General features: G+C 73.0%; 56 protein-coding genes and 1 tRNA gene (1 of these 57 cut by a window edge). 22 read left to right on the plus strand and 35 right to left on the minus strand.

The genetic code is table 11. The features are described from left to right. The 9 genes from lnt to IFT45_RS08085 all read right to left on the minus strand — a co-directional run. Positions 1–972, minus strand: the 5' portion of a protein-coding gene (gene lnt, locus IFT45_RS08045; RefSeq protein ID WP_192127601.1) for an apolipoprotein N-acyltransferase. 690 nt of this gene lie to the left of the window's left edge; 972 of the gene's 1662 nt are visible here — the first part of the coding sequence; the start codon lies at positions 970–972; the stop codon falls past the left edge of the window. Between the two features lie 63 nt (positions 973–1035). Beyond that, the gene (locus tag IFT45_RS08050) at positions 1036–3552 is read right to left on the minus strand and encodes an RNA helicase (RefSeq protein ID WP_056054959.1); all 2517 of its coding nucleotides are present in this window, start codon (positions 3550–3552) and stop codon (positions 1036–1038) included. Between the two features lie 4 nt (positions 3553–3556). Continuing rightward, positions 3557–4312 carry a twin-arginine translocase subunit TatC gene (gene tatC / locus IFT45_RS08055; RefSeq protein ID WP_056055936.1) on the minus strand — a complete coding sequence of 252 codons (756 nt, stop codon included), beginning with the start codon at positions 4310–4312 and terminating at the stop codon, positions 3557–3559. A gap of 75 nt (positions 4313–4387) precedes the next feature. Further along, the gene (locus IFT45_RS08060; protein ID WP_056054956.1) at positions 4388–4642 is read right to left on the minus strand and encodes a twin-arginine translocase TatA/TatE family subunit; all 255 of its coding nucleotides are present in this window, start codon (positions 4640–4642) and stop codon (positions 4388–4390) included. Positions 4643–4704: 62 nt separating this feature from the next. Continuing rightward, the gene (locus IFT45_RS08065) at positions 4705–5697 is read right to left on the minus strand and encodes a YafY family protein (RefSeq protein WP_167259230.1); all 993 of its coding nucleotides are present in this window, start codon (positions 5695–5697) and stop codon (positions 4705–4707) included. Further along, on the minus strand, positions 5694–6737 hold the full coding sequence (locus IFT45_RS08070) for a WYL domain-containing protein (RefSeq protein WP_192127603.1): 1044 nt from the start codon (positions 6735–6737) through the stop codon (positions 5694–5696). Before IFT45_RS08070 ends, IFT45_RS08065 begins: the two co-directional genes overlap by 4 nt. Positions 6738–6812: 75 nt before the next feature. After that, on the minus strand, positions 6813–7739 hold the full coding sequence (locus IFT45_RS08075; protein ID WP_192127605.1) for a hypothetical protein: 927 nt from the start codon (positions 7737–7739) through the stop codon (positions 6813–6815). 94 nt (positions 7740–7833) lie between these two features. After that, positions 7834–8901, minus strand: coding sequence for a tRNA (adenine-N1)-methyltransferase (locus IFT45_RS08080; RefSeq protein ID WP_185232719.1), 1068 nt, complete (start codon positions 8899–8901; stop codon positions 7834–7836). Between the two features lie 73 nt (positions 8902–8974). Then, positions 8975–9667: an HAD family hydrolase gene (locus IFT45_RS08085; RefSeq protein ID WP_371810917.1), complete on the minus strand. Its 693-nt coding sequence runs from the start codon at positions 9665–9667 to the stop codon at positions 8975–8977. Positions 9668–9781: 114 nt separating this feature from the next. Between IFT45_RS08085 and IFT45_RS08090 the strand changes: the two genes are divergently transcribed. Beyond that, on the plus strand, positions 9782–10702 hold the full coding sequence (locus IFT45_RS08090) for a PAC2 family protein (protein ID WP_192127607.1): 921 nt from the start codon (positions 9782–9784) through the stop codon (positions 10700–10702). Between the two features lie 25 nt (positions 10703–10727). On the opposite strand, the gene IFT45_RS08095 is transcribed toward IFT45_RS08090, so the two are convergent. The 5 genes from IFT45_RS08095 to IFT45_RS08115 all read right to left on the minus strand — a co-directional run bounded on the left by IFT45_RS08095 (position 10728) and on the right by IFT45_RS08115 (position 16288). Further along, entirely contained in the window at positions 10728–11414 is a 687-nt protein-coding gene (locus IFT45_RS08095; RefSeq protein WP_056055931.1) for a response regulator transcription factor, read from the minus strand. Next, positions 11411–12757, minus strand: coding sequence for a sensor histidine kinase (locus IFT45_RS08100; protein ID WP_192127609.1), 1347 nt, complete (start codon positions 12755–12757; stop codon positions 11411–11413). Before IFT45_RS08100 ends, IFT45_RS08095 begins: the two co-directional genes overlap by 4 nt. Positions 12758–12825: 68 nt before the next feature. Continuing rightward, on the minus strand, positions 12826–14085 hold the full coding sequence (gene mshC / locus IFT45_RS08105) for a cysteine--1-D-myo-inosityl 2-amino-2-deoxy-alpha-D-glucopyranoside ligase (RefSeq protein WP_192045723.1): 1260 nt from the start codon (positions 14083–14085) through the stop codon (positions 12826–12828). Continuing rightward, positions 14082–14924, minus strand: a complete 843-nt coding sequence (locus IFT45_RS16830; protein WP_056054933.1) for an undecaprenyl-diphosphate phosphatase — start codon at positions 14922–14924, stop codon at positions 14082–14084. The genes mshC and IFT45_RS16830 overlap by 4 nt, the downstream gene beginning before the upstream one ends. A gap of 26 nt (positions 14925–14950) precedes the next feature. Further along, positions 14951–16288 carry a M20/M25/M40 family metallo-hydrolase gene (locus IFT45_RS08115; protein WP_056055929.1) on the minus strand — a complete coding sequence of 446 codons (1338 nt, stop codon included), beginning with the start codon at positions 16286–16288 and terminating at the stop codon, positions 14951–14953. A gap of 98 nt (positions 16289–16386) precedes the next feature. Between IFT45_RS08115 and IFT45_RS08120 the strand changes: the two genes are divergently transcribed. The 4 genes from IFT45_RS08120 (at position 16387) to IFT45_RS08135 (ending at position 19456) form a co-directional block, all read left to right on the plus strand. Continuing rightward, positions 16387–16471 (plus strand) — tRNA-Leu (locus IFT45_RS08120). Between the two features lie 230 nt (positions 16472–16701). After that, positions 16702–17679, plus strand: a complete 978-nt coding sequence (locus IFT45_RS08125; RefSeq protein WP_192127611.1) for an aldo/keto reductase — start codon at positions 16702–16704, stop codon at positions 17677–17679. Between the two features lie 81 nt (positions 17680–17760). Further along, positions 17761–17976, plus strand: coding sequence for a hypothetical protein (locus tag IFT45_RS08130; protein WP_056054926.1), 216 nt, complete (start codon positions 17761–17763; stop codon positions 17974–17976). Between the two features lie 91 nt (positions 17977–18067). Next, positions 18068–19456, plus strand: coding sequence for an NAD(P)/FAD-dependent oxidoreductase (locus IFT45_RS08135; RefSeq protein WP_056054922.1), 1389 nt, complete (start codon positions 18068–18070; stop codon positions 19454–19456). 79 nt (positions 19457–19535) lie between these two features. On the opposite strand, the gene IFT45_RS08140 is transcribed toward IFT45_RS08135, so the two are convergent. Beyond that, positions 19536–20798, minus strand: coding sequence for an MFS transporter (locus IFT45_RS08140; RefSeq protein ID WP_371810918.1), 1263 nt, complete (start codon positions 20796–20798; stop codon positions 19536–19538). Positions 20799–20877: 79 nt separating this feature from the next. On the opposite strand from IFT45_RS08140, the gene IFT45_RS08145 reads away from it, so the two are divergent. From IFT45_RS08145 to IFT45_RS08170, 6 genes are all read left to right on the plus strand, one after another. Beyond that, on the plus strand, positions 20878–22266 hold the full coding sequence (locus IFT45_RS08145; RefSeq protein WP_056054920.1) for an LLM class flavin-dependent oxidoreductase: 1389 nt from the start codon (positions 20878–20880) through the stop codon (positions 22264–22266). 281 nt (positions 22267–22547) lie between these two features. Next, positions 22548–23198 (plus strand): ABC transporter permease, encoded by a 651-nt coding sequence (locus IFT45_RS08150; protein WP_192127616.1) that lies wholly within the window; start codon positions 22548–22550, stop codon positions 23196–23198. Continuing rightward, positions 23185–24495, plus strand: coding sequence for an ABC transporter ATP-binding protein (locus IFT45_RS08155; protein WP_082514363.1), 1311 nt, complete (start codon positions 23185–23187; stop codon positions 24493–24495). Before IFT45_RS08150 ends, IFT45_RS08155 begins: the two co-directional genes overlap by 14 nt. 20 nt (positions 24496–24515) lie before the next feature. Then, positions 24516–25277, plus strand: coding sequence for an ABC transporter permease (locus tag IFT45_RS08160; RefSeq protein WP_056055925.1), 762 nt, complete (start codon positions 24516–24518; stop codon positions 25275–25277). Next, a complete protein-coding gene (locus IFT45_RS08165; protein ID WP_056054915.1) occupies positions 25277–26293 on the plus strand; it encodes a glycine betaine ABC transporter substrate-binding protein in 1017 nt (338 codons plus the stop codon). Before IFT45_RS08160 ends, IFT45_RS08165 begins: the two co-directional genes overlap by 1 nt. A 121-nt stretch (positions 26294–26414) precedes the next feature. Continuing rightward, positions 26415–26954, plus strand: coding sequence for a hypothetical protein (locus IFT45_RS08170; RefSeq protein ID WP_056054913.1), 540 nt, complete (start codon positions 26415–26417; stop codon positions 26952–26954). On the opposite strand, the gene IFT45_RS08175 is transcribed toward IFT45_RS08170, so the two are convergent. From IFT45_RS08175 to IFT45_RS08195, 5 genes are all read right to left on the minus strand, one after another. Then, the gene (locus tag IFT45_RS08175) at positions 26903–27157 is read right to left on the minus strand and encodes a hypothetical protein (protein ID WP_185232709.1); all 255 of its coding nucleotides are present in this window, start codon (positions 27155–27157) and stop codon (positions 26903–26905) included. The genes IFT45_RS08170 and IFT45_RS08175 overlap by 52 nt on opposite strands. A 25-nt stretch (positions 27158–27182) precedes the next feature. Further along, positions 27183–28019, minus strand: a complete 837-nt coding sequence (locus IFT45_RS08180) for an MSMEG_6728 family protein (protein WP_371741173.1) — start codon at positions 28017–28019, stop codon at positions 27183–27185. 55 nt (positions 28020–28074) lie between these two features. After that, positions 28075–29865 carry a DEAD/DEAH box helicase gene (locus tag IFT45_RS08185; RefSeq protein WP_056055923.1) on the minus strand — a complete coding sequence of 597 codons (1791 nt, stop codon included), beginning with the start codon at positions 29863–29865 and terminating at the stop codon, positions 28075–28077. A gap of 77 nt (positions 29866–29942) precedes the next feature. Next, the gene (gene dinB / locus IFT45_RS08190; RefSeq protein WP_192127624.1) at positions 29943–31313 is read right to left on the minus strand and encodes a DNA polymerase IV; all 1371 of its coding nucleotides are present in this window, start codon (positions 31311–31313) and stop codon (positions 29943–29945) included. Positions 31314–31413: 100 nt separating this feature from the next. Then, a complete protein-coding gene (locus IFT45_RS08195; protein ID WP_192127825.1) occupies positions 31414–32553 on the minus strand; it encodes an acyl-CoA dehydrogenase family protein in 1140 nt (379 codons plus the stop codon). A 170-nt stretch (positions 32554–32723) separates the two neighbouring features. Between IFT45_RS08195 and IFT45_RS08200 the strand changes: the two genes are divergently transcribed. Further along, positions 32724–33512: an SGNH/GDSL hydrolase family protein gene (locus IFT45_RS08200; RefSeq protein WP_056054904.1), complete on the plus strand. Its 789-nt coding sequence runs from the start codon at positions 32724–32726 to the stop codon at positions 33510–33512. Here the strand turns inward: IFT45_RS08200 and IFT45_RS08205 are convergent. Both IFT45_RS08205 and IFT45_RS08210 read right to left on the minus strand, forming a co-directional pair. Further along, positions 33509–34750, minus strand: a complete 1242-nt coding sequence (locus tag IFT45_RS08205; protein WP_192127627.1) for a D-alanyl-D-alanine carboxypeptidase — start codon at positions 34748–34750, stop codon at positions 33509–33511. The genes IFT45_RS08200 and IFT45_RS08205 overlap by 4 nt on opposite strands. Then, positions 34747–35583, minus strand: coding sequence for an RNA methyltransferase (locus IFT45_RS08210; RefSeq protein WP_056054898.1), 837 nt, complete (start codon positions 35581–35583; stop codon positions 34747–34749). Before IFT45_RS08210 ends, IFT45_RS08205 begins: the two co-directional genes overlap by 4 nt. Positions 35584–35682: 99 nt before the next feature. Here IFT45_RS08210 and IFT45_RS08215 point away from each other — a divergent pair, with 99 nt between their 5' ends. Both IFT45_RS08215 and IFT45_RS08220 read left to right on the plus strand, forming a co-directional pair. Then, entirely contained in the window at positions 35683–36522 is an 840-nt protein-coding gene (locus IFT45_RS08215; protein WP_056054896.1) for a Sir2 family NAD-dependent protein deacetylase, read from the plus strand. 25 nt (positions 36523–36547) lie between these two features. Then, a complete protein-coding gene (locus IFT45_RS08220) occupies positions 36548–37189 on the plus strand; it encodes a histidine phosphatase family protein (protein WP_192127629.1) in 642 nt (213 codons plus the stop codon). Between the two features lie 66 nt (positions 37190–37255). On the opposite strand, the gene IFT45_RS08225 is transcribed toward IFT45_RS08220, so the two are convergent. From IFT45_RS08225 to IFT45_RS08235, 3 genes are read right to left on the minus strand one after another with little or no spacing between them, the layout of a single operon-like run. Next, the gene (locus IFT45_RS08225; protein ID WP_056054890.1) at positions 37256–37636 is read right to left on the minus strand and encodes a hypothetical protein; all 381 of its coding nucleotides are present in this window, start codon (positions 37634–37636) and stop codon (positions 37256–37258) included. A gap of 53 nt (positions 37637–37689) precedes the next feature. Further along, entirely contained in the window at positions 37690–38757 is a 1068-nt protein-coding gene (locus tag IFT45_RS08230; protein ID WP_192127631.1) for a glycosyltransferase, read from the minus strand. Continuing rightward, positions 38754–39659 carry an alpha/beta fold hydrolase gene (locus tag IFT45_RS08235; RefSeq protein ID WP_371810919.1) on the minus strand — a complete coding sequence of 302 codons (906 nt, stop codon included), beginning with the start codon at positions 39657–39659 and terminating at the stop codon, positions 38754–38756. The genes IFT45_RS08230 and IFT45_RS08235 overlap by 4 nt, the downstream gene beginning before the upstream one ends. Before the next feature lie 81 nt (positions 39660–39740). Here IFT45_RS08235 and treS point away from each other — a divergent pair, with 81 nt between their 5' ends. After that, complete coding sequence (gene treS, locus IFT45_RS08240) at positions 39741–41480, plus strand: maltose alpha-D-glucosyltransferase (RefSeq protein WP_056054884.1); 1740 nt, start codon at positions 39741–39743, stop codon at positions 41478–41480. Positions 41481–41489: 9 nt separating this feature from the next. Continuing rightward, complete coding sequence (locus IFT45_RS08245) at positions 41490–42296, plus strand: exonuclease domain-containing protein (protein ID WP_192127633.1); 807 nt, start codon at positions 41490–41492, stop codon at positions 42294–42296. A 147-nt stretch (positions 42297–42443) separates the two neighbouring features. Here the strand turns inward: IFT45_RS08245 and IFT45_RS08250 are convergent, their stop codons facing one another. From IFT45_RS08250 to glgA, 3 genes are all read right to left on the minus strand, one after another. Further along, positions 42444–42692 carry a type B 50S ribosomal protein L31 gene (locus tag IFT45_RS08250; RefSeq protein WP_043594989.1) on the minus strand — a complete coding sequence of 83 codons (249 nt, stop codon included), beginning with the start codon at positions 42690–42692 and terminating at the stop codon, positions 42444–42446. Between the two features lie 119 nt (positions 42693–42811). Further along, complete coding sequence (locus IFT45_RS08255) at positions 42812–43597, minus strand: ABC transporter ATP-binding protein (RefSeq protein ID WP_192127634.1); 786 nt, start codon at positions 43595–43597, stop codon at positions 42812–42814. Positions 43598–43607: 10 nt separating this feature from the next. After that, positions 43608–44792 (minus strand): glycogen synthase, encoded by a 1185-nt coding sequence (glgA, locus tag IFT45_RS08260; RefSeq protein WP_192045709.1) that lies wholly within the window; start codon positions 44790–44792, stop codon positions 43608–43610. Positions 44793–44839: 47 nt separating this feature from the next. Between glgA and IFT45_RS08265 the strand changes: the two genes are divergently transcribed. Next, the gene (locus tag IFT45_RS08265) at positions 44840–46081 is read left to right on the plus strand and encodes a glucose-1-phosphate adenylyltransferase (protein ID WP_056054881.1); all 1242 of its coding nucleotides are present in this window, start codon (positions 44840–44842) and stop codon (positions 46079–46081) included. An 88-nt stretch (positions 46082–46169) separates the two neighbouring features. Further along, positions 46170–46808 (plus strand): phosphoserine phosphatase SerB, encoded by a 639-nt coding sequence (serB, locus tag IFT45_RS08270; protein WP_192127636.1) that lies wholly within the window; start codon positions 46170–46172, stop codon positions 46806–46808. Positions 46809–46847: 39 nt separating this feature from the next. On the opposite strand, the gene fabG is transcribed toward serB, so the two are convergent. Continuing rightward, positions 46848–47558 (minus strand): 3-oxoacyl-ACP reductase FabG, encoded by a 711-nt coding sequence (fabG, locus tag IFT45_RS08275; protein ID WP_056054876.1) that lies wholly within the window; start codon positions 47556–47558, stop codon positions 46848–46850. Positions 47559–47704: 146 nt separating this feature from the next. Here fabG and IFT45_RS08280 point away from each other — a divergent pair, with 146 nt between their 5' ends. From IFT45_RS08280 to IFT45_RS08290, 3 genes are read left to right on the plus strand one after another with little or no spacing between them, the layout of a single operon-like run. After that, positions 47705–48088: a DUF3099 domain-containing protein gene (locus IFT45_RS08280; protein WP_082514359.1), complete on the plus strand. Its 384-nt coding sequence runs from the start codon at positions 47705–47707 to the stop codon at positions 48086–48088. Continuing rightward, positions 48088–48333 (plus strand): hypothetical protein, encoded by a 246-nt coding sequence (locus tag IFT45_RS08285; protein ID WP_056054870.1) that lies wholly within the window; start codon positions 48088–48090, stop codon positions 48331–48333. The genes IFT45_RS08280 and IFT45_RS08285 overlap by 1 nt, the downstream gene beginning before the upstream one ends. Continuing rightward, positions 48330–49196, plus strand: a complete 867-nt coding sequence (locus tag IFT45_RS08290) for an SURF1 family protein (protein WP_192127639.1) — start codon at positions 48330–48332, stop codon at positions 49194–49196. Before IFT45_RS08285 ends, IFT45_RS08290 begins: the two co-directional genes overlap by 4 nt. Positions 49197–49226: 30 nt before the next feature. Here the strand turns inward: IFT45_RS08290 and abc-f are convergent, their stop codons facing one another. Then, positions 49227–50825: a ribosomal protection-like ABC-F family protein gene (gene abc-f, locus IFT45_RS08295; protein WP_056054864.1), complete on the minus strand. Its 1599-nt coding sequence runs from the start codon at positions 50823–50825 to the stop codon at positions 49227–49229. 147 nt (positions 50826–50972) lie between these two features. Between abc-f and IFT45_RS08300 the strand changes: the two genes are divergently transcribed. Then, positions 50973–51578 (plus strand): biotin transporter BioY, encoded by a 606-nt coding sequence (locus IFT45_RS08300; RefSeq protein WP_192127641.1) that lies wholly within the window; start codon positions 50973–50975, stop codon positions 51576–51578. A gap of 82 nt (positions 51579–51660) precedes the next feature. Here IFT45_RS08300 and IFT45_RS08305 read toward each other — a convergent pair whose 3' ends face one another. From IFT45_RS08305 to sufB, 5 genes are read right to left on the minus strand one after another with little or no spacing between them, the layout of a single operon-like run. Next, complete coding sequence (locus tag IFT45_RS08305; protein ID WP_056054862.1) at positions 51661–51993, minus strand: metal-sulfur cluster assembly factor; 333 nt, start codon at positions 51991–51993, stop codon at positions 51661–51663. Positions 51994–51995: 2 nt separating this feature from the next. Further along, positions 51996–52787 carry a Fe-S cluster assembly ATPase SufC gene (sufC, locus tag IFT45_RS08310; RefSeq protein WP_167259201.1) on the minus strand — a complete coding sequence of 264 codons (792 nt, stop codon included), beginning with the start codon at positions 52785–52787 and terminating at the stop codon, positions 51996–51998. A gap of 11 nt (positions 52788–52798) precedes the next feature. Continuing rightward, on the minus strand, positions 52799–53131 hold the full coding sequence (locus IFT45_RS08315; protein WP_056054855.1) for a non-heme iron oxygenase ferredoxin subunit: 333 nt from the start codon (positions 53129–53131) through the stop codon (positions 52799–52801). Next, positions 53128–54345, minus strand: a complete 1218-nt coding sequence (gene sufD / locus IFT45_RS08320) for a Fe-S cluster assembly protein SufD (RefSeq protein ID WP_192127643.1) — start codon at positions 54343–54345, stop codon at positions 53128–53130. The genes IFT45_RS08315 and sufD overlap by 4 nt, the downstream gene beginning before the upstream one ends. Then, positions 54346–55764 (minus strand): Fe-S cluster assembly protein SufB, encoded by a 1419-nt coding sequence (gene sufB, locus IFT45_RS08325; protein ID WP_056054850.1) that lies wholly within the window; start codon positions 55762–55764, stop codon positions 54346–54348. Positions 55765–55891: the final 127 nt, after the last annotated feature.

Consider the following 55891-nt stretch of genomic DNA (forward strand, 5'->3'; position numbering starts at 1 on the left):
GACCGCGCCGTCCTCCCAGAGGATCGACGAGTTCCAGGCCTCCTCGCCGTCGTCGGACTGGGTGATGACGCCGGAGAGGAGCGGGGCGTCGTACCCGTCGCTGACGGCGTCGAAGACGTAGCGGCCGTAGGCGTCGCGGGTGGGGTCGCGGTCGCTGCCGCCCTCGGGCCACACGATGAGGTCGAGGTCGGAGCCAGCGGGCAGCCCCGACATGGCGAGCACCTGCGAGTTGAGCAGGTCGCCGGGCTCGCGCTCGTCGAAGTAGCCCGCGGGCCCGTTGCCCTGGACGCCGGCGATCGTGGCCGTGCCCGACGACGTCGTCGGCCACGCGGGGACGGCGAGGACGGCCGTGACGGCGACCGCGCCGGCGAGGACCCGCGTCGACGCCCGCACGTCGGCCCGGAGCGCCAGCTCGAGGACCGCCGCCACGAGCGCCACCATGAGGAACGAGAGGCCGGAGATGCCGACCCACGCGACGAGCGGGCCGAAGGGGCTCTGCGACTGGCTGAGGGCCACACGGCCCCAGGCGAACCCGCCGTAGGGCCAGTTGCCGGCGACGAACTCGCGCAGGGTCCAGAGGCCGGCGACGACCACCGGGAGGAGCACGGTCGTGCCGACGGCCCCGGGCCAGATGCGGGGCACCCAGCGGTACGCGAGCGTGACGAGCACCGCTCCCCCGGCGAAGAACAGGGCCTCGAGCGTCGACAGGGCCGCCCACGGCAGGGCTCCGAGGTACAGGCTCGTCCACGAGATGTGGACGAGGTAGAACGAGAGCCCGGCGACGAGCCCGACCAGGAAGGCCGACCCGGCCCGTCGGCCGCGGAGGCTGAGGAGCACCAGGCCGATGCCGACGAACGTGAGGGGCCACACGTCGCCGTCGGGGAACCCGGCGTCGAGCACGACGCCCGACCCGGCCGCGACCACGAGGGCGAGCCAGAGCGGCAGACGGAGGGCGGTCACTCGGGTGGGCACCGTGCGATTCTAGGTGGCCGTCGCTGGGAGGCGCGGGTCGGCCCGGGCGCCCGGCCCCCGGCCTCAGACGGCCGAGTACGAGACGATGCCGCGCCGTACGGCGTCGAGCGCCCGACGCGCCACGGGGCCCACCGGGAGGTCGGCCACGACGGAGAGCTGGTCGAGCAGGTCGATCGTCTGCTTCGTCCAGCGCACGAAGTCGCCGGCGGCGAGGTCGGCGTCCTCCAGCACGGAGTCGAGGCTCGCGCCCCGGGCCCAGCGGTGCATGGCCAGGGCCAGGCCGGGAGCCGGCGGCGTGCTGCCGGGCAGCCGGTGCTCCTGCTCGAGGTCGTCGAGCTCTGCCCAGAGCAGCTGTGTCGCGTCGAGGGCCTCGCGGTAGGCGCCCCGCGGCAGGAAGCGCTCCGACAGCTGCCCCTCGTCGCGTCGCGGCTCGTAGACGAGGGTCGCGGCCATGGCGGCCATCGACGGCACGTCGAGCTGGTCCCAGAGCCGGAGCCGGAGGCACTCGGCGACGAGCAGGTCGCGGTCTCCGTAGATGCGGCGGAGCGTGCGGCCGGCCGGGGCGACGGCCACCTCGGCGGTGCGCCCGTCGCGCCCCGCGCCTCCCCGGCTGGTGGGCGTGGCCGAGGTGGAGGCCGCGGGCACGAGGTAGCCGCGGTCGAGCAGCACGTCGGTGACGCGGTCGAAGACCTTCGCGACCGCGCCGGTGCGGCTGCGGATCTGGGCCGAGAGCTGGTCGGTCTGCTTCTTCAGCTTGAACCAGCGCTCCGACCAGCGGGCGTGCTGCTCGCGCTCGGGGCAGGCGTGGCAGGGGTGCTGGCGCAGCTGCTTGCGCAGCTCGGTGAGCTTCCGCTGGCGCTTGTCGTGCTCGCCTCGCGACTGGGCCTCGGCGCGGGCCGCGCCCTGCTTCTCGAGGTCGCCGAGCTCACGCCGGAGCAGCGTGTACTCGCCGAAGTCGCCGAGGTGGCAGGTCATGCTGCGGGCGTAGCCGTCGAGGCTCTCCTGCTGCGTGCGCACCTTCCGCGCGAGGTCGACCACGGCGCGGTCCGCCTGGAACTGCGCGAACGAGGTCTCGAGGATCTCGCGCGTGCGCGACCGGCCGAACTGCTCGATCAGGTTGACGGCCATGTTGTACGTCGGCCGGAAGCTGGAGTTCATCGGGTACGTGCGGCGGGAGGCGAGGCTCGCGACCGCCTGGGGGTCGAGCCCCGGCTGCCACTGGATCAACGAGTGGCCCTCGACGTCGATGCCGCGGCGGCCGGCCCGGCCGGTGAGCTGCGTGTACTCCCCCGGCGTGATGGGCACACGGGCCTCGCCGTTGAACTTCTCGAGCTTCTCGAGCACGACCGTGCGGGCGGGCATGTTGATGCCGAGCGCCAGGGTCTCCGTCGCGAAGACGACCTTGACGAGCTTCTTCTGGAAGAGCTCCTCGACGACCTCCTTGAACGCGGGCAGCAGGCCCGCGTGGTGGGCGGCGACCCCGCGCTCGAGCCCGTCGAGCCACTGCCAGTAGCCGAGCACGGCGAGGTCCTCGTCGCGGAGGGTGCGGCAGCGGGCCTCGACGATCTCGCGGATCTCGTCGCGCTGCTCGGCGGTCGTCAGGCGGATGCCGGAGCGCAGCACCTGCTTGACGGCCTGGTCGCAGCCGACCCGGCTGAACACGAAGAAGATGGCGGGCAGCAGGTTCTGGTCGTCGAGCATCTCGACGATCCGCCACCGGTCGAGGCGGCCGCCCTGGTGCGGGGTCGGCGGCACGACGTGGCCTCGGGGGCTGCGCCCCGACCAGCGGTCGCTCGTGCCGCGGCCCCGCCCGCCGGGCCCTCCGCCCCGCCGCGACATGGAGGTCGCCCGCAGGAGCTCCGGGTTGACCCGGTTGGTGGCGGCCTGCCCGCTCGAGTCGAAGAGGTCGAGGAACTTGCCCCCGACGAGCACGTGCTGGTCGAGCGGGACGGGGCGGTCCTCGCTGACGATGACGTCCGTGCCGCCGCGGACGGTCTGCAGCCAGTCGCCGAACTCCTCCGCGTTCGACACGGTCGCGCTCAGCGACACCAGGCGGACGTCGAGGGGCAGGTGGATGATGACCTCCTCCCACACGGCGCCGCGGAACCGGTCGGCGAGGTAGTGCACCTCGTCGAGGACGACGTAGCGGAGGTCGTCGAGCATCTCCGAGCCCGCGTAGAGCATGTTGCGGAGCACCTCGGTCGTCATGACCACGATGCGCGCCCGCGAGTTGACGTTCGTGTCGCCGGTCAGCAACCCCACCTCGCCGGCGCCGTACTCGGCGACGAGCTCCTGGAACTTCTGGTTGCTCAGGGCCTTCATCGGCGCCGTGTAGAAGACCTTGTCGCGGGGGTGCTGCATGGCGAGGTGGATCGCGAACTCCGCGACCAGGGTCTTGCCGGCCCCGGTCGGCGCGGCCACGAGCACGCTGTTGCCCGCCTCGACGGAGGCGCAGGCGGCCTCCTGGAAGGGATCGAGCGCGAAGCCGAGACGGGAGCGGAACGACTGCAGCTGCGGCGACCGCACCCGGGTCTTCGAGGCGGCGAACCGTTCGGCGGGGCTGAGGTCGCTGCTGGTCATCTGGCTATCCTCCCGCGAGTTCGGCGTCGAGGGCCGCCACCTTCTTCGCCACCTGCCTGTCGTGCAGCCAGGCGACCCCGGCCGCGGCGAAGTAGAGCACCACCATCGGGATCGCGAGCAGGAACATCGAGAACACGTCGGCCGCCGGGGTCGCGATCGCCGTGAAGAGCGCGATGAGCAGGATGGCGACGCGCCAGCCCTTGATGATGCCCACGGCGGAGATGACGCCGACGAAGTTGAGCAGCACGAGGAAGACCGGCAGGACGAACGCGATGCCCACCGCGAGGATCAGCTTGAGGACGAAGTCGAAGTACTGCTTCGCGTCGATGATCGCCGCGTCCTCCGCCGCGACGAAGCCGGTGAGCGCCTCGACGATGTGCGGCAGGACGTAGTAGCCGCTGGCGCAGCCCAGGAGGAAGAGCGGGATGGCCGAGCCGATGAAGCTGACCGCGTAGACCTTCTCACGTCGGACGAGCGCCGGGACGATGAACGCCCAGACCTGGTAGAGCCAGACGGGGCTCGACAGGATGACGCCGACGGTGACCGCGATCTGCAGGCGCAGGTCGAAGCTGCCCGCGATGGTCGGGTAGTTGAGCGTCGCCTCGGTGCCCCGCGCGACCGCCATCTGCGTGATGGGCCCCCGGAGGACGTCGAGCACCCAGGAGGAGAGCGCGAAGCCGGCGACGCTGGCGAGGATCAGCGCGAGGGCGGACCGGAACAGCCGCTTGCGGAGCTCGACGAGGTGCGCGCCGAGCGACATCCGGCCGTCACGGGACCGCTGACGGGGAGCACCGCCGCCCTCGCTCGTGCCGGTGCTGGTGGTCGCGGCCACGCGCTAGAGCTTCGGCGGCAGATCGTCGCCGTGCACGGGGCGGGTGGTCGTCGAGGACGTCGACCGCGGTGCGTCGTCGACCGTCGGACGGCGGACGTCGTCGTCGGCCGTCTTCTTGTCGTCGCCGATCTCGTTCTTGAAGATGCGCATCGACTGGGCGATGCTCTTCGCGAGCCCGGGGAGCTTGGGCGCACCGAAGAGCAGCAGGATGATCGCCAGGATGATGATCAGGTGGAAGCCGGTGAGGTTGCCGAGCATGAGGTCCTCCTCGCGGGACGGATGAGTGGCAAGTGTACCGTGCCGTCCCTGGGCGGCCTCGGTCAGCCCGCGGCGGTTCCCTCGGCGTCGTACTCGGCCGCGGCACGACGTGCCCACTCCGCGACGGCCCTCCGCGCCTCCGGCGGTGCCACGACGCAGGCCCGCCCCGGCAGCCCGGCGACCAGGCGGGCCACCGTCCCGTGGTGCGACACCCGGAGCGAGAGGCGCGTGCGGCCCTCGTCCGCTCGCTCGACGTCGGTCGGCGACCAGTCGTCGAGCAGGGCGGCGGCCGCGTCGTCGATCTCGATCGTGACGACGACGTCGTCGGGAGAGCCCTCGAAGAGCGTGTCCGGGAGGGAGAGGTCGGAGGCGCGGTGCGTGATGGGCGCGTCGGTGAGCGCCGGTCGTGACATCCGGTCGACGCGGAAGGTGCGCAGCCCCTCGCGCACGTGGTCCCAGGCGCGGAGGTACCAGTCGGCGTCCAGGGACTCGACCCGCAGCGGGTCGACCCGTCGACGCTCGGCACGGCCGCGGACCCCGGCGTAGTCGAACTCCAGCTGGACCCCCGCCTCCACCGCACGGCCGACGACGGCGAGGGCCTCGTCCGACTCGCTCTCGGCGACGGCCACCTGGCTCGGCTCGCTCGACGCGCCCCGCGAGAGCTTCGCGGTCAGCGAGGCGACGGCGGCCCGGTCGGCGTGGTCGGGCAGGGACGACAGGTACTGGAGCCCGGCGATGAGCGCCGCCGCCTCGCGGGACGAGAACCGCGGCGACTCGTCGATGGCGACGAGGTTCGTCAGCACGATGACGTCGTTCTGCTCGAAGTCGTCCCACGCGATGTCGAAGAGGTCGCCGTGCTGGTACTGCGATGTCTCGCCCGGGATGCCGGAGACGGCGATGAGCTCGACCGCGCGCCGGATCTCCGCCGTGCTTACGGCGAAGTGCTCGGCCGCCTCGGCGACGCTCACGCGCTCGTGGTCGATCAGCCACGGGACGAGGGCGAGCAGGAAGGCCAGCTTGTCGGTCGCCTGCAGCGCGGGTCGGCGGTCGCTCACGATCGGGCCCCGGTCTCGATCGAGGAGCCCACGGGCCGTGCTCCGTCGTCGTCGTGGTCGGCGACGAGGCGTCGCAGGCGCTGCACGACCAGCTCGCGGAGGTTCGCGGGCTCGAGGACGGTGACCTCCGGGCCGAACGAGGAGAGCTCCTCGGCGAGGATGGACGCGTCGGAGTAGTGGACGGCCAGCACGTCGGCGCCCCGGGACTCCGTCCCCCGGCGCTTCGAGAGCCGGGTCTCGGCGTCCGACGCCTCGACCACGCGCACGAGCGCGGTGTTCGACCGGCGCAGCTCCTCCAGCCCCGCGAGGGCGGAGTCGGCGGTCGCGTCCACCGGCCGCGGGAAGGAGCGGCCGGTTACCGTCACCGGGCCGACGATGCGCGAGAGGAGGAAGTTCTTCCGCGAGCCGGTGTCGGGCTCGATCGCCGGGACCATCCAGCGCCCCTGGTGCTGGACGAGCGCGAACGGCGCGACCTCGCGGCGGCGGGGCCGGGCCTCCCCCGGCTTCAGGTAGTCGAACCGCACGACGACCCCGCGGTCGAGAGCGGTGCGGAGCGGCTCGAAGGCGGCGTCGCGGGACCGGATGCGCGGCGCGTACTCGAGCTCGGGCACGGTGGCCGTCCCGCCCAGCGAGCGGAGCTTGAGGAGGGCCCGGCGGGACTCGCCCGAGAGCGTGCCCTCACGCCAGACCATGGCCGCCAGGGTCAGCAGGGCCGTCTCCTCCGGCGAGAACGAGATGTCGAGCGGCAGCTCGTAGCTGCCGCGCGGGATCCGGTAGCGGAGCAGCTGGTTGTTGCCGGAGGCCGCGGGGTCGTCGACGGTCTCGAGCGGGACCCCGAGCTCGCGGATGTCGTCCTTGTCGCGCTCGAACTGACGCTCGAGGGCGGCGTTGTCACCGGCCGAGGAGTACTTCTGCCGGTAGCCCTGGACGGTCGACAGGACCTCCGACTTGGTCAGCCCGGTGTCGGTGGCGAGCAGGGCCAGCACGAGGCTGAACAGGCGCTCTTCGACGGGGATCCGGGGGGCGCGGGCGGCGGGCACGCGATCGATCCTAGGCCACGGCCGAGGTCGGCGACCCGCCGTGCGGGGCACCGACCTCCGGGGCCGCGGACGGGCTCAGAGGGAGCCGAGCACGTCGAAGACGTACACGTAGCTGTCCGCGCCGCCGGCCTCGGCGGCCGGGATGACCGTCATGACCTGCGAGCCGACCTGCTGGCCGACGAGCGCGTCGCGGATCGAGGCCGGGAGGGCCGGGTCGCCGAGGTCGACGGTCGTGGCCGTGTCGCCGTTGTTCCAGGTGGAGGCCGAGACCGTCGAGGGGGTGGCCCAGGTGACGGCCGTGAACTGCACGACGGCGGTGTCGTCGGCGGTCAGCTCGTGGCCCGAGCCCTCGCGGACGAGGTGGGTCTCCTGCGCGGTCGGCGCGTCGGAGTCGGGGACGGAGATGCCGGGAGCGCCGCCCGGGGCGGTGACGACGGCCGGCAGGCCGCTCTCGCCGGGCACGGGGCGGCCGTCGGCCTTCGGCAGGAAGGCCTGCTTGACGTCGACGATCGCGACGTACGCGGCGTCGGGGTCGTCGGTCGGCTCGACGGCCGAGCCCTGGATCGAGGCGGAGAGCTCGGAGGCCTTGACGGCCACGACGACGCGGGAGCCGACGGTCGAGCACTCGAGCGCCGCCGCGAGCGGGGCGAGGGCCTGGCCGCCGACCGTGATCGGGTTGGCGGCGGTGCCGTCGTAGCCGCTGTCCTCCACCTCGCGCCCGGTGGCTCCGTCGTAGAGCGTGTAGTCGATGATGACGGGCGAGCCGTCGACGAGACGCTCGCCGTCGCCCTCGATGAGGGTCGACACCTGGGTCTCGGTGGTGACGATGGGGCTCGGCACGTCGGCGTCGGGCTTCTCCCCGAACGAGCCCGTGGCCGTGACCACCGAGGCGGCGTCGCCCGTGGGCGGGCAGCCCGACGAGCCCGGTCCGGAGTCGCCGGCGCACGCGGTCAGGGAGGCCAGCAGGCCGACGGCGACGACGAGGGCGGGGATGGTGCGCACGGGGCCTCTTTCCATGGTGCGGCCGGGCCGCGGGTGCTTCGGGGGCGGCGGGGCCGCGAGGAGCGGCCGGGAGCCGCGGGATGCGTCGGACAGCTTACTGGGCGTCACGCGAGGGGTCGGTCGCCTCGCTCGCCGGGGCTGCGGCCTCGGCGTCGGGCGCGCTGCCCGCGGCGACGGCCTCGGCGGCCCCGATCGCGGCGTCGGCGGCGGTGCGTGCCTGACGAGCCGTCTTGCGGAGCTTCTTGTCGCTGGCCGAGCGGTCGCCCAGGGCGCCGGGCGTCCAGGCCTCGACGTCGGCGTCGGAGTAGTCCGACTTCGACGGGCGGCGCTTGAGCTGCGGCAGCACCGCGCCGGGGGCGAGCCGACGAGCGGTGATGAGGAACCCGGTGTGGCCGATCATGCGGTGGTCGGGTCGGACGGCCAGGCCCTCGACGTGCCAGCCGCGCACGAGCGTCTCCGAGGCGTCGGGCTCGGTGAACGCCCCGGAGGCGCGGAGGGCCTCCGCGACCCGCGACAGCTGCGTGGCGGTGGCGACGTAGCAGATCACCAGGCCGCCGGGCTTCAGGGCCGCGGTGGTCGCCTCCACGCACTCCCACGGCGCGAGCATGTCGAGCACGACGCGGTCGACCGTCCCGTCGGGCATGACGTCGGGCAGGCTCTCGACGAGGTCGCCGACGGTCACCGACCAGTTCTCGGGCTCGGCGCCGAAGAAGCTCGTGACGTTCCCGAGCGCCACGTCGGCGAACTCCTGGCGGCGCTCGAAGGAGGCGAGCCGGCCCTCCGGGCCGATCGCCCGCAGCAGCCACAGCGACAGGGCGCCGGAGCCCACGCCCGCCTCGACGACGGTCGCCCCGGGGAAGACGTCGGCGAAGGCGACGATCTGGGCGGCGTCCTTCGGGTAGACGATGGCCGCGCCCCGGGGCATCGACATCACGAAGTCGCTCAGCAGGGGCCGGAGGGCGAGGTACTCGTCGCCGGTGGTGCTCGCGACGACCGAGCCGTCGGGCAGGCCGACCATGTCGTCGTGGGCGATCATGCCCCGGTGCGTGTGGAACACGGCGCCGGGCGTCAGCACGACCGTGTTCATCTTGCCCTTCGGCCCGGTGAGCTGGACCTTGTCGCCCTCGAGGAACGGCCCGGACTGGCGGCGGGTGGCGGTCATGCGGTGCTGCTTTCGGTCGGTGCGCGACCCGGCGGGCCGGGGCGTCGAGGAGGCGCGCGGTGCGCCCCGGGGGTCAGGAGTCGGTCGTGCGCTGCTCGCGCAGGCGGCGCCCCGCGGCGTGCAGCTCGCGGAGGTCGGCGAGGGTGGTGCCGACCAGCGTGGTGCGGCGGACGTAGCCCGCGTCGTCGGCGAGGGGCGCGTGGTGCTCGACGCCGAGCGCGACGGCGCCGGCCGCGACGGCGGAGGCGAGGCCCGGGACGCTGTCCTCGACGGCGACGCAGTCGGCGACGTCGACGCCGAGCAGCTCCGCCCCCCGGAGGTAGGCCTCCGGGTGGGGCTTGGCGTGCTCCACGTCGTCGCCCGCGACCACGGCGTCGAAGGCGTCGAACTCGATGGCGTCGACCATGAAGAGCGCCATGCGGCGGATCGACATCGTGACGAGCGCGGTCGGCACACCGGCGGCCCGCAGCTCGGCGAGGAGCTCCTTCGCGCCCGGGCGCCACGGGATGTGGACGGCGCAGCGCTCGAGGACCGCGGTCGTGAGGTGGTCGATGATGTCGTCCTCCGACATGTCGACGCCGTGCTGCTGCAGGACGCGCGACGAGTGCCAGAGGCCGGAGCCGATCAGCGTGTCGCCGTCGGCCTTCGTCCAGGTGCCGCCGAACGAGCCGACCAGGGCGACCTGGGACTCGAACCAGTAGGGCTCCGTGTCGACGAGGGTTCCGTCCATGTCCCAGAGGACGGCGGCAGGCAGGAGATCGGTCACGACGGAGGAGTCTACGGGAGGGGGGCTCCCCCGGCGGGCGACCCGCGCCTCCTCGTGCTCGGTCTATCGTGGTCCGAGACGTCGAGGGCCTCTACCCGACTCGGTGAGGACACGGTGACTGACACGTCTGACTTCGCGACGGGACGACTCCTGGTCGTCGCTTTCGAGGGCTGGAACGACGCCGGCGAGGCCGCCAGCGGCGTCGCCAGGAGCGTGATCGAGTCGCTGTCGCTCGAGGCGGTGGCCGAGCTCGACGGCGAGCGGTACATCGACTACCAGTTCAACCGGCCCCAGGTGGGGCTCGACGACGACGGCGGGCGCTCCCTCGTCTGGCCGCGCATCCAGCTGCACGCCACGCCGGACTCCTCGACGTCGCTCGCGGCGGCGCCGGTCGACGCCCCGGGCGCCGAGGTCTTCGTGCTGCTCGGCGCCGAGCCGTCGCGCAGCTGGCGCAGCTTCGCGGCCGAGATCGTCGACCTGGTCGACGTGCACGACGTCACGTCGGTGGTCTTCCTCGGCGCCATGCTCGCCGACGTCCCGCACACGCGGCCCATCTCCGTCTTCGTGAGCAGCGACAACGACGACGTGCGCACGCGGCTCGGGCTGGAGCGCAGCAGCTACGAGGGCCCGGTGGGCATCCTCTCCGTGCTCGGCGACGCCCTCGAGCAGGCGGGCGTGCCGACGCTCGCCATCTGGGCCTCCGTGCCGCACTACGTGCACGCGTCGCCGTCGCCGAAGGCGACCCTCGCCCTCATCGAGAAGCTCGAGGAGGTCGCCGACGTGCAGGTGCCCCGGGGCGAGCTCGAGGCCGAGTCCGCCGCGTGGGAGCAGGGCATCGACGCTCTGGCCGCCGACGACGACGACATGGCCGGCTACATCGAGCAGCTCGAGCAGGCCCGCGACACCGTCGACTCCCCCGAGGCGAGCGGCGAGGCGATCGCGCAGGAGTTCGAGCGGTACCTGCGCCGACGCGACGGCAAGGCCGGCGACGGGCGCGACGGCCGCGACGACCCGCGGTTCCCGCCCGCGGTCTGAGCGAGGCCCCGGCGAGGCGGGGCCGTCAGCGCTTCTCGCCGGGGACGGCCACGCCGTTCTCGTAGGCGAAGACGACCGCCGCCGTCCGGTCACGCAGCTCGAGCTTGCCGAGCACGTTCGAGACGTGCGTCTTGACGGTCGCCTCGCCGAGGTAGAGCGCCCGGGCGATCTCCGCGTTGGACTCGCCGACGGAGAGCCGGTCGAGCACCTCCCGCTCCCGCTCGGTGAGGAGGGCGAGGCGCGGGCTCGGGGCCGGCGGGCGGCGCTCCGGCCCCGCGAGGGCGCGCGCCACGACGTCGCGGGTCACCTCCGGGGCCAGCAGCGCGTCGCCGCGGTGCACGACGCCCACCGCGTCGATGAGCTCCTCGGGGCCCGAGGTCTTGAGCAGGAACCCGCTCGCCCCCGCCTGGAGCGCCCGGAAGAGGTAGTCGCCGTGCCCGAAGGTGGTGAGCACGAGCACGGCGGGTCCGTCGACGGGGCGCTCGGCGAGGATGCGCCGGGTGGCCTCGAGCCCGTCGAGGCGCGGCATCTCGATGTCCATCACGACGACGTCCGGCCGCGTCTCGCGGGCGACGTCGACCGCTTCGAGCCCGTCACGGGCCTCCCCGACGACCTCGAGTCCGTCGGCCGTGTCGAGGATGATGCGGAACCCGGCCCGGACGAGCTCCTGGTCGTCGACCAGGAGGACGCGGACGGGCTGCCGGGCCGTCACCGGGCGACCCCGGACGACCGGGGCGCGGGGCTCGCCGGCGTGGGCTCGCGGCCGGGCACCGCGCACGACGCGACCGGGAGGACCGCCCGGACGCGGTAGCCGCCGCGGGGCAGCGGCCCGACCTCGAGCTCGCCGCCGTGCAGGTCGACCCGTTCGCGCATCCCCCGGTGCCCCAGCCCGGTGCCCGTCACGCCCGTCGCGGCCGTCGTCCCGGGCGACCCGCGGTCGCCGGAGCCCCGACCGTCGTCGACGACCTCGATCTCGACGGTGCGGTCGTGACGCCGGAGCCGGACGACCGCGACGGAGGCGGAGGCGTGCTTCAGCGTGTTGGTCAGGGCCTCCTGGGCGACGCGGTACACCGTCACCCCCGTGCTCTCGGGCACGTCGGCGACGTCGCCCTCCACGCCCCAGCGGACGTCGAGCCCGAGCCGACGGGTGTCGTCCACGAGCTGCGGGAGGTCGGCGAGGCCCGCCGGGGCGGCGCAGCTGCCGTCGCGGGTGCGGAGCACGCGGAGCAGTCGCTCCAGCTCCTCGACGGTCGTGCGCGCCGTGGCCTCGACGGCGCTGAGGGCACCGCGGGCCACGTCGGGCCGGTCGAGGGTGCGACGCGCGGCGCCCGCCTGGATGCCGATCACGGCGACGTTGTGGGCCACGACGTCGTGCAGCTCGCGCGCGATGCGGGAGCGCTCCTCGTCGATGGCCTGGTCGGCGACGACCTCCTGCGCCGCCCGGAGGTCGACGCCCGCCCGCTCGAGGGCGTGGAGGCGCGCGGCCGAGACGCGGGAGGAGCGCCCGACCAGGACGGCCCCCGCGAAGAAGAGCGCCGTGAACACCACGGAGTAGACGACGGAGGCGGTCAGCGGGCCGACGGGCACGCCCTCGACCTCCCCCGCCCGCCGGGCGAGCCCGACGACCAGCAGGGCGAAGAGCGCGGCCGAGACGACGACGCTCGTCACGAGCGCCCGACGGCGGGAGGCGGCCCAGGCGTTGGCGGTGGAGATGACGAGGAAGAGGGCGAGGGCCGGGGCCAGGTCGTCCGGGTAGCCCCGGAGCGAGGCGCCCACCACGACGGCGGCCACCACGACCATGGCGACCAGGGGGCGTCGACGTCGCAGGGCCACCGGGGCGCACAGGGCGACCAGCCAGGCGAAGGTCTCGGCGGGGGCCGTGCTCGCGGTCGGCTCGCCGTCGACGACGACGAGGGCGAGCACCGCGGTGAGCGCCCCGAGGGCCAGGAGGCCGAGGGCGACGAGGGCGTCGACCCGGGCGTCGCGGCGCGTGAGGCGACGCCTCGGGCGATCGACGCTCCCGGGGTCCTGGGGAGGCGGCACGACGAAGGACATCCCCGTCAGTATGTCAGACGGTCATGTGTCGCGAGGTTCCGTCACCGCCCGCGCGGGCCGCGGCCGGGTCAGCGGCGCAGGTCGACGCCGAGGAGGGCCTGCACCGCGTCCAGGTCGACCGCGGTGGCGGTGCTGCCGGAGGCGACCCGGGCGTCGACCGCCGCGAGGGCGGAGGGCGTGTCGAGGTCGTCGGCCAGCGCGTGGCGGAGCGCGGCCAGGAGCGGCGTCGGCTCGTCGTCGGCTGCCGCGTCGTCGGCCGCCGAGGCCCAGCGGGCCCAGCGGTCGAGCCGGGCCTCGGCCGCCTCGAGGTCGGCGTCGAACCACTCCCAGTCGGACCGGTAGTGGTGGCCCGCGACGGCCAGCCGCACGGCGCGGGCGTCGTGGCCGGCCGCGACGAGCTCGCTCACCTTGACGAGGTTGCCGAGCGACTTGCTCATCTTCTCGCCCTGGTAGGCGACCATCCCGGTGTGCGCCCACAGGTCGGCGTACGGCTCGCCCGTCATCGCCGTCCCGTGCGCCGCGCTCATCTCGTGGTGCGGGAACACGAGGTCGCTGCCGCCGCCGTTGACGGAGATCGGAGCGGCCAGGTGGGCCTGCGCGATGACGGTGCACTCGATGTGCCAGCCCGGGCGGCCGGCGGAGAGCGCGGACGGCCAGGAGGGCTCGCCGTCCCGCGCCGCCCTCCAGAGGAGCGGGTCGAGCGGGTCCCGCTTGCCGGGGCGGTCGGGGTCGCCGCCGCGCTCCGCGGAGAAGCGGGTCATGGTCTCGAGGTCGTACCGGCTCTCGAGCCCGAGGTGCCAGCTCGTCGACCGCTCGGCGGCCCGGACGTCGAAGTAGACGTCGTCGCCCTCGGTCGAGCCGGGCGTGTCGACCCGGTAGGCGAGCCCGAGGTCGAGGAGGCGCGCCGCGGCCCGGGCCACGTCCGAGACGACGTCGGTGACGGCCACGTAGTGGTCGGGCGGGAGCACCTGCAGGTGCTGCATGTCGCTGCGGAAGAGGTCGGTCTGCGAGGCGGCCAGGTCGCGCCAGTCGACGCCGGTCGCGGCCGCCCGCTCGAGCAGCGGGTCGTCGACGTCGGTCGTGTTCTGTGCGTAGGTGACGGCGACCCCGGCGTCGAGCCAGATCCGCACGAGGGTGTCGAAGGCGAGGTACGTCGACGCGTGGCCGAGGTGGGTGGCGTCGTAGGGCGTGATGCCGCAGACGTAGAGGGAGGCCGCGCCGTCGACGACGCGGGTCGGGCGGCGCTCGGCCGTCGCGGTGTCGTGCAGGACGGGGAGGGGCGCCGAGCCGGGCAGCGCCGGGACCGTCGGCCGCGTCCAGGCCCTCACGCGGCCACCACGCCCGTGCCGAGCAGGACGAGCAGGACGACGCCGAGCACGATGCGGTACGCGACGAAGGGCAGGAAGCTGCGCTTCGAGATGTAGTTCATGAAGAACGCGATCACCACGAAGCCGACCACGAAGGCGACGACCGTCGCGGCGAGGGTCTCGCCGAGCGAGTACGGGCCGGGGTCGCTGAAGCTCTGGACGAGCTCGAAGAGGCCGCTGCCGAACACCGCGGGGACGGCGAGCAGGAACGAGAACCGGGCGGCCGCCGGTCGTGAGTAGCCGAGGGCGAGCGCGGTCGTCGTCGTGGCGCCCGACCGGGACACCCCGGGGAACAGCGCGAGCACCTGGGCGACCCCGACCGCGATGCCGTGGCCGTAGCTCATCTGCTCGAAGGAGCGCTCCTTGCGCCCGAGGCGGTCGGCGAGCCCGAGCAGCAGGCCGAAGACGATCAGCACCACGGCGACGATCCAGAGCGACCGGAAGACCGTGCGGATGTACTCCTGGGCGAGGTAGCCGACCAGCACGATCGGGACCGTGCCGATGATGACCAGCCAGCCCATGCGCACGTCGGGGTCGGCCTTCGGGATCTTGCCCGTGACTCCCTGGAACCACTTGGTGAGGATGCGCGTGATGTCACGCCAGAAGTAGATGACGACGGCCAGCTCGGTGCCCAGCTGCGTGATCGCGGTGAACGTCGCGCCGGGGTCGAAGTCGGCGGCCGAGCCGGGCTCGGAGAAGAACAGGCCGACGAGCCGCAGGTGGGCGCTCGACGAGACGGGGAGGAACTCCGTGAGGCCCTGGACGAGGCCGAGCAGGAGTGCCTGGAGGAGATGCTCCACGCGGGGGCCCTTCTGGTGCGGGGGTGCTAGTACGTCGCCAGCAGGTCCCGGAGGACGCGACTCCCGAAGGATAGTGCGTCGAGCGGCACCCTCTCGTCGACGCCGTGGAACATGGCGGGGAAGTCCATCCCCTCGTCGAGCCGCAGCGGCGCGAAGCCGTAGCCCGCGATGCCGAGCAGGCTGAGGGCCTTGTTGTCGGTGCCGCCGGAGAGCAGGTAGGGCAGCACGGGGGCCCCGGGGTCGTGCCGCTCGAGCGTGCCCGTGATCGCCTCGACGAGGGGGCCCGAGAAGGGGGTCTCGAGGCCGATGTCGGTGTGCATCGTCTCGATCTCGACGTCGTCGCCGATCAGCGCGCGGACCTCGGCCAGCACGGCCTCCTCCTGGCCGGGCATGCAGCGGATGTCGACCAGCGCCTCCGCCGTGTCGGGCACCACGTTGTGCTTGTAGCCCGCGGTGAGCATCGTGGGGTTCGTGGTCGTCCGCAGCGACCCGCGGATGAAGCCGGCCGCCGTCCCGGTGTGCAGCACGAGCTCGTCGGGCGACGTCTGCTCGAGGTCGACGTCGAGGATGCGCGCCACCTCGGAGAGGAGCGCCGTGGTCGTGTCGGTGAGGGCGATGGGCCACTGCTGCCGGCCGAGCACCGCGACGGCCTCGGCCAGCCGCGTCACGGCGTTCGCGACGATCATCTGCGACCCGTGGCCGGCCGTGCCCCGGGTGCGGAGCTTGATCCAGATCAGGGCCTTCTCGCCCGTCTGCAGCAGGTACGAGCGCCGGCCGTCGATGAAGGTGGAGTACCCGCCGACCTCGCTGATCGCCTCCGTGGCGCCCTCGAAGACCTCGGGGTGCTCGGTCACCAGGAAGTGCGAGCCGAGGACTCCCCCGGCCTCTTCGTCGGCCAGGAACCCGACGACGAGGTCGCGGGCGGGTCGCTCACCGGCCCGGATGATGTCGCCGAGCGACGACAGCATCATGGCGTCCATGTTCTTCATGTCGACGGCGCCGCGGCCCCAGAGCATGCCGTCGCGGACGACGCCCGCGAACGGGTCGACCGACCAGTTCGCCGGGTCGGCGGGCACGACGTCGAGGTGCCCGTGCACGACGAGCCCCGGCTTGGAGCGGTCGGCCCCCTCGACCCGGGCGAGGACGCTCACGCGGCCGGGCTCGGACTCGAACACGAGCGGCTCCAGGTCGAGCGCCCGGAGCGCGTCGGCCACGTACTCGGCGGCGTCCGCCTCGCCGTTCGACCGACCGCCCCCGTAGTTCGACGTGTCGAACCGGATCAGGTCGCGCGCGATGGTCGCCGTCTCGTCGAGCTCGACCTCGCGGTCGGTCGTGGCGGGCTCGGACTCAGGGGTCGTCGTCATGCCGACCACGCTACCCGGAGCCCCCCTCCTGCCCGTGGTCATCGAGGCCCTCGGAGCCGTGCTAATGTTTCGTGGTCGGCTTCGGCAGGCACCATCCAGTCCGGGTGGCGGAAATGGCAGACGCGCTAGCTTGAGGTGCTAGTGCCCGTATAGGGCGTGGGGGTTCAAGTCCCCCCTCGGACACCGATCCTCGGATCGACACACTGGTTGAGACAGTGCAGCACCACGGCAAGGGCCCCGCTCCGGCGGGGCCCTTCGTCGTTCCCGGCCGTGCCTTCGCCTGCCGTGTCGTTCCCGGCGGTGGCGTCGTGGGCGTCGTGGGCGTCGTGGGCGGCGTCGGTCGTCGTCGTCCGGTTCCCGACCCCCCCGCGCGGTCTACTGTCGCAGTCGACCGGACAGAGAGAGGGAACACGATGGAGTACACACGTCTCGGATCGAGCGGGCTGCAGGTCTCGGCCGTCGTCCTCGGCTGCATGAGCTACGGCGTCCCGGAGCGCGGCGCCCACCCGTGGAGCCTCCCCGAGGAGGAGTCCCGCCCGTTCGTCCAGCGGGCGCTCGAGCAGGGCGTGACCACCTTCGACACCGCCGACGTCTACTCCGACGGCACGAGCGAGGAGATCGTCGGGCGCGCCCTCGCCGACTTCGCCCGCCGCGACGAGGTCGTCATCGCCACGAAGGTCTTCAACCGCATGCGCCCCGGCCCGAACGGCGCGGGGCTCTCGCGGGCCCACGTGATGAGCGCGATCGACGACAGCCTCCGCCGCCTCGGGACGGACCACGTCGACCTCTACCAGATCCACCGCTGGGACCCGGAGACCCCGATCGAGGAGACGATGGAGGCGCTGCACGACGTCGTGAAGTCGGGAAAGGCCCGCTACATCGGCGCCTCGAGCATGTGGGCGTGGCAGTTCGCCAAGGCGCAGCACACGGCCGACCTCGGCGGCTGGACGCGCTTCGTCTCCATGCAGGACCAGTACAGCCTCGTCCAGCGCGAGGAGGAGCGCGAGATGCACCCCCTCTGCCTCGACCAGGGCGTCGGGGTGATCCCCTGGTCGCCGCTGGCGCGGGGCAAGCTCACCCGGGACTGGGACGACACCACGGCCCGCACCGAGACCGACCAGTTCGGCGGCACCCTCTACCGCCAGCGCGAGGACGCCGACCGGCAGGTCGCGGCGGCCGTCGCGACGGTGGCGGAGGCGCGGGGCGTCTCCCGCGCACAGGTGGCCCTCGCCTGGGTCCGCCAGCAGGAGGTCGTCACCGCGCCCATCGTCGGCGCCACGAAGATGCAGCACCTCGACGACGCCGTCGCCTCGGTCGACCTGTGGCTGACGGACGACGAGCTCGACGCCCTCGAGTCGCCGTACGTCACGAGGGAGAACGAGGGCTTCTGACCCGCGCCGGCCCCACGCGTCTAGTGTGAGCCGCACGCGGGCGACGACGCTCCGCGACCTGACAGAACGGAGGGCGCCAGCATGGGCACCGAGCACCACGGCAACGAGTCCGACCACCAGCACGAGGACCACGTCCACACCGAGCACGTCGAGACGACGAGCACCGACGTCACGAGCGAGCAGGACGGCTCGTACGTCGACAGCGACATCCCCGCCGACGGCGGCGAGACCACCGGACCGCACGACGGCGAGGCCGACGGTTCGTACACCGACTCGGACATCCCGGCCGACCGCTGACGGTCCCCGGGGCGACGACCCGCGACTCCCCCGGGAGGGCGGGTCGTCGCCGCGTGTCTCTAGTACGGTCGACCCAGGGAGGAACACAACCATGACACAGCGAATCATCATCCTCGGCGGCGGCGCCGCCGGGCTCACCACGGCACTCGAGCTCCAGAAGCGCCAGCCGCCGCAGAGCGCCAGCATCACGCTGGTCGACCAGTCTCCGTACTACACGTACCAGCCCTTCCTGCCTGAGGTGGCCGGGGGCCACATCGCGCCGCGCGACGTCACCGTGCCGCTCCGCAAGGCGCTGAAGAAGACCAAGGTCGTCGAGGCCGCCGTGACGGCGCTCGACGCGAACTCGAAGACCATCACGGTCACGACCGCCGACGGCGTGGCCTCCGAGCTGCCCTACGACCAGCTCGTCGTCGCCCTCGGCGCCGTCACGCGCACCTTCCCCACGCCCGGCCTCGCCGAGAACGGCGTCGGCTTCAAGAGCGTGGAGGAGGCCCAGTACGTCCGTGACCGTGTCCTCGGCAACATCGCCGAGGCGGCCTCCGTCCAGGACGCCGCGACCCGGCGCAAGCTGCTCACCGTCGTCTTCGTCGGCGGCGGCTACACCGGCGTCGAGGCCATGGCGGAGCTCGACGACGCGGCCAAGGCCGCCGTCGACGAGTACCCGACCCTGTCGCGCGACGAGCTCCGCTTCGTGCTCGTCGAGGCCCTCGACCGCGTCGCCCCCGAGGTCGGCCCCGAGCTCTCGAAGTGGACCCTCGGCCACCTGCGCGGCCGCGGGATCGACATCCGCCTCGGCACCACGATGCCCTCGTGCATCGACGGCGACGTCGTCCTCAGCGACGGCGAGACCATCCCCGCCGGCACGATCGTCTGGACGGCCGGCGTCAAGCCGAACCCCGTCGTCGCCGACCTCGGCCTGCCCCTCGGCCCGAAGGGCCACGTCGACGTCAAGGCGACCCTCCAGGTGCAGACCGACGACGGCCAGGTGCTCGACGGCATCTGGGCGCTCGGCGACGTCGCGCAGGTGCCCGACCTCCTCGCGGAGAAGCAGCCCGCGTTCTACCCGCCGAACGCGCAGAACGCCGTCCGCCAGGCCGTGACCGTGGCCGACAACGTGATCGCCGCCCTCTCGGGCGCCCCGCTCGCGGAGTACCGCCACGCGTCGGTCGGGACCGTCGCGAGCTACGGCATCGGCAAGGGCGCGGGCGTGCTCAAGGGCGTCAAGGTCAAGAACGTCGCGGCGTGGCTCGCCCACCGCGGCTACCACCTGTACGCGATGCCGACCGTCAACCGCAAGTGGCGCATCCTCACCGGCTGGGTGACCAACTTCGTCGGCGGGCGCGACCAGACGCCGCTGGTCGGCCTCGCCGACCCGCGCGCCGGGTTCCTCAAGGTGACCCCGGTCGTGGCGCCCAAGGGCGACGACGCGGGGGCGGGCTCGGCGAAGGCCAGCCCCGCGAAGGCCGCTCCGGCGAAGTAGCCGGGTCGCCCGCGGGCGACGAGGCAGACGACGGAGGCGCGTCCCGGGTGACCGGGGCGCGCCTCCGTCGTCGTGTCGGTCAGGCCAGGGCGGGCTGTGGCTCGCGCGGGATGCGGACGGCGGCCAGCGAGGCCGCCGCCAGCAGGAGCGCCGCGACGCCGAACGCGACGGGGAACGACGCCACGTCGACGAGCAGGCCCGCCACCAGGGGCCCGGCGATGGCCCCGACGTCGGAGCACATCGAGAAGATCGCCACCGGCCGGCCGCCGCGGGCGCCCGCGGCGTCGCCGACGAGGGCCGCCGGAGCCGTGCCCATGAAGGCCGTGGCCACGCCGTAGACGGCGAGGAGGGCGCCGAGCACGACGACGTGCGAGGCGAACGGAACCGCGGCGAGGCTGACGGCGGCGACCGCGAAGGAGCCGATCACGGCGGGGCGTCGCCCGACGGTGTCGACGAAGCGCGAGGCCGGCGCGAGCGCGACCGTCTGGGCGACGGCCGCGACGGCGAAGAGGACGCCCGTCCAGGCCGTCGGCCCGCGGAGCACCTCGACGACGAGCACGGGCACCAGGGCGCTCCGGACCCCGAGCGACGACCAGCCCTGCGCGAAGTTCGCGACGCAGGCGGCGCGGAACCGCACGTCGGCCAGCACGTCGCGCAGCGGGGTCGGCGGCTCCGCCTTCTCCGCGGCCGCGCCGCGCGGCACCGGCTTGAGCAGCACGACGCCGATCAGCCCGGCCACGGCGAGCGTCGCCGCGTAGAAGAAGAACGGGGCCGTGAGCGAGATCGTGGAGAGCACGCCGCCGATGGCCGGCCCGGCCATGCCCCCGACGAGGAAGCCGCCCTGGTAGAAGCCCACGGCGCGGGCCCGTCGGGTCGGCGGGGTCGACGCGAGCAGGAGGGTCATGGCGGAGATCGTGAACATCGCGGAGCCGATGCCGCCCAGGCCGCGCATCAGCAGGAGCTGGGGGTAGTCGGTGGCGAGGCCCGCGAGGGCGCTCGACAGGGCGACGATGCCGATGCCCACGCTGAGCACCACCCGCTCGCCGGCGAGGTCGAGCAGTCGGCCGACGAAGGGGCTCGCGACGAGGCGCATCAGGGCGAAGGCCGAGAGCACGGCGCCCACGAGCACGTGGTCGACGCCGAAGCTCTGCGCGTAGACGGGCAGCACCGGCACGACCACGCCGAAGCCGACCATGACGAAGAAGGCGATGACCCCGAGCACCACCACGTCGCGCCCGAGCCGCGGGCGGACCGTCGGCGTCGACTCGGCGGAGGCGTCGGCGGCGGTGCCCCGGGCCTCCGCCGGGTCGGAGGCGGCGGCGGGGTCGGTGGGGCGGGGCACGACTCCAGGGTACGGCCGGAGTGTGACGCCGTGTGTCGCGAGGGAGGCGGCCGCGGCCGTCGTCGACCACCATCGAGCCATGACTCGACGCATCCGGTTCAACGCCTTCGACATGAACTGCGTGGGGCACCAGTCCCCCGGGCTCTGGCGGCACCCTGACGACCGCTCGCCCGACTACACGAAGCTCAGCTACTGGACCTCCCTGGCGCGCCTCCTCGAGCGGGGCCGGTTCGACGGGCTGTTCATCGCCGACGTGCTCGGCACGTACGACGTCTACGGCGGCAACCACGACGCGGCCCTCCGCAACGGCACCCAGACGCCGGTGGGCGACCCGATCCTCCTCGTGTCGGCCATGGCCGCCGCGACGGAGCACCTGGGCTTCGGCATCACCGCCGGCACGGCCTACGAGCACCCGTACCCCTTCGCGCGCCGCATGTCGACGCTCGACCACCTCACCGAGGGCCGCGTCGGCTGGAACGTCGTGACCGGCTACCTGCCGAGCGCCGCCCGGAACATGGGCGCCGACGACCAGCTCGACCACGACACGCGCTACGACCAGGCCGACGAGTACCTCGAGGTGCTCTACAAGCTCTGGGAGGGCTCGTGGGAGGACGACGCCGTCGTCCGCGACCGCGAGACCGGCGTGTTCACCGACCCGAGCAAGGTGCACGACATCGGGCACGAGGGGACGTACTACAAGGTGCCCGGCATCCACGTCGCCGAGCCGAGCCCGCAGCGCACGCCGGTCATCTACCAGGCCGGCGCGTCGCCCCGGGGCATCGCCTTCGCGGCGGGCAACGCCGAGTCGATCTTCGTCGCGGCGCCGACGAAGGAGCGCCTCGCCGCGACCGTGACGAAGCTCCGCGACGCCCTCGAGGCGGCCGGGCGCGACCGGTACTCGGCGCGCATCTACACGCTGCTCACGATCATCACGGACGCGACGCCGGAGGCCGCGCGGGCGAAGCACGAGGAGTACCGCCGGTACGCCTCGCACGAGGGCGCCCTGACGCTGATGTCGGGCTGGATGGGCGTCGACCTGTCGAGCTACTCCCTGGACGACCCGGTCGGCGACGTCGAGAGCAACGCCATCCAGTCGGCGCTCGCGAACTTCCAGGCCCAGGAGGGCGACACCGGGAAGGAGTGGACGATCCGCGACATCGCCGAGGCAGCGGGCATCGGCGGGCTCGGGCCCCGCATCGTGGGGTCGGGCGAGGAGATCGCCGATCAGCTGCAGGAGTGGGTCGCCGAGACCGACGTCGACGGGTTCAACCTCGCCTACGCGATCACGCCGGGCACCTTCGAGGACATCGTCGAGCACGTCGTCCCCGTGCTCCAGGCGAGGGGCGTCTACCCGACCGAGTACGAGCCGGGCACCCTCCGCCAGAAGCTCTTCGGCCGGGGCGACCGGCTGCCCGCGGAGCACCACGGGTCGCGCTACAAGGTGGGGTCGCGAGCCGCCGCGGAGTGAGGCAGGGGCCCTCGGGAGGCGCGGTGCGGGACGTCCTGCACCGCGCCTCCGGCGTTGTCCCCCACATCGTTACACTCCGGTCGCCGCCCCTCCGGCCCACCCCCTCCTGACCGGGGCTTCTCCGACACTCGTTCGGTAACGACGACGCCGTCCGCACCCCGTCGGCGGCGCCCGTCACCGTGACAGCGACGGGCGTCGTGGTTATGGTCGTAGTCGTCCGCCCGGCTCAGCCGGGCGTTCGTGTGAACGGGACGACTACCGGTGACGAGGGGCGAGACGACATGGCGTGGGACTACGTGAGCGACAGGTGGGACCAGATCTGGTTCGCCTCCTGGCAGCACCTCTCGCTCGTGGTGCAGTGCCTCCTGCTCGCCGTGGTGATCGCCGTGACGGTGGCCGCCCTCGTGCACCGCGTGCCGTGGCTGCGCGGCCTCGCCAACGGCGTCTCGGCGGTCGGCCTCACGCTGCCCTCGTTCGCGGTCGTCGGCCTGCTCATCGCCCCGGTCGGCTTCGGCGTCCTGCCGACCGTCATCGTCGTGACGTTCTTCGCGACGCTGCCGATCCTCCGGAACGCCGTCGTGGGCCTCACCGAGGTCGACGACGCGATCGTGGAGTCGGCGCGCGGCATCGGCATGGGCCGGTTCCGCACGCTCGTCCAGGTGCAGCTGCCCCTCGCCTGGCCGATCATCCTCACCGGCGTGCGCGTCAGCGCCCAGATGATGATGGGCATCGCGGCCGTGGCGGCGTACGCCCTCGGCCCCGGCCTCGGCGGCTTCATCTTCTCCGGGCTCTCCCGGCTCGGCGGCGCGAACGCGCTCGCCTCCGTGGTCACCGGGGTGGTGGGCGTCGTCGTCCTCGCCCTCGTGCTCGACCTCCTCCTCGTCGGCCTCGGCCGCCTGACCATCCCGAGAGGCATCCGTGTCCAGAACTGACTCCCCCGCCGCCGCGACCGCCGACTCCGGCGTCTCCGGCCGCAGCATCCTCCTCGACACCGTGACGAAGCGCTACCCGGGGCAGTCCGCCCCCGCGGTCGACGGCATCACGCTCGAGATCCCGGCCGGCAAGATCGTCATGCTCGTCGGCCCGTCGGGCTGCGGCAAGACGACGACGCTGAAGATGATCAACCGCCTCATCGAGCCGACCGAGGGCCGCATCGTCCTCGGCGACGACGACGTGACGAGCATCGACGGCGACGAGCTGCGCCGGCGCATCGGCTACGTGATCCAGGCCGGCGGGCTCTTCCCGCACATGACGGTCGCGGCCAACATCGCCATCGTGCCGAAGATGCTGGGCTGGAGCAGGGAGCGCGTGGCCGCGCGCGTCGACGAGCTGCTCGAGCTCGTGTCGCTCGACCCCGACACCTACCGCGACCGCTACCCGAAGGAGCTCTCCGGCGGCCAGCAGCAGCGCGTCGGCGTGGCCCGTGCCCTCGCGGCCGACCCGCCCGTGCTCCTCATGGACGAGCCCTTCGGCGCGGTCGACCCGATCACGCGGCAGCGCCTCCAGGACGAGCTGCTGCGGATCCAGGAGGAGCTGCAGAAGACCATCGTCATCGTCACGCACGACTTCGACGAGGCCGTGAAGCTCGGCGACTGGATCGTGATCTTCTCCGAGGGTGCCCACATCGTGCAGTACGACACCCCCGAGCGGATCCTCGCCGAGCCCGCGAACGAGTTCGTCGAGAACTTCATCGGCTCCGGGGCGGGTCTCAAGCAGCTGACCCTCGCCCGCGTGGGCGACGTCGACCTGGCGGAGGCGGTGGTCGCGCGCCCCGGGGAGCCCGGTGTCGAGGTCGTCGCCCGCGTCGAGGCCGCCGGGCACGCGCACGCCGTCGTCGTCGACGAGCGCGACCGGCCCGTGAGCTGGCCCTCCCTGAGGCAGCTGCGGCGGGTCGACGTCGTCCCGGCGACGCCCGACGCCGACCTGCCCGTGGTCGGCAGCGGCGCCACCCTCAACGACGCGCTCGACACGATGCTCGTCTCGAGCGCGGGGGCGGCCCTCGTCACCGGTCGTCGTGACGCGTTCGTCGGCGTCATCACCGTGGAGGTCGTCATGGACGCCATCACCCGGGCCAGGAAGGCCGCGGCGATCGCCGCGACCGACGCGCCGGTCGGCACGAACACCGGGCCGCTCTCCGTCCTCCCCGAGCCGGTCGCCGGGGGCACCGGCAGCGGCAGGGGCTCGGCCGGGTCGGAGACCGACGTGGCCGCCCCGCGGGACGTCGCGTGAGCGCCGCCGTGGAGCCCGCCGTGGCCGCCCCGGCCCGGCCGGAGCGACGTCGCCCCGCCCGCCCGGGGCTGCTCGGCCTCGTCGTCCAGCCGGTCGCCGTGCTCCTCGCCCTCGGGGCGTTCGTCGTGTGGCTCACGACCGCCGACCTCACCACGGCGGAGCGCACGACGCTGAACCCCTCCGACCTCCTCGGCTACACCGGCGAGCACCTGGCGCTGACCTTCGTCTCGGCCGTGATCGTGCTCGTGATCGCCGTGCCGCTCGGCGTCGTGCTGACCCGCGGGCCGTTCCGCCGGGTCTCGGGCCCGATCCTGGCCGTCGCGAACTTCGGCCAGGCCGCGCCGGCCATCGGCCTCGTCGTGCTCCTGGCGTTCTGGCTGGGCTTCTCGTTCTGGGCCGCCGTGGTCGCGCTCGTCCTCTACGCGATGCTGCCCGTGCTCCGCAACACGATGATCGGGCTGCAGAGCGTCGACGGCCGTCTGGTCGAGGCGGGCCGCGGCATGGGCATGTCGTCGCTCGCCGTGCTGTTCCGGGTCGAGCTGCCCCTGGCCGTCCCGGTCATGCTCTCGGGCATCCGGACGGCGCTCGTCCTGCTGGTCGGCTCCGCCGCCCTCGCCACCTTCATCGGCGCCGGCGGCCTCGGCCTGCTGATCACGACCGGCGTCAACCTCTTCCTGCCCCGGGTCCTCGTCTCGGGCGCCCTGCTGATCGCCCTCCTGGCGCTCCTGATCGACTGGCTCGGCCGCGTCGTCGAGCACGTCGCCCGTCCGAAGGGACTCTGATGACGACCACCGCGACCCCGCGCCGCCGACTGCGCCGCGCCTCCCTCACGGCCCTCGTGGCCGCCTCCTCGACGGCCCTCCTCGCCGGCTGCGGCCTGCAGCCGGCCACCGCCTTCGTGCCCGCCGTCGCGCCGGGCTCGATCGAGGCGATCGAAGGGCTGCCCGACGACGCCTCGCTGACCGTCACGACGAAGAACTTCACCGAGCAGCTCATCCTCGGCAAGATCGCCGTCCTCGCCGCGAAGGCGGCGGGGTTCGACGTCACCGACATGACGAACGTGCCCGGCAGCGTGGCCGTGCGCCAGCTGATGCTCGACGGCGACGCCGACATGACCTACGAGTACACCGGCACGGCGTGGCTCACCTACCTCGGCGAGGCGGCGGGGATCCCCGACCAGGAGGAGCAGTACGTCGCCGTGCGCGACGCGGACGTGGCGAACGGCCTCGTGTGGCTCCCGCCGGCTCCGCTGAACAACACGTACGCGATGGCCGTCCGCTCGGAAGCGGTGCCCGAGCTGGGCGACGTCGACTCGCTGAGCGACATCGCGGCCCTGCCCGTCGAGCAGCGGACCTTCTGCGTCGAGGCCGAATTCAACTCGCGGGCCGACGGCTTCGCGCCGATGCTCGAGCGCTACGGCCTGGAGCTGGGCGCGGCCGACGGCGTGCCGACGAGCAACGTCAGCATCCTCGACACGGGCACCGTCTACGAGGCCACGGACCGTGGTCGCTGCAACTTCGGCGAGGTGTTCACCACCGACGGCCGCATCGACTCGCTCGACCTCACGGTGCTCGACGACGACCAGGGCTTCTTCCCCGCGTACAACGTCGCGCCCGTCTTCTCGGCGGAGGCGCTGGAGGAGACCCCGGAGCTCGCCGACGTGTTCGACGCCATCTCGCCGTCGCTCACGGACGAGGAGCTCCGGACCCTCAACCGCCGCGTGGACGTGGAGGGCGAGGAGCCCGCCGACGTGGCCTTCGACTGGATGGTCGAGAAGGGCTTCGTCACGCGGCCGTGAGGCCGACCGCGGCGCCGGGGAGGGACCGCGCCGTCCCTCCCCAGGGGGCTCTCGTCCGGGCCGGAGGGGCCGGGCTGGGGAGAACGGCAGTGTCGGCCTGCTCCCCCGCGAGGCTGTGCCCATGACCGACACCGCCAGCCCCGCCCTCGACCTCCACCGGCCCCTCCGGACGACGCCCGACCTGCACCGTCTGCTCACGCACTTCTTCCCGGTGGCCATCCGGCGTCAGCTCTGGACCCTCTTCCTCGACGCCGCCGACGTCCCGCTCCCGGTCGTCGTGCCCCTGGAGGGCATCCCGCTCCGGCCCGCCGCCGAGGCCGTGGGCCGGTGGGCGGACGCCGTCCAGGCCGTCGCGCGCGAGTTCGGGGCGTCGCGCGTGGTCTTCGTCGTCGAGCGGACCGGGAGCCGCGCGGTCAGGGCCTCCGACACTGCGTGGCGGGACGCCCTGCTCCGGAGCCTCGACGACCGCCCCTGCGGCGTCCGTGCGGTCGCGACCTGCACCGACGACGGGGTCGACGTGCTGATCGACGTCGGAGCGTCCGACACGGCCCCGACGGGAGTGCCCGCCCCGGCGTCGGCGAGGGCGGCCCTCGCCGTCGCGCCCGCCGGTCAGGCGTCGCCGAGCCGCCGGGCGGCCTCGGAGCGCGTGGCGGTCCGCTGACCGCGGTCGCGGTCCAGGTGCCGCCACCACGCCGCCTCGGCGAGCTCGGCGGCCGTGTAGACCCCCAGCGACTCGTCGCCGGCCCGGTCGACCGACCACCGGGTCAGGCGCCAGCCACCGCCGAACCTCTCGACGACGGCTTCGGGAGGCGCCTCCGGCGAGGCACGGACGAGAAGTCGGTCGTCGTCGGCGCGGTCGAGCATCCTCCGATGCTACCGACGCGGCCGGTCAGGCGAGCGCGATCGGGAAGAGCGACCGCGGGTCCTGCGCGAGGGCGGGTCGGGGCAGCTCGGACCGGCTGAGCGAGGAGTCGTCGAAGGCGACCCGGCGCAGGAGCACGGGCGCCCGGTCGTCGTCGAGGGCCGAGACGACCTCCCCCACCACGCGACCACGGCGGAACGACCGCTGTGCGCGATCCGGCACGAGCAGCTCGGACCCGTCGGGGAGGGTCGTGAAGCGCTCGACCTGGGCCTGCCAGACGGCACCGACCTTGCCGCGGGGCGACGACTCGGCGAGGGTCACGACGCCGGCGTCGACCCAGTCGTCGTGCTGCCGGGCGGTGAGCGGCCTGACGACCCAGGCTCGGCGCTCGGCCGTCAGCGCCGGCTCGTCCGACGGGAGCGGCGCCGCCGGGTCGGCCGGGGGCCACACGTAGTCGAGGTCGTCGGGCACGTCGGGGAACCGCGCGCGGTACCAGTCGGGCTGCTTCTGCACGAGCTTCGAGCGGTGGCTGCGGTGCACCGACTCGTCACCGAGCCACGGGGGCAGCTCGAGCGACGCGAACGGGACGCCGTCGACCTCGGGGGCGAACTCCGCGATCTGCGGCCGGACGGTGTCGGCGTGGCCCTGGGCGAGCCACTCGTCGGTGATGGCGAGGGAGTACGAGGTCAGGGCGGGCAGGTGGCCGCGCCACATAGCGATGGCCGGGTGGCTCTGCCAGCCGTAGCCGGGCAGGGTGACGGCCCGCAGCACCTGCAGCGCCTCGACCCGCTGCTTGCCCAGCCGGGCCTGGTCGAGGCTCCTGGCGGTCTCGACGGGATCGGGCCAGGGGAGGAACGTCTGCACCCGCCCCACGCTAGGCGCGCCCCGGCGAGGGCGGCCGGGTGCGGGTCGGGCAGCGCTACTTGCGGTTGCCGATCCGCCCGCGCAGCACGTCGATGCGCTTCTGGATCTGCTCCGTGCTGGCCTGAGCGACCGCCGGCCCGCCGCTGATCCGGCGGAGGTCGGCGTGGATGAGGCCGTGCGGCTCGGCGGAGTGCCGCGACCAGATCGAGACGAGGCGGCTGAGCTCCTGCCGCTGCTCCTTGATGGTCTGGTACATCGGCCGCGCCTCCTCGACCGGCGCCGTCGTGGGCATGCCGTTCTTGGCCGAGCGCTTGGCCTGCTTCGCCTGGCGCTGCCGCAGCAGTGCTCGCACCTCGTCGGGCTCGAGCAGCCCGGGGATGCCGATGAAGTCGAGCTCCTCCAGGCTGCCGATCTCGCCGCCGGTGCCGAACTCGCCGCCGTCGTAGAGCACGCGGTCGAACGAGGCCTGCGAGTCGAGCGCCTCGAACGGCTGCTGCTCGAGCAGGCTCGAGGCCTTCTCCTCGCGGTTCGCGGCCGCCATCATGTCGTCCTCGGGCGCGAAGATGCCGTCGTCCGCGGTCTCCGGCCGGTCGAGCGCGTGGTCGCGCTCGAGCTCGAGCTGCCCCGCGAGGGCCATCAGGCTGGGCACGCTCGGCAGGAAGATCGACGCGGTCTCGCCCCGTCGCCGGGCCCGGACGAACCGGCCGACGACCTGGGCGAAGAAGAGGGGGGTGGAGGCGCTGGTCGCGTAGACCCCGACCGCGAGCCGCGGGACGTCGACGCCCTCGGACACCATGCGCACCGCGACCATCCAGCGCGCGTCGCCGTCCGAGAACGCCTGGATGCGGTCGGAGGCGGCCTTCTCGTCGGAGAGCACCACGGTGGGCCGCTCACCGGTCAGTTTCTGCAGCACCGCGGCGTACTGCCGGGCGGCGGTGTGGTCGGTCGCGATGACGAGGCCGCCCGCGTCGGGGACGCCTCGGCGGACCTCGGTGAGGCGCTTGTCGGCGGCGGACAGCACGGCGGGGATCCAGTCGCCCTGGGGCGAGAGGGCGGTGCGCCACGCCTGGGCCGTGATGTCCTTCGTGACGGCCTCGCCGAGGGAGGCGCTCATCTCGTCGCCCATCCGGGTGCGCCAGCGCATCTGGCCCGCGTAGGCCATGAAGAGCACGGGCCGCACCACCCCGTCGGCCAGGGCACGGCCGTAGCCGTAGGCGTAGTCGGACTTCGACGTGCGGATGCCGTGCTCGTCGGGGGCGTACGTGACGAACGGGATGGGCGCGGTGTCGGAGCGGAAGGGCGTCCCCGTCAACGACAGCCGGCGGGTCGCCTGGCCGTAGGCCTCGCGGATCCCGTCGCCCCAGCTGAGCGCGTCGCCGCCGTGGTGCACCTCGTCGAGGATGACGAGCGTGCGGCCCGCCGCCGTCATCGCCGCGTGCACCTGCGGGTTCATGCCGACCTGCGCGTAGGTGACGGCGACGCCGTGGTAGTGCCGCCCGAACGTGACGTCGGCGTTCTTGAACATCGGGTCGAGGCGCAGGTTCACCCGGTCGGCCGCGTCGGCCCACTGCCGCTTGAGGTGCTCGGTCGGCGCGACGACGACGACGCGGTCGATCTCGCCGCGCGAGAGCAGCTCGGTGGCGAGCCGCAGGGCGAAGGTCGTCTTGCCGGCGCCGGGGGTGGCCGCCGCGAGGAAGTCGCGAGGCGAGGTCGCGAAGTACTGCTCGAGGGCCTCGGCCTGCCAGGCCCGCAGTTTGCTGGCCGTGCCCCAGGCAGCCCGCTCGGGGAACGCCGGCGAGAGGTGCTCGGCGGCCGAGTTGCCGGCCGTCGCGCCGACCTCGCCCAGGTCGAGCTCGTCGTGCTGGCCGGTGTCGTCACCCCCGGCCGGGTCGGTTGCGCTAGCTGTGCTCACTCGACCCGATCTTACTCGCCGTGGCCGGGGTGGTCGGGCCGCGGGGCCGGTCGACGGGGCCCGCGGCCCGCGGGCCAGGGCGCGTCGCGGCCCTCGCCGGACGAGGCGCCGCGCCGCGGCGCCCGCGCGTCGGCGCCCGTGTCGGGGCCCGAGAGCCCGTCACGTCGACGCGCGCCGAGGAGGGAGGCCGGGGTGAGCATGGTCGAGCCGAACTTGGCCCGCAGGGCGTCCATCGTCGACTCGGCCTCGCGCCAGCCCGCGTCGTCGTCCCACAGGGCGAGCGAGCCGCCCCCTCCCCCGGCGCCGAGCTGCTCGACGCGGACGCCGACCAGCCGGATGCGCTCGTGCTGCTTGCCCGTGGCCTCGTACACCGAGCGCACCTCGTCGTAGATGCGGCGACCGAGGTCGGTCGGGTCGGCGAGCGTGCGCGACCGGGTGATCGTGGTGAAGTCGGACGTGCGGAGCTTGAGCACGACGGTGCGGCCGCTCAGCCCGGCGTCGCGCAGCCGCGACCCGACGCGGTCGCTGAGCCTCAGCAGCTCGCGGCGGATGACCTCGGGGTCGACGACGTCGGTCGAGAACGTCACCTCGTGCCCGACGCTCTTCTCCTCGGTGCCCGTGGTGACCACACGCGGGTCGCGGCCCCACGCGAGGTCCTGCAGCTTGGCGCCGGCCGCGGGCCCGACGGCCCGGACGAGGGTGTCGAGCGACGCGGTGGCGACGTCGCCGACGGTGCGCAGCCCCAGGTTGCCCAGGACCTCCTCGGTCTTGCCGCCGACGCCCCACAGGGCACTGATCGGTCTGGGGTGCAGGAAGGCGACGGTCTGGTCGTGCGGCACCACGAGGATGCCGTCGGGCTTCGCCACGCTGGAGGCGAGCTTCGCGACGAACTTCGTGGACGCCGCCCCGACGCTGCAGCGCAGGCCCGTCTCGGCGTGCACGCGCCGGCGGAGCTCGGTGCCGATGGCGAACGGAGACCCCATGAGCCGGACGGCGCCGGAGACGTCGAGGAAGGCCTCGTCGATGCCGAGTCGTTCGACCCGCGGCGTGACGTCGTCGAACATCGACATCACCCGACGCGACCAGTACCGGTACTTCTCGAAGTGCGGCTCGAGCACGACGGCCTGGGGGCACCGGCGCAGGGCGATCGCCATCGGCATCGCCGAGTTCACCCCGAACTTGCGGGCCTCGTAGGTGGCGGCCGTGACGACCGAGCGGTCGGACCTCTGGCCGATCACGACCGGCAGGCCCCGGAGATCGGGCCGGTCGAGCAGCTCGACGGAGGCGAAGAAGGCGTCCATGTCGACGTGCAGGATCGGGGCCGACACGTCGTCGGTGGGGACGGTGGTGACCAGCCGCCCGCTGCCGTCCTGTTTGCTCACCCGAGCATCCTCACACGCACCACCGACAGCGTCGGGCGGCGGGCGCCTCCCCGGCTGTCCGGCCGTCGTCCACGACCGGGCCGCCCGGTCGCCCGCGTGGTCAGTGGTCGGGGCCGAGGAGCCAGTTCGCGACCGTCGCGTGGGCGGAGTCCGTGCTCGACGGGTGGAACCGCCCGGCCAGCACGTCGCGCTGCAGCCGCCCGAGCTCGCTCGACGAGCGGAACGACGCCCCGCCCGCGACCGCGACCGCCTGGTCCACGACGGCCCGGGCGGTCTCGGTGACGCGGGTCTTGAGGCCCACGAGGATCGCCGACCAGGCGGCCCCGTGGTCGACGAGCCCGTCGACGTCGCGGGCCACCGCGTCGACCTGGGGCTCGATGCCCTGGAGAAGCACGGCCGCGTCGGCGACGCGCCAGCGGACCAGCGGGTCGTGGGAGCGCGGAGCGCCGCCGGCCCGGTGCGAGGGCCCGGCGGTCGCGCTCTCGACCGCGAGCTCGACGGCCCGGCGGGCGACGCCGCGGTACACGGCGGCGACGAGGGTCTCGAAGACGGCGAAGATCGCGAAGACCAGGGGGTCGCCGCTCGGCCCGACGGGCAGCACGCGCACCACGCGCTCGGCGGGCACCTCGACGCCCTCGAGGCGGGTGCTGTGGCTCTGCGTCGCCCGCATGCCGATGGTGTCCCAGTCCTCGAGCGACGAGTGGCCGGGCTGGTCGCGGTGGACGAAGCCGTGCACGAGCACGGGGGCCTCGGGGTCCGTGTCGTCGCGCCCGAAGACGCCGAGGCGCGTCCAGACCGGGGAGAGCGAGGTGGACGACTTCACGCCGGTGAAGCGCCAGCCCCCGTCGCCCGTCGGCTCCGCCCGGGTGAGCGAGTCGAAGAGCACGGCGTCGTTGCCCGGCTCGCTGACGCCGAAGGCGAAGACCTCGCCCCGCGCCGCGTCGTCGAGCACGAGGTCGAGCGACCGGTCGCCGCGGGCCGCGAGCACCGCGGCGCAGCCCGTCCAGACGAGGTGCATGCCGACGGCCAGCGCGGTGGCCGGGGCGGCGGCGGCGAGGCGGGACTGCGCGGCGGCGACGCGTTCGAGCCCCCAGCCCGCGCCTCCCTGCTCCGTGGGCACGAACGCGCGGAGGTACCCGCGCTCGCGCAGCTCGGCGAGGTCGTCGTGCGGGAAGGTGCCCTCCCGGTCGTGGCCGGCAGCGCGGGCCCGGAAGCGCTCGAGGAGGTCGTCCGGCAGCATCTCCTCGGGGCTCGTCTCCTCGGGGCTCGTCTCCGCGGGGCTCACCTCCGCGGGGATGGAAGCGGTCGAGGTCGGCGGGGTGGTCGGGGGCACGGGGTCGAGGCTAGCCACGCGAGGCCCCGGGCGGCAGCCCCTCGGCCGGGCGGAGGGCGGGCGGTAACGTGGAGGCCATGACTCAGCAGCACCCGTGGTCGCGCTACGTGGCGATCGGCGACTCGTTCACGGAGGGCATCGGCGACCCGGAGGAACGCTCTCCGGGCGGCCACCGGGGCTGGGCCGACCGCGTCGCCGAGGTGCTCGGGGCGTCGACGGAGGACTTCGCCTACGCGAACCTGGCGGTGCGCGGGCGCCTGCTGCAGCAGATCATCGACGAGCAGGCCGAGGCCGCCCTCGCGCTCCGGCCCGACCTGATCTCGGTGTCGGCGGGAGGCAACGACATCATCCGCCCCGGCACCGACCCAGACGCCGTCGCCGCCGGCTTCGAGGGCCTCGTCGAGACGCTGGGGTCGCAGGGGGCCACGGTCGTCGTCTTCACCGGCCCCGACATCGGCCTCACGCCCGTGCTCGGCCGCCTGCGGGGCAAGGTCGCCATCTACAACGAGCACGTGCACGCCATCGCCCTCCGGCACGACGCGGTCGTGGCGGACATGTGGGCCCTCCGTCAGCTCGGCGACCCCCGCATGTGGGCGCCCGACCGTCTGCACTTCAGCCCGCTCGGCCACCACACCATCGCCCGCGCCGTGCTGCAGGCCCTCGCGGTGGAGAACGACCTCGAGCCCTGGCGCACCGAGCCGCTGCCGCCTCGACCGTGGCGGCAGGCTCGGACGGAGGACCGCCGGTGGGCCCGGGAGTACCTCGTGCCGTGGGTCGTCCGGCGCCTCCGCCACCAGTCGTCCGGCGACGGCGTGCAGCCCAAGCGGCCCGAGGCCGCGTCGGTGCTGTACCGCGACGAGCCCTAGCCCGCCGCAAGCACCTCGTCGGGGTGGGTCAGCCGCCACCACGCGTCCGGCTCGGCGAGGGCCCGGTCGAGCACCAGCGGCACGTCGACCTCCTCGTCGCCGATCTGGAACCGCACCCGGCCCACGTCGTCGCCCGCCGCCCCCGTCGTCACCGACTCGGTCTCGATCGAGGCCGTCACCGTCACGTCGCCCCAGACGAGACGGCTCGCGTCCGTCGAGGCGACGGCCTCGGTGCCCGCCCCCCAGGGCAGCTCGTACGACGCCCAGACGTCGCCGGCCGTCGTGGCCGTGACGGTCTGGAACGCGCCGGAGACGCTCGTGAGCAGCCGCTGCACGTCGGCGTCGAGGGAGTCGTGGTCGACGCCGCCGAGCATGACCCCGACGACCGTGACGGGCTCCCCCGCGATCGTGTAGTCGGCGGCGAAGAGCAGGCAGGCGCCGGCCTCGTCGAGGGTGCCCGTCTTGATGCCGACGACGCCGTCGAGCCCGAGCAGCTCGTTCGAGTTCTCGATGACGCCGACGCCCGGCACGGTCGTCGTCGGGGTCGCCACGATCGCGGCGACCTCGGGGTCGGCCAGGGCGATCTCGCCGAGCCGCACGAGGTCGGTCGCCGTGCTCGTGTTCGACGGCGACATGCCGGTCGGCTCGACGAGCGTGGTCGAGGTGAGGCCGTTCTCGGCGAGCCAGGCCGTCGCGGCGGCGACGAAGCCGGCCGTGTCGCCGAACGCCCACCGGGCCAGGGCGTCGGCGTAGTTGTTGGCCGACTCGATCAGCGACACCTGCAGCATCTGCTTCTCGGTCAGCTGCTGGCCGAGGGTCATCGGCGCCACCTTGCCGTCCTGCGACCGGTAGGCCTCGTAGAGGGCGACGTCGTCGGCGTCGAGGGTCAGCGACGGACCGTCGCCCCCGTCGAGCGGCCGGGCGTCGAGCACGACGAGGGCGGTGACGACCTTGCTGATGCTCGCGATCGGCAGGGGCGTGGTCGATCCGCTCGTCGTCAGGCTCTCGTCCCACCCGACGGCCTGCACGGCGGTCGCGCCGTAGCTCGGGAACGTCAGCTGGGCCCCCGGCTGGGCCGGCGCCGTCCACTCCGCCGCCGCGGCCGTCGCCGGGGCGAGGGGGGCGAGCAGGACGACGGGCACGTAGACGAGCGCGGCCAGCACGACCACGAGGGCGCCCGCGACCACGGCCCGGACGCCGTGTCGGCGACGTCGGGCCGGTCGGGCGCCGCGGCTCACGCGGCGTCCGCCCCGGCGGCGGAGGCGGGGGCCGGCACGCGCAGGGCCCAGAGCGCCACCGCGCTGGCGGCGGCGACGTTCAGGCTGTCGACCCCGTGCAGCATGGGGATGGTGACCACGCGGTCGGAGGCGCGCAGCGCGGCCGGGCTGAGCCCGTCGCCCTCCGTGCCGAGCACGAGCGCCACCCGCTCCGGGGGCGCGGCGGCGTACTCGTCGAGCGCGACGGCGTCGTCGGAGAGGGCCAGGGCCGCCACCTCGAAGCCGGAGGCGCGGAGCAGGTCCGCGCCCTCGGGCCAGTCGGGCAGGCGCGTCCACGGCACCTGCAGCACCGTCCCCATGCTCACGCGGACGCTCCGGCGGTAGAGCGGGTCGGCGCAGCGGGGCGTCACGAGGACGGCGTCGGCCCCGAGCCCCGCCACGGCCCGGAAGATCGCGCCCACGTTCGTGTGGTCGACGATGTCCTCGAGCACCACGACCCGACGCGCGCCCTCGATCACCGACTCGACCGACGGGAGCACGGGCCGGTGCATGGCCGCCAGCGCGCCCCGGTGCAGGTGGTAGCCGGTCAGGGTCTCGAGCAGCGCCGCGTCGCCCACGAAGATCTCGCCGTCGTGGTCGGCGACGAGCGGCTCGATGTCGGCGAGCCAGCGCTCGGTCATCAGCACCGAGCGCGGCACGTGCCCGGCCCGCAGCGCCCGCTCGATCACCTTCGACGACTCGGCGATGTAGAGGCCGCCCTCGGGCTCGGTGACGCGGCGGAGCGCGACGTCGGTGAGCCTCGCGTAGTCGGCGAGGGCGTCGTGGTCGAGGTCGGTGATGCGGGTGATGCGCACGGCGCTCCAGGGGGCGGCGCCCGGTCGGTCGACCGACGAGGACGGGAGGGGCAGAGACGACGTCTAGGCTAACGTCACGCACCCGAAGGAGCACCGCCCGTGTCGAACGCCACGCCCCCGTCACTCGACGCGGCCGCCCTCGACGAGGCGGTCGCCCTCCTCGGCGGGCGCACGGTCGCCGTGCTGACCGGCGCCGGCGTGAGCACCGACTCCGGCATCCCCGACTACCGGGGCGAGGGCGCCCCGGTGCGCAACCCGATGACCTTCCAGCAGTTCCTGTCGGGCGAGCGCTACCGCAAGCGCTACTGGGCCGGCAGCCACCTCGGCTGGCGGTCGTTCCGCGCGGCGACGCCCAACGAGGGCCACCGCGCCCTGGCGCGGCTCGAGGCCGCCGGCGTCACGAACGGCGTCGTGACGCAGAACGTCGACGCCCTGCACGAGCGGGCGGGCTCCCGTCGCGTGGTCGACCTGCACGGCACCGTCGACCGGGTCGTCTGCCTCACCTGCGGCCAGTCGTTCGCCCGCGACGTGGTCGCCGCCCGCCTCTCGGCGGCGAACCCCTGGCTCGACGAGCCGGAGAGCGTCCGCCTGGCGCCCGACGGCGACGTCGAGGTCGCCGACATCGACGCGTTCGTCGTGCCGGAGTGCACCGTGTGCGGGGGCATGCTCAAGCCCGACGTCGTCTTCTTCGGCGAGTTCGTGCCCGTGGAGCGGTTCGCCGAGGCGCGCTCGCTCGTCGTCGGCGCCGACGCGCTGCTCATCGCCGGGTCGTCGCTGGTCGTCAACTCGGGCATCCGCCTGCTCGACCAGGCGACCCGCCGCAAGATGCCGGTCGTCGTGGTGAACCGCGGGGTCACGAAGGGCGACCCCCGGGCCACGGTTAAGATCGACGCGGGCACGTCGGAGACGCTGACGGCCCTGGCGCGCCGCCTCTCCTGACGCGGGCGCCGACCCGGAGGCCACCATGACGCTGCTCTACCTCGTCCGCCACGGCGAGACGGACTGGAACCGCGCCCGGCGCATCCAAGGCGCCACCGACATCCCGCTCAACGACCTCGGCCGCCGCCAGGCCGCCGAGGCGGGCGACCTGCTCGCGCGCCGCACCGTCTCCGTCGTCGTCGCGAGCCCGCTGAGCCGCGCCGCCGAGACCGGGGCCATCATCGCCGCGCGTCTCGGGCTGGCCGCCCCCGAGCACGTCGCGGACCTCGCCGAGCGACGCTACGGCGAGGCCGAGGGCCTCACCGGCTCCGAGGTCGAGGAGAGGTTCCCGGCCGGCACCCGCGTGCCCGGGCGGGAGAGCCGTCGCGAGCTGCTCGCCCGCGTGCTCCCCGCCCTCGTCGAGGCCGCGGGTCGGAGCCAGGGAGGCGCGGTGGTCGTCGCGACGCACGGCGCCGTCATCAGGGCGGTCGTCAACCACGTCTCGAGCGACGAGCCCGCGGACCTGGGCGTGCCGATCCGCAACGGGTCGATCCACTCCTTCGTGCTCGTCGAGGGCGGCCTCCAGCTGCGGACCTTCGACGACCCGGTCGAGGAGGAGTCCGAGCGCGCGGGGCGCTACGCCTTCGAGTACCAGAACGCCCTCGAGGGGCCGGCCGACGAGGCCTGAGCGACGAGGTCTGAGCGACGAGGCCCCGCCGACGACGCCCGACCGACGAGGCCCGCGGCGCCGCGGTCAGAACGGCAGGTCGGTACTGCCCGGCTCGACGATCAGCAGGCCGGTGACGCGGCCCTGCCCGTCGAACGCCGCACGCCCCGTCCACTCCCCCGCCTCGTGCACGAGGGTCGTCTGCACGACCGTGCCGGTCGAGCGCGACGCCAGGAGGCGGGCGAGGGCGTTCCGGCCGTCGCGCGTCGTGGCCGTCGTGTCGCGCAGGGCGCGCAGGGGGCCGGTCGTGGCCACGACCTGCTTCCACACGCCGTCGAGCCGCTCGGGGGTCAGGGCGCGGGCCGTGCCGGGCGTCATGCGCGACCGCACCGCGGCCACGTCGTCGTCGGCGAGGAGGCGGAAGAGCTCCTCGGTGCGGGCTCCGAGGTCGGTCGGCGTCGCGGTCATGCAGCGATGCTACGAGCCCGCACGGCGAGGCGACATCCGTCGTGCGACGGAGGTCAGCGGCTCGACGACCCGGCCACGCGCTCGAGCAGGTCGAGGAGCACGTCGGCCGACCGGCGCCAGCTGAACCGGTCGGCCTGGCGGCGCGACGCCGCCGACCGCGCCTCCCACTCGCCCTCCAGGCGCCGCACGGCCGCCGCCGCCGAGGCGGGCGACCCCACGTCGAAGAAGAGCGCCGCGTCGCCGCCGATCTCGCGGAAGATCGGGATGTCGCTCACCACCGCGGGCGTGCCGAGGGCCATGCCCTCGACGAGGGGGATGCCGAAGCCCTCGGCGCGGGACGCCGTGACGACCGCCGTGGCCGAGAGCAGCACCTCCCGGTACTCCTCGTCGCTGGCCCCGTCGTGGAAGACGAGCGAGCCGGCCGGGGCGAGCGCGACGAGCGCGGCTCGCTCGCGGTCGGAGACCCGGCTCATCAGGTGGAGGCGTGCGCCGTCGAGCAGCGGCAGGGCGCGCACCAGCGTCGCGACGTCCTTGTAGGGCATGAACGACCCCATGTAGACGAGCTCGCGGCCGGCGGGGCGGCTCCGCTCCGGGGCGGCGTCGACCGGGTCGGCGGCGTTCGTCACGACCGTGACGGGGCGGCGCGTCAGCCGGTGGCGGGCGATCTCGGCCTTCGTCGTCTCGCTCACGGTCACGACCGCGTCGGCCCGGTCGAGCAGCAGCCGCTGCGGCCACCAGGCGAGGTGGTACAGCCGCCAGAGCAGCCGGATCGGCGTCGCGAACTCCGGCGGCGGCGTCCGGTTCGTGTAGTAGATGAGGTCGTGCAGCGTGAGCACGAGTCGGTAGCGACGGCCCCACGAGCCCATCGTCTGCATCGGCGACCAGACCACGTCGGGCCGCAGCCGGTTCACCTGCCGGGCCACGGAGGGCTCCCGCACGCTGGTCGGGTCGCTGACCAGGAGGTGCGGCTGGTCGGGCAGCGACTCGAGCTGCCGTGGGTCGCTGACGAGCATGGTCAGCGGGTGCCGCTCCGCCAGGGCGCCGACGACGCCCGCGGTGAAGCGGCTGATGCCGTCGTGGCGCCCCACGCGCACGTACCGGCAGTCGACGACGAGCCTCACGCGAGGAACTCCTCGATCGCGGCGGCCGCCTCGCGGGGCTTCTCGTAGTGGATCAGGTGCCCCACGCCCTCGACCACGACGAGCCGCGCGTCGGGGAAGAGCCCCTGCAGCACGTGCTGCGCCGGCAGCGCCGTGATGTCGTCGCGGTCGGCGGCGACGAGCAGGGTCGGCACGCCGACCTCGGCGGCGTACGTGCTCACGTCGCTCGAGACGGAGGCGCGGAAGGCGTCGAGCACGACGCGGCGGTCGGCGAAGCGCGAGAAGTACGAGTCGTGCTGGTCGTGGATCCAGCGGCGCAGCTCCCGGTCGCGGGTCTTGACCATCGCCAGGCTCGTGATGCGGACGACCCCGGCGTTCCGCAGCACCGACTGGCCCGCCGCCTCCGGCAGTGCCGCGCCGGCCTTGTAGTACGCGACGGCCAGCTGGGTCAGGACCCCACGGGGCCCGGAGAGGGCGGGCGCGGCGATCGGGTTGACCAGGACGAGGCGGGAGGCGCGGAGCCCGCCGGCCACCGCGGCCGACGCCACGATCGAGCCGAACGAGTGCCCCAGCACGACGACGTCCGGCCCCAGCCCCAGGGCCGCCACGAGCTCGCGGAGCCACGCCGCGTAGGCGGCCACGCTGTGCTCGCCGTCGAGCGGCGTCGACTCGCCGAAGCCGGGCAGGTCGGGCATGACGACCCGCACGCCGGTGAGGTGCGCCACGACCGGCTCGAGGCCGTGGTGGTCTCCGCGGAAGCCGTGGACGGCGACGACGGTGACCCGCGCCTCCTCGCCCCCCGGGGGGTCGTACGTCCAGACGTGCGTCTCGCTGCCGGCCACGCGGACGACGTCCTCGCGGACGGGGACGGCGGCGAGCAGGGCCCGGTAGGGCGAGACGACGCGGGGCTCTCGGACGATCACCCGCCGAGTCTACGGAGGCGCGGGTGCCGACGCGCGGGAGAGGGTGCGCGCCGGGGCCCCGTGCGTCCTAGAGTTGGCCGGGTGAGCTTCACTGCCCCGATCCAGCAGCCCGGACTGACCCTCGACCCCCAGTGGCACCGCCGTGCGGTGTTCTACGAGGTGATGGTGCGGTCGTTCGTCGACAGCAACGGCGACGGCGCCGGCGACCTCCAGGGGCTGCTCTCGCGCCTCGACTACCTGCAGTGGCTGGGGGTGGACGCGCTCTGGCTGCCGCCGTTCTTCCAGTCGCCGCTGCGTGACGGCGGCTACGACATCCAGGACTACAAGGCGATCCTCCCCGAGTTCGGCACGCTCGACGAGTTCCGCGACCTGGTGACGAAGGCCCACGAGCGCAACATGCGCATCGTCATCGACATGGTGCTCAACCACACCTCGGACGCCCACGAGTGGTTCCAGCAGTCGCGCGAGGACCCGGACGGCCCGTACGGGGACTTCTACGTCTGGCGCGACACCGACGAGGAGTACAAGAACATCCGCGTCATCTTCGTCGACACCGAGGAGTCCAACTGGACGTTCGACCCGGTGCGGCGCCAGTTCTTCTTCCACCGCTTCTTCTCGCACCAGCCCGACCTGAACTTCGAGAACCCCGCCGTGCAGGAGGCCGTCTTCGACGTCGTCCGCCACTGGCTCTCGCTGGGTGTCGACGGCCTGCGCCTCGACGCCATCCCCTACCTCTTCGAGACGGAGGAGGGCAACGGCGAGGGCGAGCCGGCCACCCACGACTTCATCAAGCGGCTGCGCCGGATGGTCGACGACGAGTTCCCGGGGCGCGTGCTCATCGCCGAGGCCAACCAGTGGCCCGCCGAGACCGCCGCGTTCTTCGGCACGGAGGAGGAGCCCGAGTGCCACATGGCCTTCGACTTCCCCGTCATGCCGCGCATCTTCTACTCGCTGCGCGCGCAGCACGCCCAGGAGCTCACCCGCATCCTCTCCGAGACGACCGAGGTGCCGCCGGGCGCGGCCTGGGCCGTCTTCCTCCGCAACCACGACGAGCTCACCCTCGAGATGGTCAGCGAGGAGTACCGCCAGGCCATGTACGGCTGGTACGCCTACGACCCCCGGATGCGCTCCAACATCGGCATCCGCCGTCGCCTCGCGCCCCTGCTCGACAACAGCCGTGCGGAGCTCGAGCTCGTGCACGCCCTGCTCTTCGCCCTGCCCGGCAGCCCGTTCCTCTACTACGGCGACGAGATCGGCATGGGCGACAACATCTGGCTGCCGGACCGCGACTCGTCGCGCACCCCGATGCAGTGGACGCCCGACCGCAACGCCGGCTTCTCCACGGCCGACCCGGGCAAGCTGTTCCTGCCCGTCGTCCAGTCGCTCGTCTACAACTACAACCTCGTGAACGTCGAGTCGCAGCTGGCGCAGTCGCGCTCGCTGCTGCACTGGGTGCGCAACGTCATCCACGTGCGGAAGGCCCACCCGACCTTCGGCCTCGGCACCATGCAGGTCGTCGAGTCCGACCACGAGTCGGTGCTCTCCTTCGTGCGCAGCTACGAGGGCAGCGGCTCGCAGGTCGGCGACCTGCCGGAGGACGTGCTCTGCGTGTTCTCGTTCGCGCACAACCCCGTCTCCGTCACGGTCACGGCACCCGAGTTCGCGGGGCGCACGCTGACCGACCTGTTCGGCGGAGCGCAGTTCCCGTCGTTCGACGAGGAGGGCCGCGTGACGCTGACGCTCGGCACGCAGGCGTTCTTCTGGCTGCACATCGGCGACGTGCCCGTCGTGACGCGCCCGGCTGTCGGTGGCGCCTCCTAGGCTCGGGGCGTGAGCAGCACCGAACAGGCCTCGTCCGTCTCCGCGGGCGCGCCGTCCGCCCCTGAGCCGACCGCGACGGCCGGGCTCGTCGAGCCGGGGCCCGTCCCGTCGTCGTGGTGGAAGGCGCTCGGCGTCTTCGATCTCGAGACGACCGGCATCGACGTCGAGACGGCGCGCATCGTCACGGCGCACGTGGGGCTCATCGACGCCACGGGGGCGAGCATCGCCCACGGCGAGTGGCTCGCCGACCCCGGCATCGAGATCCCGGAGCAGGCGAGCGCGGTGCACGGCATCTCGACCGAGCGTGCCCGGCTCGAGGGGCGGCCGGCGGTCGAGGTCGTGGCCGAGATCATCGCCGCTCTCCGGGCGGTGTTCGCGCGCGGCGTGCCCCTGGTCGTCTACAACGCCCCGTACGACCTCACCCTGCTCGACCGTGAGGCCCGGCGCCACGGCCTCGAGCCGCTCGGCGACGTCGGCGAGATCGGCTGCGTCGTCGACCCCCTCGTCATCGACAAGGCCGTCGACACCTACCGCAAGGGCAAGCGCACGCTCGAGGCCGCCGCGGGCGTCTACGGCGTCGTGCTCGACGACGCCCACGACGCGGGGGCGGACGCCGTCGCGGCGGGCCGGGTGGCGCAGGCGATGGCCCAGAAGTTCCCCGACCGTCTCGACGTCCCGTCGACCGAGCTCCACGACCTCCAGGTCGGCTGGTGCGGCACCCAGGCCGCGAGCTTCCAGGAGTACATGCGCCGCACGAAGGACCCGTCCTTCACCGCGTCGGGCGAGTGGCCGCACCGGTCGCTGCCCGGCGTCTGAGCCGGCCTCCCGCAGGCAGCCGACCCGCGACTCCCCCGGGCAGTCGACCCGCGACTCCCCCGGGGCTGCCGACGGCCCGCCCCGTCGGCGGACGCAGAAGAGGCGGCCCACCGGAGTGGACCGCCTCTGTCGGCTGAGAGCTGCTGCTTACTTGCCGAAGTTCTTGTAGCGCGAGTTGAACTTCTCGACGCGACCGGCCGAGTCGAGGATGCGCTGCTTGCCCGTGTAGAACGGGTGCGACTCGGACGAGATCTCGACGTCGATGACCGGGTAGGTCTCACCGTCGAGCTCGATGGTCTTGTCGCTCGTCGTCGTGGAGCGCGTGAGGAACGTGGCGCCCGATGCGAGGTCGCGGAAGACGATCTGCTTGTACTCGGGGTGGATGTCGGTCTTCATGAGAGTCCTAGGTCTAGCGGATGAGTGGTGGTGTGAGTCGGGGGGAGCCGGCGCGACGAACGCCCCGGACCAGCTGTCAACGATACCAGACGGGCGGCCCGGATCGCAGGAGGCGGGGGTCAGCCGGCAGCGCGTGCCGCGTACCGGCCGTCCGCCGACGTGACCGTCAGGTCGAGGCCGAAGACGGCGCCGAGGGTCTCGGCCGTGACGACCTCGTCGAGGGGCCCGGCGGCGACGACGTGGCCGCGGTCGAGGAGGAGCGCGTGCGTGAAGCCGCGCGGGATCTCCTCGACGTGGTGGGTGACCATGACGATGGCGGGCGAGTCGTCGGAGGACGCGTAGCCCGAGAGCATGCCGAGGAGCTCCTCGCGGGCGCCGAGGTCGAGGCTGGCCGCGGGCTCGTCGAGCAGGAGCAGCTCGGGATCGGTCATCACCGAGCGGGCGATCTGGACCCGCTTCTGCTCGCCGTCGCTGAGCTCGCCGAACGTGCGGTCGGCGAGGTGGTCGAGGTTCCACTCCTCCAGCACGCGGTGCGCGCGCCGGACGTCGACGGTCTCGTACTCCTCGTTCCAGCGCCCGGTGACCGAGTAGGCCGCGGTCAGCACGACGTCGACGACCTTCTCCTTCGCCGGGATGCGGCGCGCGACCGTCGTCGAGGCGAAGCCGATGCGGGGGCGGAGGTCGAAGAGGTCGACCGACCCGAGGTCGGAGCCGAGCACCTCGGCGATGCCCGACGAGGGGTGGCTCTGCGCGGCGGCGACCTGCAGGAGGCTCGTCTTGCCGGCTCCGTTCGGCCCCAGGACGACCCAGCGCTCGTCGGACTGCACCGACCAGCTCACGCCGTCGACGACGGGAGAGCCTCCACGGACCACGGACACATCGGTGAGCTGCAACACGGTCGACATGCTCATCAGCCTAGCGACGCAGCCCCTCGTACACGCCGAGCGTGCGCTCGGCGATCCGGCCCCAGCTGAACTCGGCCTCGGCGCGCATCCGGCCCGCGCGGCCCATCAGCCGGGCGAGCCCGGGGTCGCCGACGACCTCCGTCAGCACCCCGGCGAGGTCGCGGACGAAGCGGTCGGGGTCGAGGGGGGTGCCGGTGCCGTCCTGCACCTGCTCCAACGGCACGATGCGGCCGGTGAGGCCGTCCGCGACGACCTCCGGGATGCCGCCGGTGTCGGAGCCGACGACCGGCACGCCGCAGGCCATGGCCTCGAGGTTCACGATGCCCAGCGGCTCGTAGACCGAGGGGCAGACGAAGGTCGTGGCGGCCGAGAGCACGGCGCTCAGCTCGTGGCGGGGCAGGACGCGCTCGATCCAGACGACGCCGCTGCGCTCCTCCTGGAGCTCGCGGACGAGGGCCGTGACCTCCGCCATGATCTCCGGGGTGTCGGGCGCCCCCGCGCAGAGCACGAGCTGCACCTCCGGCGGCAGCAGCTTCGCGGCGCGCAGCAGGTAGGGCAGGCCCTTCTGGCGGGTGATCCGGCCCACGAAGACCACCGCGGGGCGGTCGGGGTCGATGCCCAGACCCCGGACGACCTCGGCGTCGTCGACGCGCTGCCAGCCGTCGAGGTCGATGCCGTTGTAGACGACGCTGACCTTCTGCTCGTCGATGCCCGGGTACGACCGGAGGATGTCGCGGCGCATGCCCTCGCTGACGGCGATGACGGCGTCGGCCGTCTCGTACGCCTGGCGCTCGATCCAGCTCGACACGCGGTACCCGCCGCCGAGCTGCTCGGCCTTCCAGGGCCGGAGCGGCTCGAGGCTGTGGGCCGTCAGCACGTGGGGGACGTCGTGCAGCATCTGCGCGAGCTGGCCGGCGGCGTTCGCGTACCAGGTGTGGCTGTGGACGACGTCGGCCCCGCCGACGTCCTGCGCGATGCGGACGTCCGTGCCGAGGGTGCGCAGGGCTCCGTTGGCGTCGGCCAGCTCGGCCAGGTCGGGGTAGCCGGTCGTGCCCGGCTCGGCGTCGACGGTACCGAACGCGCGCACCTGCACGTCGATCGACGTCCGGAGCGCCTTCACGAGCTCCGAGACGTGGACTCCCGCCCCTCCGTAGACGTTGGGCGGGTATTCCTTGGTGATGACATCGACTCGCACGCTGATCACCGTAGTCGCGCGGCGCTGAATCGTGCCATCCTGGCCCCATGGCATCAAAGAAGATCTTCGGCATCGTGCTCGCTGGTGGCGAAGGCAAGCGCCTGATGCCCCTGACCGCGGACCGCGCCAAGCCGGCCGTCCCGTTCGGTGGCAACTACCGCCTCATCGACTTCGCGCTCAGCAACCTGATCAACTCGGGGCTGCGCCAGATCGTCGTGCTGACGCAGTACAAGTCGCACAGCCTCGACCGCCACGTCTCGCAGACCTGGTCGATCGAGGGGCTGCTCGGTGCGTACGTCGCGTCCGTCCCCGCCCAGCAGAGGCTCGGCAAGCGCTGGTTCGCCGGCAGCGCCGACGCCATCCTGCAGAGCCTCAACCTCCTCCGTGACGAGAAGCCCGACATCGTCGTCGTGGTCGGTGCCGACCACGTCTACCGGATGGACTTCTCGCAGATGATCGAGGCGCACGTCGCCTCGGGCGCCGGCGTCACGGTCGCGGCGATCCGCCAGCCGATCTCGCTCGCCGACCAGTTCGGCGTCATCGAGGTCGACGGCGACGACCCGACCCGCATCGGCCGGTTCCTCGAGAAGCCGACCGACGCGACGGGGCTGCCCGACTCCCCCGGCGAGATCCTCGCGTCCATGGGCAACTACGTCTTCGACGCCGACGTCCTCATCGACGCCGTGCTCCGCGACGGCGAGAAGCCCGACTCGAACCACGACATGGGCGGCGACATCGTGCCCGACTTCGTCTCACGGGGCGACGCGGCCGTCTACGACCTCAACCGCAACGAGGTCCCCGGGGCCACCGAGCGCGACCGCTACTACTGGCGCGACGTCGGGACGATCGACTCGTTCTACGACGCGCACCGCGACCTGATCTCGGCGCTGCCGATCTTCAACCTGTACAACACCGACTGGCCGATCTTCAGCCAGCAGCTCAACTCGCCGCCCGCGAAGTTCGTCCGTGACGCGCACGGCAACCTCGGCACGACCATCGACTCCGTCGTCTCCCTCGGGTCGCTGCTGTCGGGCGCGCACGTCGAGCGCAGCGTCCTCGGGCCCTGGTGCACGCTCGACTCGGGCTCACGCGTCGTCGACTCGATCGTCTTCGAGCGAGCCCACATCGGGCCGGGCGCGGTCGTCGAGCGCGCGATCCTCGACAAGGACGTCGTCATCTCGGCCGGCGCCTCCGTCGGCGTCGACGCCGAGGCCGACCGGGCCCGGGGCTTCACCGTGACGCCCTCCGGCATCACCGTCGTGGGCAAGGGCGTCCGCGTCGACCAGTAGGGGCCGGGGCCGTTCCGGGAGGGCGGGCCGCTACGCCGTGTGACCTCAGCGTCCGCGGCGGGCGGCCCGCCCTCACTATGGTGGGGGCGTGCCGCGCTTCCTCACCGTCCTCGACGTCGACTCCACGCTCATCGAGAACGAGGTGATCGAGCTCCTGGCCGACGCCGCGGGGTCGCACGCCGAGGTCTCCCGGATCACCGAGCGGGCGATGGCGGGCGAGCTCGACTTCGCCGAGAGCCTCACGGCTCGCGTCGCCACCCTCGCCGGCCTGTCGGAGGGCGTCTTCGCCGACGCCGTCGCCCAGGTCCGCGTCACCGAGGGCGCCGAGGAGCTGATCGCGGGCCTGCACGCCCACGGCAGCGTGATCGGTGTGGTCTCGGGCGGCTTCCACGAGGTCCTCGACCCGGTCGCCGAGCGCCTCGGGCTCGACCACTGGCGGGCCAACCGCCTCGAGGTCGTCGACGGCGTGCTGACCGGTCGCGTCAGCGGCCCCGTGGTCGACGCCGAGGGCAAGGCCGCCGCGCTCCGCGAGTGGGCCGAGGAGTCGCGGGTCGGCCTCGAGCACACGGTGGCGGTCGGCGACGGGGCGAACGACCTGCTGATGATGCGGGCCGCCGCGCTCTCCGTGGCCTTCAACGCCAAGCCCCGCGTCCGCGAGCAGGCCGACCTCGTCGCCGCCCGGTGTGACCTCGCGGAGCTCCTGCCCCTGATGGGGCTCCGCGGCTGACCGGCCCCGCCGCGACGCCCCGTCCTCCGGGGGTCGGGGTCAGTGCCCCATGCCCAGCCCGCCGTCGACCGGGATGACGGCGCCGGAGATGTAGGCGGCGTCGTCGCTCGACAGCCAGGCGATGGTCTTCGCGACCTCGCCGGCGGTGCCGAAGCGCTGCGCGGGGATGGTCTTGCGGTACTCGGCCTGCTGCTCGTCGGGCAGCACCGCCGTCATGTCCGTCTCGATGAAGCCGGGGGCCACGACGTTCGCCGTGATGCCCCGGGCACCGACCTCGCGGGTCAGCGACCGCGCGAAGCCGACCAGCGCGGCCTTCGACGACGCGTAGTTGACCTGGCCGGGGCCGCCGTAGAGGCCCACGACGCTCGAGACGAGCACGATCCGGCCGAAGCGGGCCTTGAGCATGCCCTTCGAGGCGCGCTTGACGACGCGGAACGCGCCGCCGAGGTTGGTGTCGACCACCGAGGTGAAGTCCTCCTCGGTCATCCGCATGAGGAGTCCGTCCTTCGTGATGCCGGCGTTGGCCACGACGACCTCCACCGGGCCGAGCTCGGCCTCGACGGCGGTGAAGGCGGCGTCGACCGAGGCGGAGTCGGTCACGTCGGCGACGACCGTCATCGTGCCCTCGGGGCCCTGGCCGCTGCGCGCGGTCACCGCGACGCGGTGGCCCTGGGCGACGAGCTCCTCGGCGATGGCGCGGCCGATGCCGCGGTTTCCGCCGGTGACGAGGACGGTGCGGGGCGTGGTCATGGTGTCTCCTCGGGGTCGTGCGTCGGGCGCAGCGTGGGGGGCGACCGGAGGTCGTGGCCGTTCGCGGCCGCCGACCAGCCTACTGTCGGCTGTCGGGCTTAAGATCGGCTCACGCGCCGCCCGTGGCGCTCTGAGCCCGTGAGTGCATGAAGACTTCCCAGCCGATCACCTCCCTCCCCCCGTCGCCGACCGACGATCGCCACTCCCGCATGCGCCGCTACCTACTGGCCACCGGGATCCGCATCGTGTGCATCGCCCTGTGCTTCGTCATCCCGCTCTCCTGGTGGACGCTGCTCCCCGTCCTCGGCGCCGTGGTCATCCCCTACGTCGCCGTCGTCCTGGCCAACGTGGGCCACGAGTCCGGGCAGGAGGTCGAGCGCCCCGGCGGCGTCGAGCTCTACCGCGGTCCCGACCCGGCGTGGCAGCCGGAGGCCGAGGCCCCGGCCCCGGAGCCCGTCCGGCCGGTCGTCGTCGACGACGAGCCCGACGACGACGCACCCGTGGCGGGTGCCGACGGCGTCCTCCGCTGATGCTCGGCCTCGGTCTCGACGGCCCCGGTGACGTCCAGTGCTCGCGCGCCGGGTGCACCGCCTCCGCCGTCTCCGCGGTCAACTGGCGGAACCCGAAGATCCACGGGCTCGACCGGGTGAAGGTCTGGTCGGCCTGCGCCGAGCACGTCGACTTCCTCGCCGAGTTCCTCCGGGCGCGCGACTTCCCCGTCGTCGTGACGGCCGCGGGCGTCACGGTCGACCGGGTCCCCGAGGAGGCGCGGTGAGCGACGCGCGCACCACCGGCGCCCGCAAGTGGCTGGGCTACCTCGGCGTGGTCGTCGTCTTCGCCGTCGTCTGCGGCTTCCTCGCCCACTGGCAGTGGAGCCGCCACGAGGAGAAGACGGCCGTCGTCCACCAGCTCGAGCAGCGCTACGACGCGGCTCCGGTGCCGCTCGACGAGGCCGTGCCCGCCCTCGACTCCTACGACCCCGCGCTGGAGTGGCAGCCGGTGAGCATGACCGGCACGTACGCCGCCGACGAGACCCTGCTCGTCCGCAACCGGCCCCTCAACGGGCAGCCCGGCTTCGAGGTGCTCGTGCCGTTCCGGGTCACCGGTGGCGACGTCTTCGTCGTCGACCGCGGCTGGGTGCCCACGGGCAACGACCAGGACGCCCCCGACGAGGTCCCCGCTCCCCCGGAGGGCGAGGTCACGGTGACCGCCCGCCTCAAGCCGGGCGAGCCCGCCCTGGGGTCGCGCACCGGAGTCCCCGGCACGAACCAGATCGCCACCGTGCAGCTCAGCGAGGTGCAGGCCCGGGTGAGCGGCACGATCTACAGCGCCTCGTACGGCCTGCTGCAGAGCGAGACGCCGGCGCCGGCCGAGGCTCCCGTGAAGGCGAGCGCGCCCGAGATCGACACGGGCCTGAACCTCTCCTACTTCGTGCAGTGGATCATGTTCGCGGTCGGCGCCTTCGCCTTCCTCTTCTACGTCTTCCGGCAGGAGCGCCGCAACCGGGCCCTCGACGAGGAGGGCGCCGACGGCGACGAGGCCCGCGTCCGGGAGGCCGAGCGTGCCCGCCGGCGCGCTGCCCGGCCGCTCGCCGACAACGACGCGGAGGACGAGCTGCTCGACGCCGCCGGCCACTGACCCGGCGCGGGCGGCGTGCCGCCCCGTCGGTCAGGCGAGGTTGATGAGGTCGCTGTAGTCCTTGGTCCAGTGGTCCTCGGTGCCCTCGGGCATGATCAGCACGCGTTCCGGGTTCAGCGCCTCCACCGCTCCCTCGTCGTGGCTGACCAGGACGACGGCCCCCTCGTAGTTGGCGAGGGCGTCGAGGATCTCCAGGCGGCTGGCGGGGTCGAGGTTGTTCGTGGGCTCGTCGAGCAGCAGCACGTTGGCGCCGGAGACGACGATCATCGCCAGGGCGAGGCGGGTCTTCTCGCCACCGGAGAGGACGCCGGCCGGCTTGGCCGAGTCGTCGCCCGTGAAGAGGAACGAGCCCAGCACGCGCCGCGCCTCCATCTCGGTGATGTTCGGCGACGACGAGACCATGTTCTCGAGCACGCTGCGCGCGACGTCGATCGTCTCGTGCTCCTGGGCGTAGTAGCCGACGCGCAGGCCGTGGCCCGGCTCGAGCTGCCCCGTGTCGGGCTCGTCGACGCCCGCGAGGATGCGCAGCAGCGTGGTCTTGCCGGCACCGTTCAGCCCGAGGATCACGACCTTCGAGCCGCGGTCGATGGCGAGGTCGACGGCTGTGAAGATCTCGAGCGAGCCGTAGCTCTTCGAGAGGTTCGAGGCCATCAGGGGCGTCTTGCCGCAGGCCACCGGCGTCGGGAAGCGCAGCTTGGCGACGCGGTCGACGGCACGGACCTCCTCGAGGCCCGAGAGCAGCTTCTCGGCACGGGCGACCATCTGGTGGGCCGCCGCGGCCTTCGACGCCTTCGCGCCGAAGCGCGCGGCCTGCTTCTGCAGCGCCGACGCCTGCTTCTCGGCGTTCGAGCGCTCCTTCTTGCGGCGCTCCTCGTCGGCGGCGCGCTGGCGCTGGTAGTTCCGCCAGCCCATGTTGTAGATGTCGATCGCCTGGCGGTTGGCGTCGAGGTAGAAGACGCGGTTGACGACCTCCTCGACCAGCTCGATGTCGTGGCTGATGACGATGACGCCGCCCTGGTACGTCTTGAGGTACTCGCGCAGCCAGACCACGCTGTCGGCGTCGAGGTGGTTCGTGGGCTCGTCGAGGATCATCGTGTCGGCGGCCGAGAAGAGGATGCGCGCGAGCTCGATGCGTCGGCGCTGGCCGCCGGAGAGGGTCGAGAGCGGCTGGTCGAGGATCCTGTCGGGCAGGCTGAGGTTGCTGGCGATCGACGCCGCCTCGGCCTCGGCCGCGTAGCCGCCGAGCGCGTTGAACTGGTCGTCGAGGTCGCCGTACCGCTTCATGGCGCGGGCGGCGACGTCGGCGTCGGGGTCGCCCATGAGGAGGGTCGCCTCCTGGATGCCGAGCAGGAGCTGACCGAGGCCGCGGGCGTCGAGGATGCGCGTGCGGGCGAGGTCCTCCGGGTTGCCGCTCCGGGGGTCCTGCGGCAGGTAGCCGATCTCGCCGCCGCGCTCGATCTTGCCGTCGGTCGGCTGGGTCTCCCCCGCCAGCGTCTTGGTCATGGTGGTCTTGCCGGCGCCGTTGCGCCCGACGAGACCGATCTTGTCGCCCTTGTCGACGCGGAAGTTCACGTCGGCCATCAGCAGGCGAGCGCCGACGCGGATCTCGAGGTCGTGCACGGAGAGCACAGCAGTATTCCAATCGATTGGGAGGATGTCCACAACGCAGCCCGAGCAGGGGCCGCCTCTAGGATGAGACATCGCGTGGAGGGGGTCGCAGCACTGCGCTGCCGACCAGCCGCTCGGCCGATCAACCTACCCATTCTAGGAGACTGCATGACGAACACTGCTGCACCGATCTCACGGCCGGTCCTCGCCGACCGCCTGGTCACGAGGAGCTGGGCCACCGACGTCGCCCTCGTCCTCGGCGGAGCGGCCTTCACCAGTGCCCTCGCCCAGGTGCAGGTTCCCCTCTGGCCCGTCCCCGTCACGGGCCAGACGCTCGCGGTGATGCTCGTCGGTGCGACCCTCGGGGCGCGTCGTGGGGCCCTGTCGATGCTGACCTACCTCGTGCTGGGCGTCGTCGGCCTCCCGATCTTCGCCGAGTTCACCGGCGGCCCCCTCAGCGTCCTCAAGCCCAGCTTCGGCTTCATCGTCGGGTTCATCCCGGCGGCGGCGCTCGTGGGCTGGCTCTCCCAGCGCGACTGGGACAAGAAGTGGCTGCTGTCGGTCGTCGCGTTCTTCCTCGCCAGCCTCGTGCCCTTCGTGGTCGGCCTGCCGTACCTCGCGGTCGTCCTCAGCAGCCTCGGGGTCGAGGTCACCCTCGCGACCGTCCTGACCGTCGGCGTCGTCCCCTTCATCGTGGGCGGCGTGGCGAAGTGGCTGATCGCCGCCTCGGTGCTGCCCCTGGCGTGGCGCGGGCTCCGTCGCCTGGAGCGCTGAGCGCAGCTGCCCCGACGCACGACGACGGGCCCCGGTCAGGAGACCGGGGCCCGTCGTCGTGTCCGGCGTCGGCCGGGGTGGATCAGATCGAGAAGCCGATGGCGCGCATCATGTCGCGCCCGTCGTCCGTGATCCGGTCGGGGCCCCACGGCGGCATCCAGACCCAGTTGATCCGGAAGGCGTCCACGACGCCGTCCAGCGCGTTCGCGGTGTCGGCCTCGATGACGTCGGTCAGCGGGCAGCCGGCCGAGGTCAGGGTCATGCTGATGATGAGGGCGTTCTCGTGCTCCTCGTCCATCGCGAGGTCGTAGATGAGGCCGAGGTCGACGATGTTGACCCCGAGCTCGGGGTCGACGACCTCCTTCAGCGCCTCCGCGACCTGGTCGAACTTCTCCGGGGCCAGAGCGACCGCCACGGTCAGCTGCCCACCGGGGCGTCGACGGCCGCCGCAGCCGCCGCAGCGGAGACGTAGCGGTCGTAGCCCTCGTTCTCGAGGCGGTCGGCGAGCTCCGGTCCGCCCTCGTCGGCGACGTGGCCGTCGACGAACACGTGGACGAAGTCGGGCTTGATGTACCGGAGGATCCGCGTGTAGTGCGTGATCAGCAGGAGGCCCAGGCCCGTGTTGGCCTTCGCCCGGTTGACGCCCTCCGAGACGATCTTGAGCGCGTCGACGTCGAGACCGGAGTCGGTCTCGTCGAGGACGGCGAACTTGGGCTTGAGGAGCTCGAGCTGCATGATCTCGTGCCGCTTCTTCTCGCCGCCGGAGAAGCCCTCGTTGACGTTGCGCTCGGCGAAGGCCGAGTCCATCTTGAGCGCCGACATCGACTCGCGCAGGTCCTTGATCCAGCCACGGATGGCCGGGGCCTCGCCGTCGAGGGCGGTCTTCGCCGTGCGGAGGAAGTTCGAGACGGTGACCCCGGGGATCTCGACCGGATACTGCATCGCCAGGAAAAGCCCCGCCTTGGCGCGCTCGTCGACGCTCATGTCGAGCACCTCGACGCCGTCGAGGCGGATGGAGCCGCCGTCGACGTTGTAGCGCGGGTGGCCGGCGATCGTGTAGGCGAGGGTCGACTTGCCGGAGCCGTTGGGGCCCATGACGGCGTGGATCTCGCCCTCCTTGATGGTCAGGTCGACGCCCTTGAGGATCGGCTTGGGGCCGGCGTCGGTGTCGATGCTGACCTTGAGGTCGCGGATCTCGAGAGTGCTCATGCGTTCATTCCTTACTGAGCGACGCCGGCGGGCGACGCGGTGGTGTCGACGAAGACGTCGCCGTCGACGACGGAGACGGCGAAGACCGGGACGGGTTCGTAGGCGGGGAGGGTCAACGGCTTGCCCGAGGTGAGCTCGAACTTGGAGCCGTGCGCCCAGCACTCCAGGGTGTCGTCCTCGACGAAGCCCTCGGAGAGCGAGATGTCGCCGTGCGTGCAGGTGTCGCCGATGGCGTGGATGACCCCGGCGCTGTCCTTCACGACGGCGACGGCCACGCCGTCGACGACGACGCGGAGCGCCTGCGCGGGCGTGATCTCGTCGGAGGAGCAGACGCGCGTGCTCATGCGGTGGGCTCCGCGACGGACGGCCCGGAGGTCAGCTCGACCTCGAGGGCGTCGATGAGGCGCTGCTGCAGCTCGGGCTCGCCGATCTTCTGGACGACCTCGCTCAGGAAGCCGAGCACGACGAGGCGCCGGGCCTCGGCTTCGTCGATGCCCCGCGACTGGAGGTAGAAGAGGTGCTCGTCGTCGAAGCGGCCGGTGGCGCTGGCGTGGCCCGCCCCGGCGATGTCGCCCGTCTCGATCTCGAGGTTCGGGATGGAGTCGGCCCGAGTGCCCTCGCTGAGGACGAGGTTGCGGTTCTGCTCGTAGCTGTCGGTGCCGGGCGCCGTCCGCGCGATGAGGACGTCGCCGATCCAGACGGTGCGGGCTCCCTCGCCCTGGAGCGCGCCCTTGTAGTTGACGCGGCTCCGGCTGTTCGGCGCGTCGTGGTGGACGAAGACCTGCTGCTCGAGGTGCTGACCGGCGTCCGCGAAGTAGACGCCGTAGAGCTCGGCGTCCGAGCCCTGCCCGGCCAGGTGCGCCGAGGGGTTGACCCGCACGACGGACCCGCCGAGCGAGACCACGAAGTGCTTCAGCTGCGCGTCGCGCCCGATGGTCGCGAAGTGGCTGGCGAGGTGGACCGCCTCGTCGTCCCACTCCTGCAGCGTCACCACGGTGAGGTGCGCCCCGTCGTCGACGACGATCTCGACGTTCTCGACGAGCTGGGCGGCGCCCGTGTTGCGGAGCACGACGAGCGACGTCGAGTTCGCCGTCGCGTGGATGAGGGTGTGGCCGGCACGCGGCGCCGTGTCGAGACCGGAGCGCCCGATCGTCACGGTCGAGGGCTCGTCGCCGCTCAGGGTCACGAGCAGCACCTTCTCGGTCGCGGCCCAGGCCGAGGCCGAGGCCTTGTCCTCGGGCTGGCCGGCCCGGCCGACGCGGGAATCGCTCCGGTCGACCCAGTCGACCGTCGCCCCGGCGGTCTCCCGCGCGAGGTACGCGTAGGGAGACCCGTCCAGGGGGCCGTCGATGAGGGGGCGCAGACGCTCGACCGGGCTGAGCTTCCAGTCGACCTCGCGGCCGGTGACCGCGGGGAACGCGGCCGGGTCGGTGCTGCGGAAGCGCTCGGAACGGGTCTGGACCGGGACGACGCCCCAGCCTCCGTCGCTGTGCGCCTTCGCGCCGTGCTGCACGCCCTCGGGGGTCGTGCTCGTTGTGGTGGGTGCTACGGCGGACATCTAGCCGACGGATCCTTCCATGCTCATCTCGATGAGCTTGTTGAGTTCGAGGGCGTACTCCATCGGGAGCTCCCGCGCGATGGGCTCGATGAACCCGCGGACGATCATGGCCATGGCCTCGTCCTCCGCCATGCCGCGCGACATCAGGTAGAACAGCTGCTCCTCGCTGACGCGCGAGACCGTGGCCTCGTGCCCGAGCTGCACGTCGTCGACGCGGATGTCGATGGCCGGGTACGTGTCGGAGCGCGACATGGTGTCGACCAGCAACGCGTCGCAGCGCACCGTGTTGGCGCTGTGGTGCGCCGAGTCGTCGACCCGGACCTCACCGCGGTACCCCGCACGACCGCCGCCGCGGGCGATGGACTTCGAGACGATGGACGACGTCGTGTACGGCGCCATGTGGATCATCTTCGCGCCGGCGTCCTGGTGCTGGCCGGGGCCGGCGAAGGCGACGCTGAGGGTCTCGCCCTTGGCGTGCTCGCCCGCGAGGTAGATCGACGGGTACTTCATCGTGACCTTTGAGCCGATGTTGCCGTCGATCCACTCCATGGTCGCGCCCTCGTGCGCGATGGCGCGCTTGGTGACGAGGTTGTAGACGTTGTTCGACCAGTTCTGGATCGTCGTGTAGCGCACGCGGGCGTTCTTCTTCACGATGATCTCGACGACGGCCGAGTGCAGCGAGTCGCTCTTGTAGATCGGGGCGGTGCAGCCCTCGATGTAGTGCACGTAGCTGCCCTCGTCGGCGATGATCAGCGTGCGCTCGAACTGGCCCATGTTCTCCGTGTTGATGCGGAAGTAGGCCTGCAGGGGGATCTCGACGTGGACGTTCTTGGGGACGTAGACGAACGAGCCGCCCGACCAGACCGCCGTGTTGAGCGCCGCGAACTTGTTGTCGCCCGCGGGGATCACCGAGCCGAAGTACTCCTGGAAGAACTCGGGGTGCTCGCGCAGCGCCGTGTCGGTGTCCATGAAGATGACGCCCTGCTGCTCCAGGTCCTCGCGGATCTGGTGGTAGACGACCTCGGACTCGTACTGGGCGGCGACGCCGGCGACGAGGCGGTTGCGCTCGGCCTCGGGGATGCCGAGCTTCTCGTAGGTGTTCTTGATGTCGTCGGGCAGCTCGTCCCAGGTGGTGGCCTGCTTCTCGGTCGACCGGACGAAGTACTTGATGTTGTCGAAGTCGATGCCCGAGAGGTCTGCGCCCCAGGTCGGCATCGGCTTGCGCTCGAAGAGCGTGAGGCCCTTGAGGCGGTTCTTGAGCATCCACTCGGGCTCGCTCTTGAGGTTCGAGATGTCGGTGACGACCTCGGGCGATACGCCGCGGCGCGCGGAGGCGCCGGCAGCGTCGGAGTCGGACCAGCCGAACTCGTATTGTCCCAGGCCGTCCAGCTCGGGGCGGTCGATCAGCACGTCTGACATGTGTACCTCTTTCTCTGACGGACCGAACGCGGTGCGCGGAGCCACCATTCCCATGGTGCTCGCCGCGGGCGACGACGGGCCGTTCCTCGCGGTGCGAGTCGAACACCCCGGTCCGCGTGACGATCGC

Source organism: Frigoribacterium sp. CFBP 13707, from assembly GCF_014842245.1.
Taxonomy (GTDB): Bacteria; Actinomycetota; Actinomycetes; order Actinomycetales; family Microbacteriaceae; genus Frigoribacterium; species Frigoribacterium endophyticum.

Excerpts from the sequence above, each read along its gene's own strand:
- IFT45_RS08050 (WP_056054959.1), bottom strand. The coding sequence starts at position 3,552 with ATGACCAGCAGCGACCTCAGCCCCGCCGAACGGTTCGCCGCCTCGAAG.
- tatC (WP_056055936.1), bottom strand. The coding sequence starts at position 4,312 with ATGTCGCTCGGCGCGCACCTCGTCGAGCTCCGCAAGCGGCTGTTCCGG.
- IFT45_RS08060 (WP_056054956.1), bottom strand. The coding sequence starts at position 4,642 with ATGCTCGGCAACCTCACCGGCTTCCACCTGATCATCATCCTGGCGATC.
- IFT45_RS08080 (WP_185232719.1), bottom strand. The coding sequence starts at position 8,901 with ATGACCGCCACCCGCCGCCAGTCCGGGCCGTTCCTCGAGGGCGACAAG.
- IFT45_RS08100 (WP_192127609.1), bottom strand. The coding sequence starts at position 12,757 with ATGTCCTTCGTCGTGCCGCCTCCCCAGGACCCCGGGAGCGTCGATCGC.
- IFT45_RS08115 (WP_056055929.1), bottom strand. The coding sequence starts at position 16,288 with ATGACGACGACCCCTGAGTCCGAGCCCGCCACGACCGACCGCGAGGTC.
- IFT45_RS08125 (WP_192127611.1), top strand. The coding sequence starts at position 16,702 with ATGGAGTACACACGTCTCGGATCGAGCGGGCTGCAGGTCTCGGCCGTC.
- IFT45_RS08130 (WP_056054926.1), top strand. The coding sequence starts at position 17,761 with ATGGGCACCGAGCACCACGGCAACGAGTCCGACCACCAGCACGAGGAC.
- IFT45_RS08135 (WP_056054922.1), top strand. The coding sequence starts at position 18,068 with ATGACACAGCGAATCATCATCCTCGGCGGCGGCGCCGCCGGGCTCACC.
- IFT45_RS08145 (WP_056054920.1), top strand. The coding sequence starts at position 20,878 with ATGACTCGACGCATCCGGTTCAACGCCTTCGACATGAACTGCGTGGGG.
- IFT45_RS08150 (WP_192127616.1), top strand. The coding sequence starts at position 22,548 with ATGGCGTGGGACTACGTGAGCGACAGGTGGGACCAGATCTGGTTCGCC.
- IFT45_RS08165 (WP_056054915.1), top strand. The coding sequence starts at position 25,277 with ATGACGACCACCGCGACCCCGCGCCGCCGACTGCGCCGCGCCTCCCTC.
- IFT45_RS08170 (WP_056054913.1), top strand. The coding sequence starts at position 26,415 with ATGACCGACACCGCCAGCCCCGCCCTCGACCTCCACCGGCCCCTCCGG.
- IFT45_RS08175 (WP_185232709.1), bottom strand. The coding sequence starts at position 27,157 with ATGCTCGACCGCGCCGACGACGACCGACTTCTCGTCCGTGCCTCGCCG.
- IFT45_RS08195 (WP_192127825.1), bottom strand. The coding sequence starts at position 32,553 with ATGCTGCCGGACGACCTCCTCGAGCGCTTCCGGGCCCGCGCTGCCGGC.
- IFT45_RS08200 (WP_056054904.1), top strand. The coding sequence starts at position 32,724 with ATGACTCAGCAGCACCCGTGGTCGCGCTACGTGGCGATCGGCGACTCG.
- IFT45_RS08220 (WP_192127629.1), top strand. The coding sequence starts at position 36,548 with ATGACGCTGCTCTACCTCGTCCGCCACGGCGAGACGGACTGGAACCGC.
- IFT45_RS08225 (WP_056054890.1), bottom strand. The coding sequence starts at position 37,636 with ATGACCGCGACGCCGACCGACCTCGGAGCCCGCACCGAGGAGCTCTTC.
- IFT45_RS08250 (WP_043594989.1), bottom strand. The coding sequence starts at position 42,692 with ATGAAGACCGACATCCACCCCGAGTACAAGCAGATCGTCTTCCGCGAC.
- IFT45_RS08255 (WP_192127634.1), bottom strand. The coding sequence starts at position 43,597 with ATGTCGACCGTGTTGCAGCTCACCGATGTGTCCGTGGTCCGTGGAGGC.
- IFT45_RS08265 (WP_056054881.1), top strand. The coding sequence starts at position 44,840 with ATGGCATCAAAGAAGATCTTCGGCATCGTGCTCGCTGGTGGCGAAGGC.
- fabG (WP_056054876.1), bottom strand. The coding sequence starts at position 47,558 with ATGACCACGCCCCGCACCGTCCTCGTCACCGGCGGAAACCGCGGCATC.
- IFT45_RS08280 (WP_082514359.1), top strand. The coding sequence starts at position 47,705 with ATGAAGACTTCCCAGCCGATCACCTCCCTCCCCCCGTCGCCGACCGAC.
- IFT45_RS08285 (WP_056054870.1), top strand. The coding sequence starts at position 48,088 with ATGCTCGGCCTCGGTCTCGACGGCCCCGGTGACGTCCAGTGCTCGCGC.
- IFT45_RS08300 (WP_192127641.1), top strand. The coding sequence starts at position 50,973 with ATGACGAACACTGCTGCACCGATCTCACGGCCGGTCCTCGCCGACCGC.
- sufC (WP_167259201.1), bottom strand. The coding sequence starts at position 52,787 with ATGAGCACTCTCGAGATCCGCGACCTCAAGGTCAGCATCGACACCGAC.
- IFT45_RS08315 (WP_056054855.1), bottom strand. The coding sequence starts at position 53,131 with ATGAGCACGCGCGTCTGCTCCTCCGACGAGATCACGCCCGCGCAGGCG.
- sufD (WP_192127643.1), bottom strand. The coding sequence starts at position 54,345 with ATGTCCGCCGTAGCACCCACCACAACGAGCACGACCCCCGAGGGCGTG.
- sufB (WP_056054850.1), bottom strand. The coding sequence starts at position 55,764 with ATGTCAGACGTGCTGATCGACCGCCCCGAGCTGGACGGCCTGGGACAA.